This window comes from Nocardia seriolae NBRC 15557, assembly GCF_007990715.1.
Lineage (GTDB): Bacteria > Actinomycetota > Actinomycetes > Mycobacteriales > Mycobacteriaceae > Nocardia > Nocardia seriolae.
Genome location: NZ_BJWY01000027.1, coordinates 1 through 56,661, shown reverse-complemented (window position 1 = coordinate 56,661; position 56,661 = coordinate 1). Strand labels below are relative to the sequence as shown.

Here is a 56,661-nt window from a genome sequence, read left to right as displayed (position 1 = left end):
CGGACCGGCGTGCCCGCCGGTCGCAGATTCACCTGAACCAGAATGGGCCCCTTGTCGGGCTGCGATGCCGTCATCCGGATCCGGGCCGACCTGTCGACCCGAAAGCGCATCAGCAGACGGCCGACCGCGCCCGCCACCCGCTCGCGCTCCAGGACCGGCACCCGCCCGCGCGCGAGCACAACGATGTCCGGAAACGCCTCCGGCGACCACGGCTCACACGTACGCAACACCTGCAGACCTCACTTGCCCAGGGCTTTCGCAACAGCGGGATCGCACAGCTCCGAGCAGCACTGTGCTCGAAAGCAGACGGACACATAAGGGTCCAAGGTCCCTTGTTCAACCCACTTCAGCAATTGCAGTATTCAGCAACCCGATCATCGATATTCGTGCCACGATCTCATCGCACCGCGTCATCCGTGCACGGAGCCGGTCGAGAAGTTGTGGCCCCAGAGGCTCGCCGCAGTGGATTCGCGTGCAGTCCAGGAGGGTTCGTCGACCTGCAGGCCCTCGCAGCCGAATTCGATGTCGAATCCGCCCGGCGACTTCAGGTGGAACGACAGCATGTCGTCATTGATATGGCGGCCGAGGGTGGCGAGAGGGGGATGGTTCGGCGGGCGGCCCGATCGAGGCAGAGGCCTACGTCATCGGCGGTCTCGACCTCGATCATGAGGTGGATGATGCCGGTCGGGTTGGGGAGGGGCAGGAAGGCCAGGGCGTGGTGGCGGGGGTTGCCGCCGTAGAAGCGCAGCCACGCCGGGTCGCCGTCGGCGGGGCGACCCACCAACTGCGGGGGGCAAGCGCATGGAGTCGCGTGGGCGGAAGCCCAGGAGGTCCTGGTAGAAGGCTTGCGCCACGGCGTCATAGGCGCAGGCGAGGACGCCGTGACCCAGACCCTGGTCGGCGGTGACGAACCGGTGGCCGCAGGGACTGACGAAGCGGCGGCCCACGTACCGTGCGCCGTGGAACGCCTCGAGGTGTTCGCGAAGGGGTCCTGGAATCGGATCATGGCCTGGATGCGTGCAGCACCGTGCGATCGGCCAGCAGCGTGGCGTAATCCTCCAGGGCCGTCCAGCACGAGCTATTGGTGTGCGCGCCAACGGCCGTTCCATCGTCCCCTTTACGACAGGGCGGCCGTATGCGGTGGCCGCGCGGATCGCGAAACTGCGACCGAACATCGCCGCGGTTTTCCTGATCGGATTGAATGCCACCGAATCCGCTGCCGCGCAATCGATCACGGCCGCCACCGCAGGGCGGTTGGTGATCTCCGAGACCGGCACGCTCACCGCCGCGGCCGTGACAAGATTGCGCGCGAAGTCGACCTGACCGGCCAGCACTCCACCTGGACCGTGCCCACCCGCACGGTCACCGTTCCCGCCGACCCCTACAGCCATGGGGCGCTGGCGCTTCCGGGGCTGCTCGGCGCGCTGTACGGATACGCGACCAGACGTCACGGTCGACGCGCTGGCCGCCGCCGGGGCGATCGCCCTCATCACACCGGTCGAGCGCGCGCTACCCGACATCGGAGACCACCGGCTGACACCGACGGTCGCACGCCATGTCAGCCGGGTGCTGGGCGCGGCGACCGCCGATCGCCCCACTGCGCACCCGTAGCCCACCGCGTCACCACGGTGACCCGCTGACCCGCGTTTCTCGAATTCGATTGTCGAGCAATCGTCTTCGGCTCAGCGAAGCCCGTCAACCGGCCGAGTCCACCGAAACCTGAACCGGGAGCGAGCCCTGCCCCGCACGGCCTCGCAACGAATCCAGTGGCAGGGGAACACGACTGGCCGCCAGCACTTGGTTCCCGACATACTCGGCCAGCGCGTCGCCGTCGAGGAACACGCGATGGGGAAACACCGCTCGGATCTCGTCCAGCTGATGTCCGGTGCCGATCAGATTCAACAGAAAGATGCCGTCGGACCGCAGCACCCGCGCGACCTGTGCAGCAAACCCCGCACCGGTGATGCCTTCCGCCATCCGCACCCCTTCGAAGGCGTCCGCCACCACCAGGTCTACCGAGGCGGTCGGCAATGTGCCGATCTCGGTCAAGCCATCGCCGAGTCGCAACTCGACACCGGGCACCGAGCGCAGGCCGAGCTGCTCGTCGACGAACTCCGCCAGGGCCGTATCGGCTTCGATGACCAGCGACCGCGATCCGGGCCGGACCGCGGACAGATAGCGTGGAAACGTGCCACCGCCACCGCCGACATGCACCGCTTCCAACGGCGCGCCGGACGGTTCCAGGGAATCGACGACATGGCCCATGTACCGGACGTATTCCAGCTCGAGATAGGTCGGATCATCCAGATCGACGTAGGACTGGTCAACGCCGTCGACGGTCAGCAACCAACTACCCGGCCGATCGGCATCGGCCAGCAGCTCGGCCTTGCCGAACCGCACCTCACGCGCCCCTGGCACCGGCACCCGCTCTGCTCGCGCGCCCTCACCTCCGCGTACTTCCAGCCCGTAACTCATCCGACCATGATCTCAATTCCGGCGACCGCCACGATCACGGGTCTACTGTTTGCTAAAGGATGCAATAGCGAAATACTGCATACTTGGGAAGAATGCGCTCGCCGCCGTGAGTCAGCCGCAAGCCGAATGATGGCCGAGCACTTCACGATCCAGACCCGTACGTCGTCCCGTACCCGCGAACACCGCTGGAGGCTGCCCAATGATGAGCACGATCACCGAGGTCGAGCACACCGTGCGCGCTCTCGAGATCACCGAGTTGCACAGCACCGTGGCGGCGCATGCCGCCACCCAGATAGTCGACCCGCACACCCTCGCGGTCGTGGTGTTCCAGGACCACAACGCGCCCGCTGTCGAGCAGACACTTCGGCATCGGCTGCCGGGCACGACGGAGATCACCTCCGCGCACGGCATCATCACCCTCAGGATCTGACCGGCGTCGGCACTCGCCATCGCGAGTCCTTTGCCCACCGATCGAGGCCCCCGAAGCCCGGGTCCGACAACCGCCGGACCCGGGCTTCCAGCAGCACGGAGTGCTGCTCGCCGCCGATCGAATCAGCGCGGGAACTTCGATGCCGTGCTGCCGATGCGCGGGTTCCGCCGGTGCGGTCTGGATACGAAGCAGCCACAACCCATTTCGGGCGCCTAACGGTTGATGATGGTGTGCACTCTTCCTCCGTCGCAATAGATGGTCGCGCCATCCTCGGTGATCGGTCCCGGACCCGCGGATACCGGCAGCTTCTCCCCGTTGTCGAGGGTGTAGGTGATGATCAAGGTGTTGCCACCCTGGCAACTGAAACTGTGAGCCTCAACGGCTTGCGCGCTCGGTGCCGCGAGGGCCCCGCAGAATACCGATACGCGGGATCGGGAAATGCGCGACATGTGGTGATACTCCATCTATTCGGAAAAGGTTGCCTGACAGCACATATGCTGCGATGCGCGGGTGCCCGGCGGCATCGGTCGAATGACCCATCTCGGCAGTGGAGCAGGCTGCCGGGGTCGCTATCGTGTCGCGGTGCCCGGCTGTGGGCAGCAGTGGTGCGAATTCGCGTGCGATTCGGGCTTCGCGGTGGCTGCGGCGGAATCCGGCGATGCCGGGGGCGCAGACGCCGAGTGCAGCCCGGGCGCCGGGGGCGGCGGCGAGCGCGGTGGCGATCTGGTCGGTGGCAATAGCCGAGGGTGTGCGGGTGGCGATCCAGATCCACACGGTCGTTTCGGCTGTGGCGAGAGTCAGCACGCTGGTGTTGGTGAGGGTGACGCGCAGCTGGCGGGCGATGTCCTCGAGCCTGCGGGTGGCCGTGCCGGAGTTCGGCATTGGCTGCTCGTCGGCGGTCTCCCGCGGTTCCGACCAGAGCACGGCTGCGGCGTGATAGCCCGACATCGGGTAGCGGAGCATCTGTTCGGCATCGGTGGCGGTGATGGTGTCGTCGCGGAGGATCTCGTGGATCGTGCTCGTGTGGCGGTTGAACGCGTCTTCCACGGCCAGTTCGGCCTGCGCCATGTAGGCGGTCAACGTGGCTTCCAGCGCCACGCTCATCAACGTGTCGATGCGCGTCCCGATCCAATGGATAATCTCCTCGCGCACAGCCGGATCATCCTCGGTGTCGGCGGCCAGGCGCGCGATGAAAGCCTTGTTGTCGCGCTGGGCGATTCGATGCCAGTGCAGCAGACAACGCACCGGGATCCGCCGACGGCCCATCTCGCGTGGCAGTGTCAGGAACTCCTCCGGCATCGGGGGAACCTGCTGAGCAGAAGAAGCCACCCACGTGATCTCTCCGCGCAAGCCTGCCCGAGTACTCGCGATCACGCAGCGTTGAATCTCGGCATCGGTGTCGAACTCGGGAATCTCGCTGATGAGAACCCTCGACCGGTCCACCACCAAGGATTCGAACACCTCGGGGACCAGTAGCCGGGCGGCATGCTCCAACCCCCAGCGCAAGGACTCCTCGGAGCGTTCCATGACCAGTCAACGGTAGCAGATGTGCGAAATAGCAATGATTCCGCAATTTTCTATGTTCCCGCACAAGAGATCACGCGATCGCCGGGGCGACACTCGAACGCGAGCATCTCACGGTCACCGTCGACGGCAATCGGTTCCGCAATGGTGGAGGCAACTTCTCGGCGAATGGGCTGGAGTACGTCACCACGAGCGGCAAGGCCGACAGCCGGGTCACCGTCACCGATAGTGACTTCGACACCGTCACAGGTGACATCATCGAGAACTACAACCTCAGCACCGACGGTTCACACCAGTCGCTGACACTCGACGGGGTCCGTGCGCACCACTCCACCCTGCCCGCCTCGGCGCTGAGCCCCGCGGTTCCCGCGAACCTCGGAACCTGCGTCGTGACAACGAATTTCGGTCGCACCGCACACACGAACCTGACCATCCACAATTCCGATCTCGGACAGTGCAGCGCCGACGGCATCGGCCTGATCGCCTGCACCCCCGACGGGCAGACGCCCTCGACCGCCGAGCTTCGCTTCGATATCACCGACACCACCGTCAACGGAGTCGCGGCCAACGCCGTCGACATTTCACCGCGCCGATCACCGGTACTCGACTGCAATCACCGCCCAATTCTCAGTTCTCTACAAGGAGTTTTCATGCGTTCGCTCGTTCGTTCGGTTCTCGTCGCGCTCGCGGCGGCTACCGCGTTGGTCGCCGCCGGAGCGGGAATCGCCACCGCGGCACTCTCATCCGGCTACCACGACTTCACCTGCCACCCCTCCGCCGCGCACCCCGAACCGCTGGTGTTGCTGCACGGACTCGGCGGCATGACCGGGCTCATCATCGGCTGCCTGGCGGGCGGCATCGGCGCGGGCCTCGATCGGCGGGAGCGAGCGGTAGTGCTCCCGCCGTTTTCATGACCGGGATTACAGTGGAGGGCGGGGTGATGTGGAGGAACGCGGTTGAACACGCTCGCGCAGGGTAGCCCTTGGGTGGCAGTTCGGACGGATGACGATGTCGTCGAGTTGGCGTCGCGGATGGTGGTGGCGCACAGCTCTTTTCTGGAGGGGCAGGCGTTGCCCGCGGTGCGGGCGGGCGGGGACTCGGTGCGGGGGGTGGTGCTGGAGGCGTGGCGGCGAAGCCGGAGCAGTGGGGTGGATCCGGATGGGTTCGGGGGTGCGGTGGATCTGGCGGGAGCGGAACTGCGGCGGTATCGGGCCACGCATCCGACGGGGTTGATTCGGCCGGTGGTGCGGAAGCTGCTGGTTGAGGACGCGGCGGAGGCCGGACTGCTGGTGGCGATCAGTGATGCGCGGGGGCGGTTGCTCTGGGTGGAGGGGGATCGGAAGGTCCGGGATCGGGCCTCGGGGATGAATTTTGTGGAAGGGGCGGATTGGAGCGAGGATCGGATGGGGACCAATGCGCCCGGGACCGCGCTCGCACTCGATCATCACGTGCAGATTTTCGGAGCCGAGCACTTCAGCCGGGTGGTGCACGAATTCAGTTGCACCGCAGCACCCGTGCACGATCCGTTCAGTGGCAGGATCATCGGGGCGATCGATATCACCGGCGGTCCGCGGGTGGCCGCACCCGAGGTGCTGTCGCTGATCCGGGCGACGGTGGTGGCCGCGGAATCCTAACTGCGCCTGCATCTTCTGGGCGCACCGGCCGCGGATCCCGCCCTGGCGCGGCTTCAAGTGCTCGGCCCGGGCCGTCCCACCCTCACCATCGATGGTGAACCGATTCGCCTGTCGCAGCGGCACGCCGAGATGTTGGTGCTGCTGGCCGATCATCCGGAAGGCACGAGCGCCGACCATCTCGCCATGTTGCTCGACGAATCCGAGCTGGATCCGGTAACCGTGCGGGCGGAGTTGTCGCGGGTGCGAAAGATTCTGGGCGCGAGCGGTTTGGGATCGCGGCCATATCGGCTGCTGCTGGATCTGGACACCGACATCGGCGAGGTCCGCCGCGCGCTGGCCCGTGGTGACGCGGCCGCCGCCTTGCGCGCGTACCCGGGTCCGATCCTGCCGCGCTCGCTCGCGCCGGGGGTCGCCGAACTGCGCGCCGAATTGCACGGACGGTTACGCGCCGCCTTGCTCGCGGCCGGTGATCGGCGACTGCTGGCGCGGTGGACCAGCCTCGTCGACGGTCGCGACGATATCGCCGCCTGGACCGCCTATCTCGCTTCGGTGGACCGGAATTCCCCGCTGTACGCGCAGGTAGAGGCTCAATTGGCCTTGCTCGATCGGAAACTGGGCGACTGACCGGTTTCTTGCAACGGCGCTGCAACACACCCACTTCTAGTGTCCTGTATCACATCTGGCGGAGCAGGAACCGCCAGCAGATCCAGGGAGCCTTCGATGACCGTCTTCGCCCGCCCCGGCGCGCCCGGTGCCGCCATGTCCTTCCAGTCCCGCTACGAGAACTGGATCGGCGGCGAATGGGTCGCGCCCGTCAAGGGGCAGTACTTCGAGAACCCGACACCGGTCACCGGCCGGACCTTCTGCGAAGTCGCGCGCGGCACCGCCGAGGACATCGAACTCGCCCTGGACGCGGCGCACGCCGCCGCCCCCGCCTGGGGCAAGACCTCGGTCACCGAGCGCGCCATCATCCTCAACAAGATCGCCGATCGGATCGAGCAGAACCTCGAGGCCATCGCCCTCGCCGAGAGCTGGGACAACGGCAAGCCCATTCGCGAGACCATGGCCGCCGACATCCCCCTGGCCATCGATCACCTGCGCTACTTCGCGGGAGCCGTTCGCGCGCAGGAGGGTTCGCTCTCGGAGATCGACAGCGACACCGTCGCCTACCACTTCTACGAGCCGCTCGGCGTGGTCGGCCAGATCATTCCGTGGAACTTCCCGATCCTCATGGCCGTCTGGAAGCTCGCGCCCGCGCTCGCGGCCGGAAACGCGGTGGTGCTCAAGCCCGCCGAGCAGACCCCGGCCTCGATCCTGTTCCTGATGAGCATCATCGGCGATCTGCTGCCGCCCGGCGTGGTCAATATCGTCAACGGCTTCGGCGTCGAGGCGGGCAAGCCGCTGGCCTCCAGCCCGCGCATCAAGAAGATCGCGTTCACCGGTGAGACCACCACCGGGCGACTCATCATGCAGTACGCCTCGCAGAATCTGATTCCGGTGACCCTGGAACTCGGCGGCAAGAGCCCCAACATCTTCTTCTCGGATGTGCTGGCCGCCAACGACGATTACCAGGACAGCGCCCTCGAGGGCTTCACCATGTTCGCGCTCAATCAGGGCGAGGTCTGCACCTGCCCGTCGCGCGCGCTCATCCAGGCCGATATCTACGACGAGTTCCTCAGCGCCGCGGTGGTGCGCACCAAGGCCGTGCGCCAGGGGGATCCGCTCGACACCGAGACCATGATCGGCGCGCAGGCCAGCAACGATCAGCTCGAAAAGATCCTGTCCTACATCGAGATCGGCAAGGGCGAGGGCGCGACGCTGCTCACCGGTGGCGAGCGCGCGGACCTGGGCGGTGACCTGTCCGGCGGCTACTACGTGCAGCCCACCGTCTTCACCGGCAACAACTCCATGCGGATCTTCCAGGAGGAGATCTTCGGCCCGGTCGTCTCGGTGACCTCGTTCGCGGACTACGACGACGCCATCAAGATCGCCAACGACACCCTGTACGGCCTCGGCGCGGGCGTCTGGTCACGCGACGGCGTGGTCGCCTACCGGGCCGGACGCGATATCCAGGCCGGTCGGGTGTGGACCAATACCTACCACCAGTACCCCGCGCACGCGGCCTTCGGCGGCTACAAGCAGTCCGGCATCGGCCGCGAGAACCACCGCATGATGCTCGACCACTACCAGCAGACCAAGAACCTCCTGGTCAGCTACGCGTCGAAGACCCAGGGCTTCTTCTGATGCCCACGCCCGTCCCCCGGCGGGTGCGTGCGACCGCGGCGGCGATGGAGCTGCTCCGTCGCCTCCGCACCGCGCACGGACCGCTCATGCTGCACCAGTCCGGCGGCTGTTGCGACGGCTCCGCGCCGATGTGTTATCCCGCAGGCGAATTCGTCATCGGCGATCGCGATGTCCTGCTCGGTCAGCTCGACCTGCGACTGGCCGCCGGGGAGTCGGCCCAAACCCCACCGGAGCCGGAAGACACCGCGCCGGTGTGGATTTCGGGCCCGCAGTTCGCGGCCTGGCAGCACACCCAGCTGATCCTGGATATGGTGCCCGGCCGCGGTTCCGGCTTCAGCCTGGAATCGCCCGAGGGCTTCCGATTCCTCAGCCGCGGCAGGGTTTTCGACGCCGCCTAACTGGCCGCGCTCGACACGGCCCCGGTGATCACCGGCGCGGATTTCGAACGCGGCGCCCGCCCCTCCCCCGCATTCGAACCCCAGGTCGTCGCCGAAGCCGCCGAAGCCTGCCCGGTCCCGGGCGCCTCCCCCGCCCCACACAGCGGAGCCCGAACGTAGATCAGGTCGAGTGGCTCAGAGTTGCCGGACGACCGCGCCGTGCTCGTCGAGGATCGCGATGGTGGGCGTGCCGTCCATGGCCACGTGCAGTCGAATTCGCGGTCGGCCCCGCTGATCGCAGAGGTCGAGGCCCGTGCCGCTCTGGTTGTCGACGAAGAGCTGGACTCCCGGAAGGTACCGCTGCTGCTCGCTCGGTGCGGTGGGATCTCCGATGTGGTTCAGGACCAGTTCCGCGCCGCCGGTCTTGTCCTGCCAGCGGCAACCCAGGTGCAGGGCGTCCTGGTTGGGATAGTCGAGGGAGAGCTGCGCGCCGCCGCTGCCGGCGATGATGCCGCCCTTCTCGTTGCCGTTCTCATCGTTGAAGATCAGATAGGAGGCCTCCGGACCCTGCCGCTGATCCGCCGGAATCGTCTTGCCGCCCAGGATGATCGGCGGCTTCGCGCTGTCGAACAGGAACCGCTGCTTGCCACGTCGATCCACGACGGTGAAGGACCCCTCGACGGTCGAGGGGTCCCGTGGCGCACCGAGTGTCACCGCCGCGGCACCGATTCCGGCCCCGGCCACGGCGGCTGCCGAGCCCACCAGCATCGAACGCCGACCGGTCTCCCCACGCGCTTTCCGCTCTTCTCCCATCTTCGCGATCATATTGGGAGGCAGGTCATCTCGCCTCGGGGTTCGAATACCCCGAGCAGGGATGGACGCCGGTCAGTGGGTGGGGCGGGTGGTGGCGCGGGAGTCGTGCCAGTGGCCCAGGTCGAAGTAGAGGGTGGTCATGGAATCCCAGAGCTTCGGCCAGGGCTGCTTCGGGCTCTTCAATTTCCAGACGGCGACCATGCGGTCGATGCCGGGAATGCCGATGGGGTCGTCGAGTTCCCCGACGCGTTCCACCTCGGCGAAGTGGGAGCGGAGTTCGGGCTCGGCGGTATTGAGGCCGACGAAGATGACCGTGGTCGTCGAATCCGGTGGGGGGCCGAAGAATCCGAAGCCCCGGCTGGGGCTGTAAGTGGCGGGCAGGTCGTACTTGACGCCGAACTCCTCGACCGCGCCGCCCTGCCAGTAGCCCTGGGTGAGGATGGCGGAGTGCGCCTTCTCCTCGGGCGTCAGCCGCTCGTACCCGGCGTCGACGGCCGCGACCATGCGGTCCCAGTTGGTGGTGCCCCAGAACGCCGAGCGGATGCCGAGGTCGATCGGAGTCACGGTCTGGCTGCGCCAGTTGGGCGGCAGCGGCAGCAGGGTGAGGGTGCCGATGTAGGTCACCACCGTGATCGCGACGATCGGGATGACGGCCAGGTTCATCCACCGTTTCCGGGGGTACCGCGCGAAACCGACGGCCCCGATGGCGAACATGGCGGGGAAGAAGCCGGTCGGGTAGTAGGGCCGACCGTGCGTGACGACGACGAACAGGGTCATCAGCAGCAGGGCGGCCGCGATGAAGCGATACGGCTTCAGCGACTCCTGCTTGACGACGGCCCAGAATCCGATCGCGATCAGCGGGACGCCGAGGAAACCGGCGAAGCCGAGCCACTGCGGGAAGAACCCCGGCGGGCCGTAACCCGTGGCGTCCTGCTCGGCGCCGATGATCGGGCCCATGGCCAGCTGCGGCCAGTTGTGCTGGGACTGCCAGTGCAGGATCGGGACCAGGGACAGGGCGAGGATGCCGGTGGCCGCCCACAGCGCGGGGCGGCGCAGGATCTCACGGGGACCGCACAGGATGACGCCCGCCCCGAGGCACGCCCAGACCAGCGGAATCATCCACTTCACCTGCATGTCAAGGGCCGCAACAAGTCCCGCGATGACGATCAGCCGATCCTGGCGCGTGCGCACCCAGCGGATGAGCAGCCAGGTGATCACCGCGGTGAGGGTGGCGTCGAAGGAGAAGGTGCTCAGCGCGCACTGGGTGACCAGCAGATAGGAAGTCCCGTAGGTGAATCCGGCGAGCAGCTGAACGCGGCGGCTGCCGCGCAGTTCGTAGGCGATCAGCGCCGACACCACGATCGCGCCCACGGCCATCAGGACGGCCGGAATCCGCACCGCCGTCACCGATCCCGGTGCGAGCACATCCGCGATGTGGGCGAAGAAGGCGACCACAATGCCCTGATCGGCGTAGGTGTAATCGAGTCGGCGCCCGGCGGAAAGGAAATAGAGTTCGTCGCCGAAGAACTCGTAGCGCCCCGCCGTGACCGTCAGCAGGATCGTGGAGATCGCGGCCATCAGCGCGACTCCCCGGAAAGCGAATGGTGGATGGGTTTTCGGAATCGCATCCGGCTCGGTACGAACCGCGACGACCGCTGTCATGAACTGGCCCTGCTACTTTCCACAGACACATCCGACGCCCCACTCCCATCAGGGCGTCGCATCTGTTCGCTGGCGAACTGATTCCTCCCCGGCAGCGAACTTGATGAGCGCGAGAGCTCGCGGTCCTGCTCGGATTTTGCAACTTTGCGAAACGGTAATGCCTATCATCAGAGTTCGCAAATGCACAGCGCCGCGACAGCAACGCGACGCGAATTGATACCCGCTGGTCAGCGCGCCGATATCGATCCGAAGAGTCATAATGACCGATCCGATGACCGATTCAATGACCGATTCGATTCCCGATGAACTGACGAGTAGCGATTCGCCTGGCCCCCGCCGCCGCCAATGAAAGTTGGGGCTTGAACACGCGCGCGGGTGTGGCCAATGTCGCACCGAGCACCACCGTTTCATAGCCGCACGAGATACATTGCATTCGAATTTCGCCGCTGTTCTTTTTCTGTTTCCCTGCGACCGATTCGATGACCGATCCGTGCCCTACCGGCATGTGATATCGGTTGTCGTCGGAATAAAGATCCGCCAATACACACAGAGTTAGGAACAGGCTCAACATGGCAATCCTCGGAGTCATCGTCGATCTGATCGGAAAAGCCGCCGCACTGGCGAGCGCGGGATCGGCCTACGCGAGCACTCCGCACTGACGGGGGCCGCACGCCGGCCCCGCCACGGGGCCGGCCGCAGCCGATCGCGCACGAGCGGTCGGGGTACTGAGATCATGAACTGGTGAGTAACTGGGAGACGGCCGAGGACGCGGGCTTGCACGACGCGGGTGAACCGCAGCCCGGAACACGGGAGGTGCGGTTCGGAAAGGCCGAGCTGCGCGCCGATTCGGAGCGGCCGGGCGGCTGGTTGCTGACCGTCAACGGCATTGCCCAGTCCTATGTCGATCTGGACGATCCGACCTATCTCGAGCTGGATTACGTCCGATACCTCGGCTGTGTCGTAGATTCGATGCGGCCGTTCGACGCGCCCCTGAACGTGGTGCACATCGGCGGTGGCGGAGCCACGTTCCCGCGCTATGTGTCCGCCGTGCGGCCGGGATCGCGAAACCTGATCATCGAAGCCGACTCGGCCCTGGCCGAATTCGTGGAGGAACGCCTGGGGCTGCGCTCGGTGCCCGGCGTCGAACTCAGGCTCGGCGACGGCCTGACCGAGATCGCCACCCTGCCCGAGCAATGGGCGCACGTCGTGGTCGCGGACGCGTTCGAGGGCTTGCGGATGGCCGACGGCATCACCGGCGCCGAGTTCACCGCACAGGTGGCCAGGGTGCTGCGCACCGATGGCGTCTACCTGCTGAACCTGGTCGGCACCCGCCATCGGCTCGACGAGATCCGCGCCCGGTTCCCGCACCGGGTGCTGTTGGACGGCGACGTATTCGCCGGTTACGTCGGCAATCAGGTACTGGCCGCCAGTCGCGTTCCCCTACCCCTCGACGCCTTGCACGAGCGCGTCGAGGACGCGTTCCCGCCCGTCCATGTCGTAGTCGAAACCTCCGGGTAGAGAGGTCATTTCACGGCGGGCTGCTGCTGGGTGATGCAGTGGATGCCGCCGCCGCGGGCGAAGATCTCACGGGCGTCGACGGTCACCACCTCGCGGCCGGGATAGCACTCGGCGAGGATGGCGCGGGCGGTGGCGTCGCCGGGATCGTCGAAGCCGCAGGCGATTACGCCGTCGTTCACCACCAGGTGGTTGAGGTAGCTGTAGTCGACCCAGCCCTCCTGATCGCGGAGCACCCGGGGAGCAGGAACTTCGACCATGTCCCAGGGCTTTTCGTCGACATCGTGGGTTTCGCGCAGGCCCGCGATGATCTCCGCGGTCACCCGGTGGTCGGGGTGCGACGGGTCCCGCTGACTGTGCACCAGCAGCCGTCCGGGTGACGGGATGGCGGCCACGATGTCGACATGCCCACGCGTGCCGAAGCGTTCGCTGTCGCGGGTGAGGCCGCGCGGCAGCCAGATCACGTGCCGCGCGCCGATGGCGCGCGCGAGTTCGGCCTCCACCGCGGCCTTGTCGAGGCCGGGGTTGCGGCCCGGGTCCAGTTGCACGGTCTCGGTGACCAGCACGGTGCCCTGCCCGTCGACCTGGATGCCACCGCCCTCGTTGACCAGCGGCGAGGAGATGATCTCCGCGTTCGCCAGCCCGCCCACGTACGCCCCGATGTGGCGGTCGCGATCCCAGCGCGCCCAGTCCTGTCCGCCCCAGCCGTTGAAAACCCAGTCCACCGCGCCCATTCGGCCATCGGGCCCGTGGACGAAGGTCGGTCCGATATCGCGCATCCAGGCGTCGTCGAGGGGTGCCTCGAAGATCTCGATCGCGGCGGAGAGGTATTTGCGCGCGATCTCCCGATCGGCGGGGTCGACGATCATGGTGACCGGTTCGAAGTCCAGGATCGAGTGCGCCACCCGCGCCCAGGCCAGCCGCGCCTCGTGCGCGGACTCGGCGGTGTCGAAGACGGCGGCCCCGCCGGGCGGGAAGGCCATCCAGATGCGTTCCTGCCGAGCGGTTTCCGCTGGCATGACCCAGGTCATCGGGCCTCCGCTGCGTAGGGGTCGGCGACCTCGACCGGTGCGGTGAGCCGCGCATAGGTGTCCGGTCGGCGAGTGGTGTTGAAGGGGAACAGGTCCAGCCAGTCCTTGCGCTGCGCCAGATCGAGATCGGCGACCAGCACCGCGGGCGTGTCACGCGGAGCCTGGACCAGGATGCGGCCGTAGGGGTCGGAGATGAACGACGAACCGTAGAAATTCACGCCGCCCTCATCGCCGAACCGATTCGGGACGACCATGAAAGTTCCGGCGGTAATCCCGTTTCCGACGATGACGTGCTGCCACAGCGGCCGGGTGTCGAAGGCGGGGAACGCCGGCTCGGATCCGATCGCAGTGGGATACACCAGGATTTCCGCACCGCCCAGGGAGTACAGGCGCGCGACCTCCGGGAACCATTCGTCCCAGCAGGTGGGCAGACCGATTGCCGCGCTGTCCAGTTCGGGGTGCCGATAGACCGGATAGGCCGCCTCCGCGGGACCCGGGCGGAAGTAGGTGTCCTCGTAATACCCGGCGGTGACGGGGATGTGCAGCTTGCGGGTGCGGCCCAGCAGCTCACCGCCGGGGAAACCATGATGGCGCTTTTGAACCCCAGCCCGTCGGCGTCCTCGGCGCGTTCGTAGAGCGAGGCGTGCACCACCACCCCGTGCTCCTTGGCAGCCTGCGCGGCGAACGAGAACGTCGGTCCGGACAGCAGATCCTCCGCGCCCGCACCGGGATTCGCGCCCGCCCGCACATCGGCCGGATACCGCGAGAGCGTCAGCTCCGGCAGGAACACCGCCCGCGCGCCCCGATCGGCGGCCAGCGCGATGCCCTCGGCGAGCTGGGCGCGTAGTTCGTCCCGGTCGGCCAGCCAGCGGTGCTGGACCAGGCCCACGCGCAGGGGCCGCCGCCGCGGCTGCTCGACGCGGGCCCAGGAGACGGGCGGGTCGAACGCGGTTTCTACCCGGAAGCCATAGGTGGACAACGCTGTACCTCCTGATTCGGTGACGGTCAACGAGAGAGTTCCGCTTCGAGTTGCGGGGCGGCGGTCAAGGGCCGACGGAAGAACTCCGGATTGCGCCGCCGCGTCACCGCCATCAGGGCCACGCCCAGCAGCAGGATCCCGAAGCCGAGGTAGAACACCAGCCCGATGCCACCCAGGGACGCCCCGCTGGCATTGGCCGGATTCATGCTCTCGCGCACCGACACCGCGAACACCGCCAGCAGCATGGTCCCGCCCAGCAGCGGGAACAGGCCCTTGAAGATCGCGTTGCGGACGCTGGTGAACAGTTCGGCGCGGAAGAACCAGACGCAGGCGAAGGCGGTGATGCCGTAGTACCAGCAGATCATGATGCCCAGGGCGGCAACGGTATCCAGCAGTACCCGCTCGGACAGCAGGGAGCTGACGGTATAGAAGACCCCGGTCACCACCCCGGCGACCGCGGTGCCGAAGGTCGGCACCCGGTAGCGCGGGCTCACCTCCGCGAACCGCTTCGGGAACGCCCCGTACACGCCCATGGCCAGCATGGTGCGGGCCACCGGCAGGAAGGTGGTCTGCAGGCTGGCCACCGAGGACGCCAGGATGGCGAGCAGCAGCAACGGCCCGGCCCAGCCCAGCACGGGATCGGCGAGCGCGCCGAAGACATTGTCCGCGTTGGCTTCATTGCCCAGGCCGAGGCCGGTGTCGCCGATCCCGGCGTACATCATGACCGCGACGGCCACCAGCAGGTAGGTCACCAGGATCGACAGGACGCACAACATGCCGGCGCGCCCGGGCACCTTTTTCGGGTCCTTGGACTCCTCGCCCAGGGTCAGGCAGGTATCCCAGCCCCAGAAGGCGAAGATGGATCCGGTCACGCCGATCATGAAGGCGCTCAGGGTGAGTCCGGTGAGCGGGTTGAACCAGTCCGGGTCGAACTCGAGGCCCGCCGGGGATCCGTGCCCGGCCACCTGCACCAGCGCGGTGACCGCGAAGGTCAGCAGCACCACCATCTGGAATCCCACCAGGATGTACTGCACCCGCTGACTGGTGGTGATGCCGCGCCCGGCCACGGCGGTGGCGATCGCGACGAAAACCAGTGTGGTGGCGATGTTCACGGCCTTGTGGTGCGCGAGGTCGGCGATCGTGGGATTCGAGAAGACCCGCCCCAGGAACAGATAGGAGAACTCCACCGCGATGGCCGCCAGATTCGACAGCACGATAATGGTGGCGATCACCATGCCCCAGCCGCACATCCAGCCCACATAGGGGCCGAAAGCCTTGGTGGAACAGGTGAACGACGCGCCGCAGTCGGGCATCCGCGAGTTCAGCTCGCGATAGGCGTAGGCGGTCAGGAACATCGGGATGAACCCGGCGATGAGAATGGCGGGCATCTTCAGCCCGACCGAGGCCACGATCAGGCCGATGCTGGCGGTCAGGGTGTAGCCGGGCGCTACCGTCGAAATGCCCAGGACGGCACCGGAAAACGTGCCGAGCTTGCCGGGGGCGAGGCCCTTGCCGGTGGTCTCGATCGAGACCTGGGGTGGATCAGCCGTGAGGCTCATGGGTTTCCTCCTTCGGAACCTTGGCCCGCGGGCTAGTCGTGCGAACTCATCACGTGCTTGACGCGCGTGTATTCCTCCAGGCTGTAGACGGACAGGTCCTTGCCGTAACCAGAGTATTTGAAGCCGCCGTGCGGCATCTCGGCCACCAGCGGGATATGCGCGTTGACCCACACGCAGCCGAAATCCAAGGCCCGCGTGAGCCTTTCGACGGTGCCGTGATCGCGGGTCCAGACACTGGCGGCCAGGCCGTAGCGGATGTCGTTGGCGTGGGCGATCGCCTGCGCCTCATCGGTGAAGGGCTGCACGGTCAGCACCGGGCCGAAGGTCTCCTCCTGCACCAGGGCGTCGTCCTGGCGGACGCCGGTGACGACGGTCGGCTCGACGAAGAATCCCGCATCGCCCCAGCGCTTTCCGCCGGTGACCACGGTCGCGTGCGCGGGGACGGCGGCCAGCTTGGCCATGACGGCGTCGAAGTGGTTGATGTTGTTGAGCGGGCCGTAGAACGCGGTCGGATCGTCCGGGCGACCCGGCTTCAGCGTCTGCGCCGCGGCCACCAGCGCGGCGACGAGTTCATCGTGGATCGACTCGTGCACCAGCACCCGGGTGGCGGCGGTCCAGTCCTGACCCGCGTTGAAGAACGCCGCCTGTGCGATCCCCAGGGCCGCCTTGTCGAGATCGGCGTCGGCGAACACCACCGCGGGAGCCTTGCCGCCCAACTCCAGATGGGCTCGCTTCAGTTGGTGCGCGGCCGATTCCGCGACCGCCATGCCCGCCCGCACCGATCCGGTGATCGACACCAGGCCCGGCGTCGGATGCCCGACCAGCCGCGCCCCGGTGCTCGCGTCGCCGAGCACGACATTGAATACGCCGTCGGGCAGGATGCCCTTGGACAGCTTCGCCAGCACCAGCGTCGATTCGGGCGTGGTGTCACTCGGCTTGAGCACGACGGTGTTGCCCGCGGCCAGTGCCGGGGCGATCTTCCAGATGGCCATCATGAACGGGTAGTTCCACGGCGTCACCTGAGCGACCACCCCGATCGGCTCGCGGCGCACGTACGAGGTGAACCCCTCCATGTACTCGCCGCCCGCGCGGCCCTCGAGCAGGCGCGCGGCCCCGGCGAAGAAGCGAATCTGATCCGCCCCGACCGCGACCTCCTCCGCGGCGATGACCGTCCGCAGCTGGCCGGTATTGCGGCACTGCGCGGCGACGATCTCCTCGGCGCGCGCCTCGATGGCGTCGGCGAGCTTCAGCAGCGCCGCCTGCCGCGCGCCCGGCGTGGTGCGGCCCCAGCTCTCGAAGGCGCGGGCGGCGGCCGCCATGGCGGCGTCCACGTCGGCGGCGTCCGAAACCGGGGCGCGGCCGACGACCGTCTCGTCGACCGGATTCACCAGGTCCAGGGTCGTTGCGGCGGAGGATGCGACGAACTGCCCGTCGATGTAGTTCTCGAGCGCTGAGCCGATCAGTGAGGTCACCTGTGTTCACCGTCCATCTGGTTGATTCGCTTCCGAAAGCATTGTGGTGCCGACCATAGCACCCAACCACCTCGAAATCGGCGTTGTCAACAGTGATGATCGACGGATTTCGTTGTTACATGCTGTTAATACCACTGAATCAGTTGTCACGAGGGCACCGATTGTGCGATAACGGAGAGGTCGGCGCCCGCGGACACCGCCGGGGCGCGCGCTACGTCGAGGAGTCCCCCATGACAATCACCACCGATGCAGACCTGACTACCCCGCAGGCCGGGCGGATCATCCAGGACAACCTGTGGATGCACTTCACCCAGCAGGGCCCGGGGGCCGGGGCCGAAACGCCGGTCATCGTGCGCGGCGAGGGCGCCTACATCTTCGACGATCAGGGCCGCCGGTATCTGGACGGTCTGGCCGGGCTGTTCGCCGTCCAGGTGGGCCACGGCCGCCGGGAGCTGGCGGAGGCGGCATCGCGGCAGATGCTGGAACTCGGCTACTTCCCGCTGTGGGGCTATGCCACGCCGCCCGCCCTGGCCCTGGCCGAGCGACTGGCCGCGGCCGCGCCCGGTGACATCAACCGGGTCTTCTTCACCGTCTCCGGCGGCGAATCCGTCGAGACCGCATGGAAACTCATCCGCCAGTACTTCAAGCTCACCGGCAAGCCCACCAAGCACAAGGTGATCAGCCGCTCCATGGCCTACCACGGCACCTCCATGGGTGCGTTGTCGATCACCGGAATCCCCGGCGCCAAGGCCGATTTCGAGCCGCTGGTGCCCAGCACCCAGCGGGTGCCCAACACCAATTTCTACCGCGCCACCGAGCACGCCGACGACTACGCGGCCTACGGCCGCTGGGCCGCGGACCGCATCGAGGAGGCCATCCTGTTCGAGGGCCCGGAAACCGTTGCGGCCGTGTTCCTCGAGCCGGTGCAGAACACCGGCGGCTGCTTCGTCCCGCCGCCCGGCTACTTCCAGCGCGTGCGCGAGATCTGCGACCGCCACGACGTCCTGCTGGTCTCCGACGAGGTGATCTGCGCCTTCGGCCGGCTCGGCTACGACTTCGGCGCGAAGAAGTTCGGCTATCAGCCCGACATCATCACCACGGCGAAGGGTTTGACCTCCGGCTATGCCGCCCTGGGCGCGGTGCTGGTGAGCGAGCGGATCTACGAGCCCTTCGGCAAGGGCGCGACCTTCATGCACGGCTCCACCTACGGCGGCCACCCGGTGTCGTGCGCGGTGGCCATGGCCAACCTCGACATCATGGAGAACGAGGACCTCTACGGCCACGTCCGTGCCAACGAGTCCGCCTTCCGCACCACCCTGGAGAAGCTCTACGACCTCCCGATCGTCGGCGAGGTCCGGGGCTCCGGCTACTTCTGGGCGGTCGAACTGGTGAAGGACCGGGCCACCAAGGCCAAGTTCACCGACGACGACGCCCACCGCATCCTCAAGGGCCATGTCTCCGAGGCGCTCTTCGAAGCCGGGCTGCACTGCCGCGCCGACGACCGCGCCGAGCCGGTCATCCAGCTGGCCCCGCCGCTCATCTGCGGACAGTCCCACTTCGACGAGATGGAACAGGCCCTGCGATACGCGCTCACCGGGGCCATGAAACTGATCTGAACCCGATCGCGTGCCCGGCCCGGCGGACGGAAGGCCCGCCGGGCCGGGCACGCGATGCGAGCCGACCGGTGCCGCCAACCGCTTTCAGCAGTCCAGCACCCGCAGGTGGGCCTCGACGTCGCGTTGCATGCCGGTCCGGCCCGGTCCCAGGTAGCGGCGCGGATCCGATGCGGTCGGTGCGCCTGCCAGCGCGGTGCGCACGGCGTCGGTGAGGGCGATATTGAGCCGGGTCCCGATATTGATCTTGACCATGCCGTGCCGGACCGCCGAGCGCAATCCCTCGTCGGGGACGCCGGAGGAGCCGTGCAACACCAGCGGAACCGGCAGCGCGGCAGCCAATTTCGCGATCAGCCCATCGTCGAGCCGGGCGGCGCGGGTGGACATGGCGTGCGCGGAGCCGACCGCCACCGCCAGCGCGTCCACGCCGGTGGCCGCGACGAAGGCCACCGCCTCGGCCGGATCGGTGCGCACCCCGGGCGCGTGCGCGCCGTCCTTACCGCCCACCTCCCCCAGCTCCGCCTCGACGAAGACGCCGCGCTCGCGACACCACGCGGCGACGGCGGCGGTCGCGCGCACATTGGCCCGATAGCCGAGCGTGGAGCCGTCGTACATCACCGAGGAGATACCGGCCGCGACCCCCGCGCGCACCAGCTCCGCCGAGGTGGCGTGATCCAGGTGCACCGCGAGCCGGGCGGTGCTGTCCTCCGCGATCGAAAGGCAAGCGCGGGCCAGCGGTTTCAGGCCGCCGTGATAGTGGACGGTGTTCTCCGAGATCTGCAGGATCGCGGGGCGGCCGGTGGCTTCGGCCGCCGCCGCGATGGCCTCCGCGTGCTCGAGGGTGATGACATTGAAGGCTCCCAGGCCGCCGGAACCGGCCGCGGCGATGAGTTCGGGGACGGGGGCGAGGGTCATCTCGACCACCGTCCCCGGTAGAGGACCCGGCGCGGCCGCAGCTCCTCGTCGACCACCAGCAGATCGGCGCGGCAGCCCGGACGCAGATCGCCGACATCGGAGAGTCCGGCCGCGGCGGCGGGGGTCAGGGTGGCGGCCCGGACCGCATCGCGCAGTGGCACACCGCATTCGCGCACCGCCCAGCGCACACACCGCAGCAGATCGGCGGTGCCGCCCGCGATCGAGCCGCCGGGCACCCGGGCCACGCCGTCGCGCACCACGACCGGCTGCGGGCCCAATCGGTACTCGCCGTCGGGCATGCCCGCGGCCTGCATGGCGTCGGTGATCAGCGCGACCCGGTCGGCGGTGGCGAAAACCATGGCGGCGAAACCGGGTTCGACGTGCACACCGTCCCCGATGAGTTCGACCACGACGCGATCCCGCGCGGCCGCGGTGATGGCGGCGGCCACCGGCCCGGGGGCACGGTGGTGCATGGGTGGCATCCCATTGCCCAGATGGGTGACCGAGGTCGCGAAACCGCTGGGCCACAGCGCCTTCGAGAAGGTCGCGTAGTCGGCGTCGGTGTGCCCCAGCGAGACCGTGACGCCCACGTCGGCGAGTTCTCGCGCCAGCTCCCGGGCGCCCGGCAATTCCGGGGCGAGAGTCATGATGCGCAGCCATCCCCCGCTCGCGTCGAGCAGCCTGGCCGTCCATTCCGGATCGGGCAGACGCAGCCGGTCCGGATCGTGGGCGCCGCACCGGGTCTTCGCCAGACACGGTCCCTCGCAGTGGATTCCGCCGATCACCCCGGCCTCGGCGAGCCCGCGCAGGGTGCCGGCCTGGGCGAGCATGAGATCGGGTTCGGCGGTCACCAGCGCCGCGAGCAGCGTGGTGGTGCCGCGCGAGCGGTGGAATTCGGCGGCCGCCGTGGCCTCGGCCGGATCGGTGGTGTCCATGCGATGCCCGGCCCCGCCGTGATTGTGGATGTCCACCAGTCCGGGCAGCACCGTGCCCAGGTATTCGGGTTCGGCCGATTCCGGATGCAGCGCACGCCAATTCGGGAGGTCCTCGACCGCGACCACGCGGTCACCGTGCACCGATACCACCGCGTCCTCGAATTGTGCGGCGGGAGCGATGACTCGCCCGCGCACGTGCGATACGCCGTACTCGGCCACGCTGCCAGCATCCACATCGTTCACGCGAGCGCTCCGCGCCGCGCCAGCAGCGCCGCCCCGCGCAGTCCGGCCCGCGCCCCGTATTCCCCGATCCGTACCTGCGGCACGGGCGCGACCCGCAACCGGGCCGCCAGCGCGCCGTGCAGCCGATCGGCCAGCTCGCTTCCGGCACCGGCCAATCCGCCGCCGAGCACGATCAATTCCGGGCAGACGGCATGGATCACGCCGAGCAGGCCGTCTGCCAGCGCGTCGACGGCGTCGTCCACGACCGCGCGGGCCACCGGGTCCAGGGTCGCACGGGCGAACACCGCGGCGGCGTCGACACCCTCTTCGCCGGTGCGGGCCCGATACGCCCGGGCGATGCCGGTGGCCGACGCCACCGTCTCGACACAACCGACATTGCCACAGGGACAGGGAATCCCATGATCGCGACGCACCGGAATGTGCCCGTACTCGCCCGCCTGCCCGATGCCGCCGCGCACGAAACGCCCCGCGACGGAGAGGGTTCCGCTGATTCCGGTGCCGATGATGACGACGCAGACGGTGTCGTGGCCGCGGCCCGCGCCGAAGCGCCATTCGGCCCAGCCCGCCGCCGCCACATCGTGCTCGATGAGGACCGGCATGGCCCACCGGTCGGCGAATCGCGCGCCCACCACCACATCCCGCCATCCGATGTTCGCGCTGAAGACGGCGATGCCGCGCTCGGAGTCGACCAGCCCGGGCAGCAGCGCGGCCGCGCGCCGCACCCGCTGCCGGTCCGCGAGCGCCAGCCGGTCCAGCAGCCGCGCGCCGAGGTCGGCGGCCGCGTCGAGCGCGGCCTCACCCCGTGGCGTCGGCACGGACTCCGCCACCAGGGCGGGCCCGGCGGCCGCACTGATCTCGGCCTTGACGGTGGTGCCGCCGATATCGACGCCGAGCACCAGATCGTCGTCGCCGAGCGGCTCGGCAACCAGCGAAGGGGAACTGATCGGAACACTCATCAGCCGAGGATGACCGACCGGCTCAGATTGCGCGGATTATCCGGATCCACACCGAGGTCCGCGGCCCGCAGCAGGCACAGCCGATGCACCCGGACCAGCTCCGCCATCGGGTCGGCCGCCCGCAGTTCGACATGCGCTCCGGCGGCGGCCACCTGGTCGGCGAGCCCCTCGGGCAGTGCACCCAGGCCCCAGACCGCGCGGCCCGGCGCGGCAATGCTGATGGGCCCGTGCCGGTATTCGGTGGCCAGGTAGGACTCGGTCCAACTCTGGCTCGCCTCACGCAGTTTCAGCGCCGCCTCGTCCCCCAGCGCCGCCGCGAAACCCATCCCGACGAAGGTGATCTGTTGCGCGGCCCGGACTTCGGCGAGGGTGAGCGCCGGATCCTCGGCCAGGGCCGCGCGGGCCTGCTCGATCACCGGTGCCAGATCCTGGCCCAGGTGCCAGCGCAGCAGGGCCAGCGTGGTGGTCGCGAACCGGGACTGCACCACCGACCGCTCGTCGATCTCGGCCATGAGGATGGCGTCACCCAGTTCCAGCGCGGGCGTGCCCGGGCTGGAACCGATGACGGTTCGCGCCGGACCGGCCGGGAGGGCGCGCATGGCGTCGAGCACCTCGGTGGTGGTCCCGGATCGGCAGATCACCAGAAACCTGTCGTAGTCCCGAGCCGGAACCTGACCGGCGGGCCAGGCGTCGGTCAGCCCCTGCCCCAGCTCCTCCCGCAGCGCCGCGTAGGCGCGAGCGATGAACAGCGAAGTGCCGCAGCCGAGTACGGCCACGCGCTCGCCGGGGTGCGGGAGCAGGCCGGAGTACCGGTCGGCGATTTCGCGGGCGCGGGCCCAATCGTCGGGCTGGGTGCGGATCTCGGCGGACAGATGCGTCCCGGGGAGCGGATCGGCGGGTGTGAACACGTCACCAGATTGCGACCAATGATCGTTCACGTCAACTTGGCAAGCGAAATGATCAGAAACGATCACGCATGTGGAGCGCAGGTCCGATCATGGTCGCGCTGAGGAAAATTCGGCGGCCGACACGACACGGCTTGGCAATATCCGTTCGCGGTCTCTACCGTCGGCATCGTGCCTGTTGCAATCCTGTTCGCGCGCATCGAGAAGCGCCCGGTCGCCGGCCCGACCGCGGGCGGCGTCGAGTGACCGCGCCCGCCGATCGGCCCCAGCGCTGGAATCGGCTGCTGGAGCTGCTGGCCGAGTCGGGCAGATTGTCGGTGGAGGAGGCGGCCGAACGGCTGGGGGTCTCGACCGCCACCGTGCGCCGCGACTTCACCGCGCTGGCCGATCAGCAGCTGGCCACCCGCACCCACGGCGGCATCGTGGCGACGGCGGTGGCCTACGATCTGCCCGCCCGCTACCGGCACGGCGACCGCGCCCGGGAGCGCATCGCCGAACACACTGCGGCGCTGGTGGATTCGTCGGCGGTGGTGGGCCTCAACGGCGGCACCACCACCACCGCGGTGGCCCGCGCCCTGGCCGGGCGCACCGACCCGTCGGCGGCCGAGGACGAGCAGCTCACCATTGTCACCAATGCCCTCAATATCGCGGCCGAACTGGTGCTGCGGCCGCACCTGCGCACCATCTGCCTGGGCGGCATGGCGCGGCGCGAGTCCTACGAACTGCACGGGCCGCTGGCCGAACGCGCGCTGGCCGAATTGCGGATGAACACGGTCGTGCTGGGCGTGAACGCCATCTCCGCCGAGGGCGGCGCGCAGTGTCGGCACCTGGACGAGGCCGGGGTCAGTACCGAAATGGTCCGCCGCGCCGAGCAGACCATTGTCGCCACCACCTCGGACAAGCTGGTGTCCACGGCCCTGGCCCGCATCTGCCCGATCGAGGCGGTCCACGTCCTGGTCACCGATACCGACGCCGACCCGGAGACGGTCGCCGCCATCCGCGCGGCCGGAACGCGAGTGGATCTGGTCTGACCCGCGCTCAGGCCGGGACCCGGTCGGGGCCTTGCAGAATCGCGAGCCGGACGGCGGCCAGCACGATCGCCCGGTGCGGCAGGCGCAGCCGCCCCTGCTCCGGTTCGCTGACCCAGTGCCAGCCCGGTTCGCGGTCGGAGGTCGGCAGCATGATCCGGCTGCCCCGGCCCGGGAGGGTGACGCCGTACCCCTGGAGGAAGATCCGAAGTCGCTGCGGGACCGGGTGATACGGGAGCGGCGGCGCGATCAGGAAGGTCCAGCCGCGCTCGCGCGGGTCGGCGATCACGGGTATGGACGGCACCCACGACAGCCGCTCACGCACCTGCTCGCCCAGGGTGCGCGGCACGCCCAGGGCCTCGACGGCCGCGCCGATGGTGAGCAGGGGCCGGTCGGCGTACATCTCCACCGGTAGTCCATAGCGCGCTCGCAGGACGTGGGCCGCTTCGTGCGGGGAACAACACGATTCGTACATCGGAACCTCCGGGTGCGCGACGGTGAGCGCACCCGGTGCCGAGGTGTCCGCGAGTCCGTGGCCGACACGAAGCATGAACGGAGGAATCGCGTCGAGTGCGGACACCGGGCGATTGGAGGCTCGTCGACCGGCACCGGGTGCGAGAGACAGTCGCGATCATCGACGGTGCCCCGGTGGTGACGTACGGATGGCATTCGGATGTCGGGCTGTAAAGCTGTGTCCCCCAATCGCGAACGGATCCGGTGAGGAGGCTCACCGCCGATTCAGCGGTCGCGGTGGACGATCGCGTCCACGAGGGTCAGCAGGTCGGCCGGTACCGTGCCGTCGGGCAGGACGGCCAGCGCGGCCGCCAGACGTTCGTCGGCCTTGCGCCGCACCGTACTTCGAGCATCGGTGGCCTCGACGAGGTGGGTGGCGCGCGCGATATCGGCCGCGATGAATGCCCGCTCGGAGCGGTACAGCGCGGAAAACTCCTCGCCTTCGGGCGTTTCCGAAGCCAGGGCCGCCAGCACCGGCATCGTCTTCTTACGGCGGGCGAGGTCGCTGCCGACCGGTTTCCCGGTGATCGCGGGGTCGCCCCAGATGCCCAGGATGTCGTCGGTGAGCTGGCAGGCGACGCCCAGTTCGCGGCCGAATTCTTCCATGGCCGCCACGGTCTCCGGATCGGCGTGGGCGACGAGTGCGCCCAGCGCGCAGGACGCGCCGAAGAGGGAACCCGTCTTGGCGGCCGCCATGTCGGTGTATTCGGTGAGGTCGACACGGGTCCGCCGTTCGAATTCGCAGTCCCGGTGCTGGCCCAGGGAGATATCGATCACCGCGTCCTCCAGGCGATTCGCCGCCGCGGTCGACAGGTGGGCCGGTAATCGCGAAATCAGTTGTGCCACAGCGGCAGCGTGCATGGCGTCGCCCAGCATGATGGCGGCGGGGATGCCCCAGCGGCTCCAGACCGTCTCCCGGCCGCGCCGCAGCCGATCGCCGTCCACGACGTCGTCGTGCAGCAGCGTGAAATTGTGGATCAACTCCACCGCCGCGGCGGGCGCGGCGGCGTGAGTGCAATCTCCGCAGGCGGCCGCGGCGGCGAGGACCAGGGCCGGGCGCAGCATTTTGCCCGCGGCACCCTGTTCCGGGCCGCCGTGGGCGTCCCACCAGCCCAGGTGGTATCCGGCCAGGTGGCACAGGGGCTCCGGTAGCCGGTCTATGACCGGCCGGAGCACCGGCAACACCGTCGCACGCGCCGCGGCCAGCAGGTCTGCGGCCGATCTCGTCGCGGCCGTGGACGATTCGACGGTGTTCGGCTTTCGGGCGGGAATCATCATGGCGTGCCTCGGATTTCGCTCGATCGCCCCGAGATCGGGGATTACCGGTATTTACGGGCCTCGGCCCGGATAACGAGGTAGTTGCGCCGATCGGCACGGTAGGCATGCAGATAGAACGGTTCGACACCGGTCGCGTGCGAAGAGTGCGAGCGCAGTTCCCAGTACGGAATCGCGTCGATGGTGTAGTCGCGCACCAGCGATGGGATCAATCCGTGCCGGGCGAGCATGGCGAAATAGTGCGATCTGTCGTGGATGTGGCAGACGTAATGGGCGTCGATCGCGTCGATGTCGTGCCGGTCGCCGTCCACGATGTCGTTGCCGCACCACGTCACACAGACGAAGCTCCCGCCCGGGCGCAGCAGCCTGGCGAATTCGGCGAACGCCTCGTCCAGATCGACATACATGGTGGTCTCGTTGGTGACGATGGCGTCGAAGGAGTTGTCCGGCAGCCCGGTTTCGGCCATGTTCGCGAACCGGAAGCTCACCAGGTCGTCCCAGCCGTGCTCGTGTCCCAGCCGCTCGGCGAATTCGATGTGATGGCGACAGAAATTGACGCCGACGACCTCCGCGCCGAACCGCCGGCTGATCATGAAACTGGTGCCGCCGCGACCGGAGCCGCCGTCCATGACGCGGGCTCCCGGCGGCAGCGCGGCCAGCGCCTCGAGAATCAGGCCGACCTGCGCCGACTCCATGCGGTGCATCTCGTCGAGGATGGCCATTTCCCGGAGTTCCGGCGGCACCACCAATACCGACCGGTCGAAATCTCCCACCGCGAAATGATGGTGGTAGAGATCGTCATTGCGACCGAGCAACAGGTTGATCGGATCGCTGGTCTTGCGGTCCCAGTCGTTCTGCAATTGACGTTCGTACTCGTTGCGTACGACCTTGATGACACGCGCCATCGATCCCCCTCCTCGGCACGGTGGAGGTTTGCCACCGACAGCAGCCCTGCCCCGCTGAGATTCCGAGATCAGCGATGGCGACTTCGGCGGCGTCGCACCATTTTAGCGCTCGGAGCCGCCGTAGCGGCCGTGTCGCGATCAACACGTCCGCCGTGGTTGGCGCCGCCGAGCCCGCGTGAAGTCAGAGCCGGACCGGTAATGTGCTGAAGCCGCGCACGATAAGGCTTTTGCGCCAACGCAATTCGGTACCGGGGGCGAGTTCGAGATCGGGGAAGGCGGCGAGCAGCCGGGTGATCGCGATGACGCCCTCGGTGCGGGACAGCGGCGCGCCGACGCACCGATGAATGCCGTGTCCGAAGGCGATGTGATTGGACGGCGTGCGGTCGGGGTCGAATCGGTGCGGGTCGGGGAATTGCGCCGGATCGCGATTGGCCGCGGCCATCGACACCAGGATCAGCTGGTCCCGCGGGATCTCGATGCCGCCCAGCACGATCGGCGCGGTGGTGTAGCGGAAGGTTGCCTCGGTGGCCGGGGCCTCGTAGCGCAGCACCTCCTCCACGAAGGCCGGGATCCGGTCCGGATCCGCGCTCAGTCCACGCTGAAGCTCCCTGTCCGCCAACAGGATGGCGATGCCGTTGCCGATCAGATTCACCGTGGTCTCGTAGCCCGCGACCAGCAGCAGGAAGACCATGCTGATCAGTTCGCGGTGGCTGAGCCGGTCCCCGTCCGTGCGGGCGGCGATGAGCTCCGACAGCAGATCGCGGCCCGGCTCGGCGCCTTTCGCGCGGATCAGGTTGTCGATGTAGCCGACGAACTCCATGACCGCGGCCGCCCGCGCCTCGTTGCTGTCCTCACTCGACAGCAGACTGGTGGACCACCGCTGGAACGCGTCCCGGTCCGCGCCGGGCACGCCCAGCAACTCGCAGATCACCGACATCCCGAGCGGAACCGCGAACCGCTCCAGCAGATCCACGGTCTCGCCAGCCGCCAGCCCACCCAGCAGCTCATCGGCGAGTTCGGTGATGCGCGGCGCCGATTCCGCCATGGCCCGCCCGCTGAAAGCCCGGTTGACCAGACCCCGCAGCCGGGTGTGCTCCGGCGGGTCGTAGAAGACCATCATGTCGGCGAACATGCTGCCGCCCAGATGCCGATCGCCGCCCTCGGCCTCGACCGTGGCCCGCGCGCCCGGCGACTCGAGCACCTTGCTGATCGCGGGATCGGTGAACGCGGCCTTGGCGACCTCGTAATCGGTGATCAGCCACCCCAGGCCGGAATCGGGAAGCCGGACCCGATGCACCGGCCCGCGCCCGCGCAGCCGGTCGTAGATCGAATGCGGATCGTCGAAGAACTCGTCGCCCAGTTCGAAGACTTCCGTCGCCAACTCGGCTGCCGGAGAGCCGATCTCGTACCCCATGGCCCGGAATCGATCAGCGCGGAGCGGCCGTCCACGCCGCCGGATTTACCCCGCCCGTATATACAATGCCGGTGCATGCAGTACCAGAGAGGATTACCCGAGAGTGGTGAACGAGACCTCGAAACAGTCGTTGGGGCAGCAACTTTCATTCTTGCGCAAGCGTGAGGAGCTGCGCAGGCACGAGTCCGGGGAACTGCCCGCGAACCGAAAGTTCAGCCGGGAGAAGGCAGCCGGGGAAGCCCATATCACCGCGAGCTACCTGACCAAGGTAGAGCGCGACGAGGTCGGGCAGGTCGACGTCGGCATCCTGCGGGTGCTGGCCACGACCTATCACGCCAGCGAGGACGAGTGGCGCTACATCTGTGATCTGGCCGGTTACGCCTCGCCCTACCCGTCCATCACCGGAATCGGACCGGCCCTGGAGATCCCCGAATTCGACGCGTTCGAAGCCGCGATCACCCCGATCATGCGGGCCGAAATGGACGAGTCCACCGACGATCTGGTGTCGTTCTATGCGCCGCAGCGCCGCTTGATCGCGGCGAACCGCGCCTACTACGACACCTTCCCCACCCATCGGCCGGGCATGTACATGCTCGAATGGTCGTTCACCGCGGAAGCGCGGGAGATCATGGTCAACTGGGACACCGGGGTCGGCCTCGGCGTCGCCACTCATCGCGGGTTCATGGGGCGTTACGGCCACACCGCGTGGGCCAAGGACTATCACGACCGGCTCGAGCGCCACGCCGAATTCCGGGAGCTGTGGGACGCGGGCGCGGTGACCTACACGCTGCCGCTGGACATGCAGTCCCGGCTGCGGGTCCGCGACGGGCTGTACGCGCTGGTCATGGAGAACTGGCAGATGCAGCACGAGCTTCCGATCGTCCGGTCCCGCGGACGCCTGAGCCGATCGTCCGGTCCCGCGGACGCCTGAGCCGATCGTCCGAGACCGAATCGCCCGGAGATCGGTGATCGATTCCTGACACTCGCGACGCGCGGGCGACTCGCCGGGTATTCGATCACGGTTGCCTGTGAATTGCCCCCGGCCCGCTCGAAGCCCTGTCGTGGCCGCGGCTCGTCGGCACAATTGGGTCGGCGTCCCGGGCGGGCGCGCATCCGCCTGCCCGACATGGATTGCCCGACATGGTTTTTCCAGCGAGCACACCAGCCCGGAGGGCGCATGCGCGGAGCGAGGACCGGTCCGGCCGAGAGTCACTTCTCGCGCGGCACATTCCTGTACGGCGCGCTGGGCATCGCCGCTTCGCTGTGGGGATTCGACGGCATCGCCGACACCGGACTGGTCTCGGTCTCCTCGGCCCCGGCCGGGGCGAAGCCGAATTGGAGCGCACTGCGGCGCTGGATCCGCGGCCGGGTGGTCTGCGCCGACGACGCCGATTACGGGGCGGCCAAACAGGTTTTCAACACCCGCTTCGACGGCGCGGCGCCCGCGGCCGTGGTGCAGGTCGCCGATATCGACGATGTGGTGGCCGCCATGGGCTTCGCCGCCGAGTACCGGCTGCCCGTGGCCGCGCGCTCGGGCGGGCACTCCTACGCCGGGGTGTCGGCGGCGACCGGTGCGCTGATCATCGATGTCCGCGCGCTGACCGGTGTGAATGTCACCGCGGGAGCGGCGATCGTGGGCCCGGGCCACACCCTCTACGAGGTGTACCGCGAGCTGGACCGGTTCGGGCTGACCATTCCGACCGGCATGTGCCCGGATGTCGGCATCTCCGGACTCACCCTCGGCGGCGGCCTGGGCTTCGAATCCCGCGCCCACGGCCTCACCTGCGATCGGCTCACGGCCGCGACGCTGGTGCTGCCCGACGGCACCATCACCGAGGTGTCCCCGACCGACGCGCCCGAGCTGTTCTGGGCGATCCGGGGCGGCGGCCCGCTGTTCGGCGTGGTCACCTCCCTCACCTTCGAGCCCTGCGCGTCGACCCCGAAAGGCGTGGTGCGCCTGACCTTTCCCGGCACGAGCGCGGCGCGGGTCATCGCGGGCTGGTCGGACTGGCTGGCGGAGGCCGATCGCGACCGCTGGGCCGATGTCAGCGTGGACGCCGACGGCGACGGCAATCTGGACTGCTGGATGCAGCTGATCTGCCCGGCGGGTGCGGGCGACGCGGCTTCCGCCGAGCTCACCGACGCGATCGGCGTGGCACCGCTGACCCTCGACAGCTGGACCCTCGGCCACCTGGACACCGTCACCACCCTGGCCGGCGGCGGCCCGACCACCCCGCGCGCGAGCTTCACCAATGGCTCCGACATCGTCGCCGAGCTCACCGACGAGGTGATCGATCGCATCGTCGCGGCCCTGACCGCCTTCTCCAAGGTGGGCGGCACCGGCTGGGTGCAGCTCAACACGCTCGACGGCGCGATCCGCGACACCGGCCCCGAGGACACCGCCTTCCCGTGGCGCGCCCACGCCGCCCTGGTGGAATGGGGTGCCTACCAACCGATTCCGCACGACACCGCGCTGTCCTGGGTCACGGCGGCGCACCGGTTCTGCGCACCGGTCTCGGCGGGCGCGTACATCAACTACCTGGAACCGGGCGACGCGCTGGCCCGCTACTACGCCCACAACTACCCGCGCCTTTCGGCTCTGCGCCGAAGCATCGACCCCGACAATCGAATTCACACGGTGCTGACCGCCTGACCGGCACGCACGACATCTTGCAGGGCTGCTGCGAAATTGCCGATAGCCCGCGAGAGTTTGGTAAAACACCACATTTCAGATGCTTGACCAGCCGAGCGAAAGCTCATTCGAAACACCCGGAGGAGAAGGACGATAATGGGCTTCCTGGCCAATCTCGTTGTGGACGCGCTCGTTTCGGAGCTGATCAAGAAGATCTTCAGCGGCTCCGCCGGCCACAAGTAGGCCGCCATACGAAAAGGGCCCGGAACCGAACGGTTCCGGGCCCTCTGCTCAGCTGCCCATGCACCTCGGGCAATGATCGGACTGGATCAGGCACCATCGCCGCGCTACGCGCGAAATTGTCGGCCCGAGCCACTGCGGTCCGCGATCTCCTCGTCCAGCGCGTAGGAGATCGCGGCCGGGGCGGCGGGCGGGTTGGGCGGCAGGGCCAGCGACCGCTCGCCGAGGCGCTCGGCGGCCCCGTATTGCAGCGTGTGCAGCGAGCTCACCAGGGCGTTCCAGTCGGTCATCGGTTCCTGTTCGTCCGGGAGTGAAATGCCCTGAAAAACGCTATTGCACCGGGAAGTCGAAGAGAAATCATCGTTCCCGAACGGTTCACAACATTCATTTGTCAATCAATGGGACGGTTGGGCGCGCTGGAGGGCGCGGCCCCGACCCTCACCGAGCCCATCCTGTCGACCTTCCGCCAGCACCACCCCGGAATCACCGTGGAACTGCGCCATTCCACCTATGAGGTCCCGTCGGCCGGACTGTCCACGGGCGCGGTGGACGTGGCCTTCGCCCGCCGCCCCTTCCTCGACGACGGCATCCACTTCGAGACGCTGTTCGCCGAACCCCTGATGGCGATGGCGCCATCCGGTCATCGGCTGGCCGCCCGCACCGAGGTCTTCGCCCACGAACTTCTCGCCGACCCGCCGCTCGGGGCCACCACCACCGATCCGTTGTGGAATGCCTTCTGGGAGCACGACGACTACCGCGACAGCGCCCCGGCCCCGGTGGTGTCGCGGTCGAACTCGCTACTCGAGGAGTTACACAGGGTCCGGGGTCGGCATCGTGCTCACCGTGGCCCGCGCGCGCTGGATCCCGTTCCCGGGCGTGCGGCTGCTGCCGATCGTCGACGCCCCGCCCAACGAGGTGGCGGTCGGCTGGCGCACCGCACGCGAGTCGGCGCTGGTCCGTTCCTTCGTCGAGGTCGCTCGATCCGTTCGAGACACCCACCCGGACCTGATCGCACTGCTGGAGAAACCGGACTTCGCCGACTGCACCGTGCCGCCCCACCTCTGATCGCCCGACTCGCGCCCCGACCCCCGCACTCGCCCGAGCCGGTTGACACATCACCCCCATCCAAATACCGTCAGTATTCGAGTTCTGCGGGTATTCAACAAGGAGGTTGGGGATGGGCGCGCCGCGGCAGCCTCGGATCGTGATCATCGGGGCCGGGGTGTCCGGCATCGCGAGCGCTATCACCTTGCAGCGCAAGGGGTTCGGCGACTTCGTGATCCTGGAGAAGGGCTCCGATGTGGGCGGGGTGTGGCATTGGAATCACTATCCCGGGCTGACCTGCGACGTTCCCTCTCAGCTGTATCAGTTCGGCTTCGCACCCAAGCCGGACTGGTCGCACATCTTCGCGCCCGGGCCGGAGATCCAGCGGTACCTGGCCGATGTCGCCGAGCAGTACGGGCTGCGGTCGCACGTGCGGCTGAATTCCGAGGTGGTGGCGACGACGTTCACCGGGTCCGAGTGGCAGGTCGAGACCGCCGACGGGACCCGCTACGAGGCCGACTTCGTGATCGCGGCTACCGGCGTGCTGCATCACCCGGCAGTGCCCGACATTCCCGGGCTCGGCGAGTTCACCGGTGAGGTGCTGCACACCGCGCGCTGGGACGACACCGTCCCGACCGATGGCCGTCGGATCGCCGTCATCGGCACGGGATCAACTGGGGTGCAGGTGGTTTCGGCGCTGCAACCCGACGCCGAACGGATCACCCACTTCGTGCGCAGCCCGCAATGGGTGATCTGGGCCCCGATGCAGATCCCGCAGCCCGCGCTCGTGGGCGCGGTGCTGAACCGGCTGCCGCAGGTGAATCGCGCGCTCTACCAAGCCGGTATGGCCGGGGCCAAGCTGTTCACCGATGTGGTCACCCGTCCGAGCTGGCGGCGGCGGGCGGTGCAGGAGTACGCCCGGCTGAGCCTGCGCGCGCAGATCCTGAAACCCGAACTGCGCGAACAACTCACGCCGGACTACGAGCCGCTGTGCAAGCGCCAGGTGCTGTCCGGCAGCTACTACCGCGCCCTGCGCGCCCGCAATGCCGAGCTGGTCACCACGGCCATCGACGCGGTGACCCCGACCGGCATCCGGACCGCCGACGGCCGCCACCACGAGGTCGACCTGATCGTGCTGGCCACCGGTTTCCGGGCCCACGACTACATGCGCCCGATGAATCTGACCGGCCGCGAAGGCATTTCGATCGACGACGCCTGGGCCAAGGGCCCGCGCGCCTACCGCATGACCGCGATCCCGGGTTTCCCCAACTTCTTCACGGTGCTGGGCCCGCACTCCCCGACCGGATCCATTCCCCTGCACCACGCCGCCGAGGTCACCGGCCGCTACATCACGCGCTGGATCCAGCGTTGGAGCGCAGGCGAATTCGACACCGTCGAGGTCACCGAGGAGGCCGCCGACCGCTTCGAGTCCGAGGTCGCCGCGGCCATGGGCCCCACGGTGTGGAACACCGGCTGCAACTCCTGGTACTTCACCGAGGGCGGCAGCATCGACCTGCTCCCCTTCGACCGCGCCACCATGGAATCCATGCTCGCCGAACCCGATCCGGCCGACTTCCACCTGCGGACCCGCTGAGCCCTACCGCGCTGCGAAGATCGCGCACGTGGTGGTGGCGTGCGCGTAGAGCTTGCCGTCCTCGATACCGATGAGCTGGGCTTCCGCGGTGGCCAGGGTGCGGCCGACGTGGACGGCCCGGCCGGTGGCGCGCAGCTTTCCGGTGTGGGCGTAGACCGGGCGCAGCAGGTTCACGTTCAACTGGGCGGTGGTGTAGCCGCTCCCAGCGGGCAGGCGGGTGCAGACGGCCGAGCCGAGCGCGGAGTCCAGCAGGGTCGCCAGGTAGCCGCCGTGCACACTGCCCATCGGGTTGTAGAGGCGCTCGGAGGTTTCGCCCTCGAAGACGGCCGATCCGGTTTCGGCCGCGACCAGTTCGAAGCCGAGGGTGGCCGAGATCGGCGGCTGCGGGCGGCGGCCGTCGATGATCGAACGCAAGAAGTCCAGGCCGGTTTCGGGGTTTTCGCTGTTCACCGCACCGACGGTAGTGACCGCAAGCGGACCGCATGGTACGGATTCCGTACCATCGGCCCATGAGCGGATACGGGCAGTTCTGCTCCATCGCGCGGGCGCTCGAGGTGCTCGGGGAACGGTGGAGTCTGTTGATCGTGCGGGAGTTGCTGCTCGGCGAGCGCCGGTTCGGCGATATCCGCCGGGGGATCCCACGCATCTCCAAGACCATGCTGTCGACGCGTTTGAAGGAGCTCGAGCGCGCCGGGGTGATCGCCCGCGACGGGGACGGGTACCTGCTCACCGAGGCGGGACTCGCGCTGACTCCACTGCTGAAGGAACTCGGCGGGGTGGGCCGCACGCTGGGATCCGCGCGGCTTGCTGCCCGAGCATCTGGATCCGGACGCGCTGCTGTGGGATCTGCACCGGCGCATCGTGCCCGAAAATCTGCCCGCCGCACCGACTCTCGTCGAGTTCCGGTTCCCCGAGCACGGGCCGCGGCCCTATTACCTGCTGGCCAGGCGACCCGATGTCACGGTCTGCGACGAGGACGGCGGGCATCCGGTGGCGCTGCGCATCGAAGCGGATCTCGATGCGCTGACCCGGTATTGGCTCGGTGAGGTCGGCTGGTCCCACCTGCTGCGCGCTGACCTGATCACGCTCACCGGACCGAGTACGCTGCGCCGCGCCTTCCCCACCTGGTTCTCCGGCTACCTCCTCGCGGCGAAGTCCGCGTGAGCGCGCGTCAGCTCAGCAGGGTGCGACCGTACCAGTCCTGCGCGTCGCGTACGCCCGGCACGACGAAGAAGTAGCCGCCGCCGAAGGGCTGCACGTAGTCGGTCAAAGGCTCTCCGGCCAAACGGGTTTGGATGGTTTCGAACTGGCGTCCGATGTCCTGCTGGAAGCAGGTGAAGATGTGGCCCGCCGACATATTGCCGTTCGGGTCGATGCCCAGGTCGTAGTTGTAGGACCGGCGCAGCAGCTGCTGATTGTCGGTTTCGGGGGTGCGGGGGTTGGCCAGGCGGATGTGGGCGTCGGCCGGGGTGACGGTGGCGTCGGGATCGGCGGCGTAGTCGGGGATGTCGGATTCCCGGGTGCCGTCCAGGGGTGCGCCGGATTCGCGGCGGCGGCCGAACATGTTCTCCTGCTCGGCAATCGAGACGCGGTCCCAGAATTCGACGAGCATGCGGATGAGGCGGACCACTTGGTAGGTGCCGCCCTTGGTCCAGGACGGTTCGTCGGTGGAATCGACCCAGATCAGATCGGAGGCGGCCGATCCCACCGGATTGGCGGTGCCGTCCTTGAAGCCCAGCAGGTTCCGCCCGGTGCCGGAGGGACGCGCCGGGGAGTTGTAACCCTGGATCCGCCAACGCAATTGGAGCGCACCTCGGGTGTGGCGGGTGATGTCGCGAATGGCGTGGTGGATGGTGTCGGGCTGGTCGGCGCACAGCTGGACCAGCAGGTCGCCGTGCATCCAGACCGGATCGGGCGAGTCGTCGGGGAAGGTCCGCATCGGGGTGAGGTGCGCGGGCTTGCGGTCGGCCAGGCCGAAGCGCTGATCGAACAGGCTCGCGCCGACCCCGACGGTGACCGTGAGCCCGTCGGCGGGAATCTCGGGGCCCAGCACCGCGCTGTCGGCGGGCGGCGCACCCACGCCCAGATCCGGGGCCGGGCCACCCGAAGTGAGAGCGCGGGCGCGGACGGTCAGGGTCTTCATGAGATCGGCCCGGTCGGCCGCGGTGACGTCGAAGGCGGCGAAGCAGGAGGCGTTCTGCTTCTCGGCGGGAACGGGCGTCAGAATGCCCGACTGGTGTTCGCCGTGGAACGGGAAAACCCGGGTGGCCGTGGGCTGCCCGCCCGCGGCGGCGTCGACCCGGGCGCCCTCGGCGAGCACGCCCGCGGTCAGGGCGGTTCCGGCCGCGCCCGCGGCGGCGCCGGAGAGGAAGCGGCGGCGGCTGACAGTCATCGGTGTGGTGTCCTTCGTCGGAGTCAGTTCGCTCGGGTTTCCAGCAGCCGCGGCACGCGGGAAAGCGCTTCCAGCGCACCGCCGGTCGCGGCGATCACCGCCTGCCGGGCGGTCGGCGGCGTCTGCGCGGGCGCGCGCCAGCGGCCGTTGTCCTGAGTCGCGAGCAGGGCGGCGCGCAGCTTGTCGAGCTTGGCCGCGAGGTCCGGGCGCAGCTTCGGATCGCGCTGGTCCAGCAGCGGGCCGAGCCGGTCGAGGATGACGCGGGTGACTTCGACATCGGCCAGCGTCATCGGGTAGGCCGCGCCGCCGCCCTGATCGTCGAGGCCCGAAAAGTGGTCGCGCAGGGCGTCTTCGAGAATCTCGTGGGCGCGCACCGGCAGGGTGGCCGGATCGCCCGCGAGCTCGGTGCTGGTCAGCTTGTCCCCGATGGCGGCGATATCGACGCCGAGCTTGTCGACCACCGGCAGCAGCCGATCCGGGCCCTGACCGTGCCACAGGCCGTACTCGAGCCGGTGCAATCCGGTGAAGTCCGGATCCTCGACGCCGCCCGGCAGCCCGCCGGGCAGGCCGTCGACCGCGGTCCCGGCATCGCCGAAGCTGTTGTAGGACGCGCCGACCCGCTCCCACTCCTGCTGGGCGAGCAGCCAATCGGCCTGCGCTGCGGGGATATTGTTCGCCTTCAGATCCCGGCCGACCGTGGCGACCGCGGCGGTGAGCCGGGTCAGCGCCTGCCGCACATGGTCCTGGTAGGCATCGTTCGGGCCACGCAGTTCGCTGGTGCGGACCTGCTTGAAGGTCAGCGGCGCAGCGGTCTGCGGGCCGGTGGCCCGAACCCGCGCCGAGGACAGCGCCGGGCGGCCCGACATCAGGCAGACGATGGTGTAGCTGCCGGGGTTCAGGGTCGCGGTCAGCTCGGCGGTGGTGCCGGGCCCGATGTTCTCGATCTCGCCGGCGACCGCGCCGTCGGCATCGACCAGATCGATCTCGCCGGGCTTGCCGGAGGCATTGTGCACCGAAATGGTCCGGGTGCCGGTGCGGGCCGAAGTCCACTCCGGGGCACAGGCATCGGCGGTGACGGTGACCTTGCCGGTGCCGCTGGTGTCGGCGGCGGGCAGCAGCGCGCTGGCGGCAGCCGCCGCGAGCACCGGGACCAGCACCAGGACCGCACCGACCAGGACCGGGCGGGGACCGGCCAGGCGCTCCCACCAATCCGGGTGCACGGATTCGGTTTCCGGCTCCGGAGCCGGCGTGGGCTGCGCGTCGGGGGTCGCGGCGGGCTGCGGCGCGGTCGCCGGGGTCGGCTGTCCCGCGCGCAGGAACAGCGGAATCACCGTGGCCAGGTAGGCGATCCACGCCACCACCTGGAGCACGGTCATCTTCGGCGACAGGTTGGTGACGCCGGTGATGATCGAGACCCACCAGGAATTCGGGTCGACGTGCGCGCTCAGGTCGAACGCGATCCAGCGCGCCCCCGGCAACCAGCCCGCCTCCTGCAGGTCACCGAGGCCGTAGGCGAGCACACCGGCGGCGATCACGATGAGCAGCACGGCCGTCCGGTTGAAGAAGACCCCGAGGTTCAGCCGCACCGCCCGGCGGAACAGCAACCAGCACAGCGCGAGTGCGAGCACCAGGCCCAGCGCCGCACCCACCAGCGGTGCCACGGTCGATCCGGCCGCCTTGATCGCGGTCCACACGAACAGCGTGGTCTCGAGCCCCTCGCGTCCGACCGCCAGGAACGCCGTCACCGCGAGCACGCCCGCGCCCACTCCGGCGGCGCGAGCCACCTCGCCGCGCAACTGACCCGACAGCGAGGCTCCGGTCCGCCGCATCCAGAAGATCATGGCGGTCACCAGTGCCACCGCCAGCACGCTCAGCACCCCGGCGACCGCCGCGCGGGCCGAACTCGTCAGCACCGCGGTGGAATAGGTCAGCACGGCCGCGAAACTGCCCGCGACCGAAACGGCCCCGAGCACCCCGAGCCAGACCGGCGTCGTGGACACCGGGCGCTCGGGTGTGGACAGCCTCCGCACGGCCGCCAGCAAGATGGTGACGACCAGTCCGGCCTCGAGACCTTCCCGCAGGCAGATCAGCAGATTCGGCACAGCCTCGGCAACACTCACGGGTGCCAAGGTAAGCCATACCTATATGCTCGTCCATCCGGGTACGGGCAGCGCCCGGTCAGACGGCCACGCCGGGCAATCACATGGTCATGCCGGGCATCAGACCCTGCTGATGCAGCCACATCATGATCGCGTGGCACGCCTGCATCACCGGGGACTGCGTATCCATGCCGTTCATATCCATCGATCTCAACTCCTCGTACTCGGGCCGACACCCAGCGGCCGACTCGCATTCGACGATCGCACCGTGCAGCCGCCGCCAGCAGGGTCAGAGGACCTGATCATCGTGGCCGAAGTTCCCGCGGCCGCAGCGCCCGCGAGCCGGTACCGTGCGGCAGATGGCCACCGAAACCGGTACCGCCACACGCTGGCCCGCGTGGCTGACCCCGAATCTACGCGTGCTGTGCGGGGTCAGCTTCCTCGCCGATACCGCCAGCGAGCTGGTGTACCCGATCCTGCCGATCTTCCTGACCACCGTCCTGGGCGCGCCCACGGCGGCGGTCGGCGCGGTCGAGGGACTGGCCGAGGCCGCGGCGGCGGCCACCAAGATCCTGGCCGGACGGCTCGGCGACCGGTTTCGCAAACGCCCGCTGATCGCGCTGGGCTACGGATTGGCCGCCCTGGGCAAGGTCCTTGTCGCCGTGGCGGTCTCGTGGCCGATCGTGCTGGCCGGACGCTGTGTCGACCGGTTCGGCAAGGGGGTGCGGGGCGCGCCGCGCGACGCCCTGCTCATGGTCGACGCCGATCCCGCCGCCAAGGGCCGCGTCTTCGGCGTGCACCGCGCCGCCGACACCGCCGGGGCCGTGGTGGGGCCCGCGCTCGGATTGGCGCTGTACGAAGCACTCGACCATCGGATGCGGCCGCTGCTCTTCATCGCGATCGTGCCCGCCGTCGCGGCGGTGGCGCTGATCGCCGCCGTCCGCGAAAAGCCTTCTGCGCATGCCACTTCCGCGACGGCCGCGCTCGCACCCGTGAGCGCCGAACCCCTACCGGGGCGGCTGCGGGGTGTCATCGTGCTGCTGACGATGTTCGCGCTGGTGAACTTCCCGGATTCGCTGTTGCTGCTGCGGGCCCACCAGCTCGGGCTGTCGGTGGCCGGGGTGATCGGCGCCTACATCGTCTACAACCTGGCCTACGCGTTGCTCGCCTATCCGGCGGGCGCGCTCTCCGACCGCATCCCCCGCCACCTCGTCTTCAACTGCGGGCTGGCCTGTTTCGCGATCGGCTATCTGGGCCTCGGGCTGGCGTCCGGCCCGGCCTGGGTCTTCGTGGTGCTGCCGATCTACGGCGGGTTCGCCGCCGCCACCGACGGTGTCGGCAAGGCGTGGATCGCCGACCTCGCCCCGGCGGCCCGGCAATCCACCGCCCAGGGCCTGTATCAGGGGCTGAGCGGCGGAGCCATACTCATCGCCGGGCTGTGGGCCGGACTGGCCTGGGGTGGCGACGGACGCATCCCCCTGTTGATCTCCGGTGGCGTCGGCCTCGTCCTCGCGGTCCTATTGGTCCTCGGCGGACGCCGTGTGAGCGCTCCGGCTAGTTCCCGAGTGCGCCCGTCCGCGGATCGATCGGCAGCGGAAACCCGTTCGCCAGACACGAACTCCCGGCATTGACGCCCACCCGCGGACGAGTGGATCGAACCGGACCCGCGCAACAGCTTCCCCAGTATCGAGCACCGGCAGGCTAATCGACGCCGACCCGCGGCCGAGCCCCGGTGCGGAAAACGAGCAGCCGCATCGAGGCGTACATGAAAAGGCCCTCGCCGAGAGCGCCGATGACGCGGGCGAGGCGGTAGTCGAGGCCGAGCGCGGCCACGCCGCTGGTCACGCCGAGAATGAAGACCAGGTAGTTGACCGTGACCACCGCGAGGTAGACGGCGAACTGCGGGGCGAGGGCCGCGTGCGATTCGAAGTTCAGGACCCGGTTCAGCAGGTAGCTCAGTGCGAACGCGGTGACATAGCCGGCGGTCACCGCGATCGGCAGCGCCAGTCCGAGCATCCCGTGCAGGACGGTCAGCACCAAAAGGTCGGTCGCGAACGTGAATCCGCTGACCAGCAGGTATCCCACGAAGGTCGGCGCGATCAGCCGCGCCAGCCCGAACGGCAGCCGGGCGACCACCCGGTCGCACACCAGGTGAAACCAGCGCACCGCGCGTCCCGGCGGCGCAATCGTTTCGGTTCGCACCCGACCACGGTGTCATCGCCACATGTCCCCCGGGTGATCACCGGGCCAACTCCGCGCGGCTCGATGCCGCGCGAGCCCGGTCAGTCCTCCGGGTCGGTGTCCTCGATGAACAGATCGATGCGGGTCGACGCGCAGGATTCTCCGATGCGCGCGGCCAGCATGGCGCGCACGGCCGCCCGCGCATCGATGAGCGAGCGCACCCGCAGCGCCCCGAGTCCCGGGGCCGGGCTGTACCGCTTCACGATCCAGTCGCCGTCGAACAGGGCCAGGGTCACGATCATCCGATCCGGTGCGCCCGGCGGCTCGAAATCCGCGCTACACCGATGCATTGCCGTCGTCGTGGGCATTGCCGTCGTCATGCCGATTCCTGTTCGCCGATACCGAGGGTGCGCTGTGCCAACAACTGTCGGGTATATCGCTCCGGAACTGAAATCCGAATTTCGGCCGGATTCGAAAGCCCGACTTGTGAATCGGCGGACCAATTCATGTCCACCCGACACCAATATCCAACGATGCGCATCGGGAACCGACGCGGTAGCGTCTGCCGCGCCGCCGGGGCGTGCCCGACACATCGGCGGGGTGTGGGTCGAAAGTGCTGGCTGACAGGCGGAATGGAGATTTCGGATGGGGCGTGGATTCGGTACGTCGAATCGGCGGACGATGCTGGGTGGAATGCTGGCCGCCGGGGCGGCCGGGATGACCGGATTACCCGAGGGCATGGCGCAGGCACTGGCCGAGCCGGGGCGTTCGGGGTCGCTGGATCAGGTTCAGCACGTGGTGATTCTGATGCAGGAGAATCGTTCCTTCGATCACTACTTCGGAACCATGAGCGGCGTACGGGGTTTCGGGGACAAGCGCGCGGTGCGATTGCCCGCGGGCGGTTACGACCCGATTCTGCAGGCGGCCATGGACACCGCGCTCGCGGGCGGGCCGGGGACCGATCTGGGCAGCGGATCGGCGGGCACCGGCAGCGCCAGCGGATCGGCGAGTGGATCGGCCAGCGGATCCGCGAGCGGTTCGGGCAGCGGGAGTAGCAGCGGGTCGGCGGGCGGCGATACCCGCGACGCGTTCCATCAGCCGGATGCGTTCAGCAGCACCGGATTCCTGCTGCCCTGGCATATCGACACCGGCCGGGTGGACGGGCAGGACCTCGGCGATCTGGCGCACGACTGGAACACCACGCACATGGCGTGGGCCGACGGCGCGTACCACTCGTGGATCGCGGCCAAGTCCAAGATGACCATGGGCTACTTCACCGAGGCCGACATTCCGTTCCATCGTGCGCTGGCGTCCGCGTTCACCATCTGCGACCACTACTTCTGCTCGATCCAGGGACCCACCACCCCGAATCGCCTGTTCCACTGGACCGGAACCATCGACCCGGCCGGGCGCGCGGGCGGCCCGGCGGTCTCCAATCCCCCGGATTATCGGCCCGTATATTCCTGGACCACCTATCCCGAACGCCTCCAGCAGGCCGGGATCTCGTGGCAGGTGTACGCCGATTCGCACAGCGGCGGCGACTTCCTCGCCGACTTCGGCGACAATCCGCTGTGGCTGTTCCGCGCGTACCACGACGCGGCCGCCTCGCCGGATCCCGCGATCCGCCAGCTGGCCGACCGGGCCAAGGTGACCACCGCCGGAATGACGCCCGCACCGGCCGGAACCGACGGCACGAATGTGGATTACGTTCTCCAGCAGTTCATTTCCGATTGCGCCGCGGGCACGTTGCCGCAGGTTTCGTGGGTGGTCGCGCCCGCCGGATACTCCGAGCACACCGCCTACCGTCCCGCCGACGGGGCCGCCTACATCCAGCGCGTCCTGAAGGCCCTGTGGGACAACCCGAAACTGTGGGGGTCCACCGTCCTGCTCGTCAACTACGACGAGAACGACGGCTTCTTCGATCACGTGGTGCCGCCGACCGCGCCGCCCGGCACCCCCGACGAGATCCTGCCGTCCATCGAAATCACCGGCACCGACCTGAATTCCGGGTCGGCGACCCTCGGGCTGTCCTCCGGCTCGGCGGCCATGGACACCTTGATCAGCCGGGCCGGTGCGCTGCTGGGCGGGCAGTCGCCCATCGGCCTGGGGCCGCGGGTGCCGATGCTGGTCATCTCGCCGTGGAGCCGGGGCGGCTACGTGAATTCGCAAGTGTTCGAACACACTTCGGTGCTGCGCTTCCTCGAACAGTGGACCGGCGTCGTCGAGCCCAATATCTCGCCCTGGCGGCGTGCCGTGTGCGGCGACCTGACCAGCTGTTTCGATTTCGGCAGGCGCGACACCAGCATTCCCACCCTGCCCGACGCCGATGCCGAACGCGCCCGTGCGGCCGGGCAGAAGAATCTGCCCAAGCCGATGCCGCCTTCGCCCGCCGGACAGCAGATGCCGGTGCAGGACGGTGGCCGCGCCAAGGCCCGCCCGCTGCCGTATCAGCCGGTGGCCTGGCTGGAGGTGGCCGGATCGGCCGCGACGGTCCGGTACGGCAATCAGGGTTCGGTCGCCATGCCGTTCCAAACCTTTGCCTACCAAGACAATTCGATCCGGCAGACGGTGGTGGGGCCGGGCGCGAATGCCGAGGAGCGATTCCAGGTCGGCGGCTCGTACGACTTCGCGATCCACGCGCCCAACGGGTTCCTGGTCGAGGCCGCGGGTTCGGGTGACACCGCGGCGCTGACGGCCACCGCCGCCATCGGGGGCAGCGCCGGTCAACCGATTTTCGTTGTCACGGTGAGCAATTCCGGTGGATCGGCACTGACCGTCCAGGTCAGCGGCGGCTCCCCCACCACGATCGACGCCGGATCCAAGCGCGATATCACCGCGCCGCTGGATCAGGGCTGGTACGACCTGGCCCTCACACTGTCCGGAAACTCCAACTGGCGCAGGCACTTCGCCGGCCACCTGGAGAACGGGAGCGCGAGCAGTACCGCTTGATCAGGATTCGAAGGCGGCCCGCCATTCGGTCAGCGCCTCGGCCTCGGCACGCAGGTATCTGAGTGACTGTTTCATGTAGACGCGGGGATTCGTGTCGAGGTGGCGGGCCCACGCCGGTTTCGGATCCCCGCGCATGACCGTCCAGCAGGCCAGCGCGTACCCGTACCTCGCTGCCCAGCGGCAGGCCGTAGCCGGAGACGCCGCCGCCGAGGGCCTGGATCTTCTTGGCGGCGTCGGTGAGTTCGGCCCAGGTCTTGGGCGGTGCGGCGATCCCGGCCTTGGCGAACAGGTCGGTGTCGTAGAACAGGGTGCGGGTCGAGGCGAACAGCGGTAGCGCCCACTGGGTTCCGCTGATGGAGGCGTTCTTGGCGAAGCCGGGCTGGATATCGCCGATCACCGACGCGTCGACGACATCGCTTGCGGGATAGAGCTGCCCGTCGGTGGCGAAGGTGGAGTAGGCGTCGATGTTCAGGATGTCGGGTGTGGTCCCCTTGGACTGCAGCTTGGTGCGCACCACGTCATTGATCGAATCCCAGGACTCCATCGAGAGTTTGACCTTGACGTCCGGGTTGGCCTTCTGGAAGTCGGCGATGATGGCGTCCCACTCGGCCTTGGTGCCGTCGCTGTAGGTCGGGGCCAGGAAGCTGAGCGTATTGGGGTCCGAGTCGTCCGACTTGCTCCCGCCGAACCCGCAGGAGGACACCGTCAGAACCAGGCCGGTGATCAGCGCAACCGAGGAAAGTGCGCCGCGCAGTGGACGTTTCACGACAAGTGCCTCTCAATCTGCACACCCCGCGCCACGAATCGCGGATGATGGTGCGAACGATTCGAATTGTCTGAATCTAACCTGAATCCTGCTCGAATGTGATTGTTTGATCTGTAAATTGACAGTGAACGATCATCGGACCGATCCTGGGTACGTGTCCTCCGAAAGACCCGGATCGGCCACGCAACCCCAGCCGATCGGCCATATCGGGCCGATGGGTGTGCCAGAACGGTGTCCGACGTGATCCTCACGGTGACCATGAATCCCGCCTACGACATGACCTATCGGCTGGAGCGGCTCGAACCCGGGCGGGCCCAGCGGGTGCTGTCGGTCGAACAACGCCTGGGCGGCAAGGGCATCAATGTCACGCGCATCCTGTGCCAGCTCGGCAGCTATTCGCGCGCAACGGGTTTCGCCGACCACACCTTCGCAGCCGCGGCCGCCGACGAGTTCCCCGCCGATTTCGTGCCCGCCCTGCCGTGGGTGCGGCGCACGGTGGTGATCAGCGAATCACGCGACGGCACCGCCACCGGCCTGTGGGAGCCCGGCGCGTACGTGCACGAACTGCACGCGGTCGATCGGCTCCGGGATCGAATCCAGTTCCTGCTGCCCGAATTACGCGGGTTGGTGGTGTCGGGATCGCTGCCCGGGGGCATCGACGAGACGGTACCCGCCGCGCTGGCGCGCGCCGCCGTCGCCGCCGGTGTCCCCACCGTCTGCGATGTCGACGGCCCGGCCCTGAAGCTGGCCGCCGCGGTCCCCGGCGTCATCCTGATGCCCAATCGGGACGAACTCGAACGCCTCACCGGCGCGGTCACCGCACGCCCCGAGGCCGTGGTCGCCGCCGCCCGCCCGCTGCTCGACGCGGGCGTCGGGGCCGTGATCGCCACCCTCGGCCCCGACGGCATGGTCGCGGTGACCGCCTCTTGCGCCTGGTCGGCCACCCTCCCGGAACCCTTGGCGGGCAATCCGACCGGCGCGGGCGACGCCGCCGCGGCCGCGGTCGTCCGCGCCCTCGCCACCGGCGACGAACCGGATTGGCCCGCCATCCTGACCGACGCCGTCGCCACTTCCGCGGCGGCCGTGGTCATCCCGGTGGCGGGCGAGAGCGACCTGACCCTGCGCGACCGCCTCGCCCCGACCGTCCGCGTCAGAGGCTGGTCATTTCCGTAGTCGCACAGGCAGTTTTTTCAGGCCGTGAATGACCGGGTTCGAGTACCAGCGCAGCCAGGAGTCGTCGACGGCAAGCTCCAGGTCCGGAAAGTGTTGCAGCAGAGCGGTGAAGGCGATTCTGCCCTCGAGGCGGGCCAGGGGTGCGCCGACGCAGTAGTGGATGCCGTAGCCGAAGCCGAGGTGGGTGGCGCGGTCGCCGGTGGGGTCGAAGTCGTAGGCGTCGGCGAACTGGCGCGGATCGCGATTGCCGGCGGCGAGGGCGACCAGCACCAGCTCGCCTTCGGGAATGGTGGTGTCGCCCAGGGTGATCGGCTCCTTGGTGAAGCGGATCGAGGCCATGTTCACCGGGCCGTCGTAGCGCAGGAATTCCTCGACGGCGGCGGGGATGAGCGCGGGCTCGGCGCACAGTCGTTGCATCCGGGACCGGTCGCGCAGCAGGGTGAGGGTGCCGTTGCCGATCAGGTTGACCGTGGTCTCGTGACCCGCGACCAGCAGCAACAGCGCCATGCCGATGAGTTCGCCCTCGTCGAGTCCGGCATCCGCGTCGCAGACCAGCGCCGACAGCAGATCCTCGCCTGGCCGGACGCGCTTGCACTGCAACATCTTCCGCAGGAACGCCACCATCTCGTCGAACACCTGGACCCGGTCGACGCCCGGTTCCAGGGTGCCGACCAGCGCCTTGGTCCACTCGCGAAAGGTCCCGCGATCCTCGATGTCGACATCGAGCAGATGGCAGATGACCGTCACCGGCAGCGGCACGGCGAAGGATTGCAACAGGTCCACCTCGTCGTGGCCGGCCATGGCGTCCAGGAGTTGGTCGGCGGTCGCTTCGATGACCGGTTGCAGGGCCGCCACCCGGCGCGCGGTGAACGCCTGGGACACCGCCTTGCGCAGCCGGGTGTGGGTGGGCGGATCGGCATTGAGCATGTGCCGCAGGCCGTCGTGGGTGCGCGGGAGGTCCGAGGTGCGGCCGTACTTGCGCTCGATCACCGTCTCGAGGGCGTCGATGTCCTTGCCCAGCCGCGGGTCCGCCAGTGCGGCCCGGCACTCGTCGTAGCCGAGGACGAGCCAGCGCGGCACGCCGTCACCGAAGTGCACCTGCCGCACCGGCCCCTCCTCGCGCCAATGCCGGTAATACGCATGTGGATTGGCGAAGAACCGATCGCCGAGCTGCTCGCTCACCCTTCCGACGGTACGGGAATTCAGCGCCGGACGACGGCGCGGTCCCGAATGCGATTGAGCGTCAACCGCCAGAAGGGGGTGGCCAGATCCACCGGGATGCGCGGTTTGGCGGCGCGCTTGGTCATGTCCAGCCGGGCCTTGCGGAGCAGTTCGGCCGGGGCTTTGTCCGGGTGTCCGGTGTCGTAGGGCGGGTGCGGGTCGTATTCGATGGTCAGCTGCGTCAGCTGCGCGATCTCGTCGCCCGCGATCTGCCCGACCAGCCACAGCCCCAGGTCGATGCCCGCGGAAACGCCCGCCGCCGTGACGATCTTGCCGCTGCGCACGATCCGGTCGTGCGGCCGCGATTCGGCGCCGAAGGCGGCCAGGGCGGGCTGCGCGGCCCAGTGCGTGGTGGCCGGATGCCCGCGCAGGATGTCGGCGGCGGCCAGGATCAGCGCGCCACTGCACACCGAGGTCGTCCACTGGGTGTTCGGGTGCACCGCGCGCAGCCATTCGATGAGCTCGCCATTGGCCATCGCGTCGGTGGTCGCCGCCTCCGACCCGCCCACCAGCACCAGATCCGGCGCGGGGGTCTCGGCGAAGGTGTGGGTCGCGCCCAGCGCCAGGACACCGCTGTCGGAGACGATCGGACCGACTTCGTTGGAGACGAAGCGCAATTCACTGTCGGGGATTCCCCGCAGCACCTCGTAGGGCCCGACCGCGTCCAGGACGGTCATGCCGGGATACAGAACGATGGCGATCTGGAATGTCATGGGACACTCTCTCCTTCAGAACTTCGTGAACCGGGCGCGGTATTCGCCCGGCGGTATTCCCAAGTGCCGGTGAAAGATTCGATACAGGGTCTCCGGGCTCCCCAGCCCGACCGCGGCGGCCACCCGGTCCATCGGCTGATCCGTGGTCTCCAGCATTCGCCGGGCCGCGGCGATGCGCACCTGTTCCACGTAGCGGGCGGGCGTGGTCCCGGTCTCCCCGGCGAAAACCCGCGAGAAATGCCGGGTACTCATCCCGACCTGGGTGGCCAGCGCGGGCATCGACAGGTCGGAGGTCAGGTTCTCCTCCATCCAGACCTGAAGTGCCCGAAGCGAATCGCGCTTGGGCGGATCGGCGGCCAGCGGCGCGCTGAACTGACTCTGCCCGCCGGGCCGGTGCAGGTAGACGACCATCCAGCGCGCCACCTCCCGCGCCAGCTCGGGCCCGTGGTCGGCGGCCACGATCGCCAGCGCCAGATCGATCCCGGCCGTGACCCCCGCCGAGGTCCAGATCCGCCCGTCCCGCACATAGATCCGATCGGGCTCGGTGGTGACGGCGGGGAACCGCCGGGCCAGCAGCTCGCCGCCCGACCAGTGCGTGGTGACGCGGCGGCCGTCGAGCAGTCCGGCCCGGGCGAGCAGGAAGGTGCCCGAGCACACCGAGCCCAGCCGGGCCGCCTGCGCCGCGACCCGCCCGACCCCGGCCACCAGCGCGGAATCGTCCATCGCGGTGAACACCGTCAGCCCGCCGACCACGAGCAGGGTGTCCACCGGCCCGTCCCAGGTGTCGAGCCCGTGCGCCGCGGTGACCTCGATCCCGGACGACGAGCGCACCGGACCGGCCTGCGCGGCGGCCAGCTCGACCCGGTACCCCGGATCCGCCCCGAGCGCGGCGGCGCCGGTGAAGACGTCGGCCGGTCCGGCCAGATCCGTCAGTTGGAAGCCGTCGAAGACGACTATCAGGACCACCCGCATGTCTCCAGCCTGCGGCCCACCCGTGATGGCGTCAATGACACGACTCTTGCAGATTCGGCCATTCGGACGGTGGCCGGTCGGTTGCGGTAAGCGCGTGCTTGCCGTGTTTCGTCGAGTGATAAGAATGCCGGGTGGCCCGACATCTTTTCCTGTGTCCCCTGCGCTGGTCCGATATGGACGCGGACGGGCACGTGCACAATGCGGCGCATCTGCGCTACCTGGAGGAATCCCGGATCGACCTGTTCTGGACCCGCGGTTTCGGCGGCTCCAACGTGGTCGCGCAAATGGACATCGACTACCTGACGCCGCTGCGCTACCGGGCCGAGCCGGTGCGGATCGAGACCTGGGTGACCAGGATCGGCACCTCCTCGTTCGCACTCCAGCAGGAGATCCGCGACGCGGAGGTGGTCTACTCGACGGCCGTGTGCACCATGGTCGCCTTCGACCCGGAGACCCAGAAGTCGCGGCCGCTGCCGGAGGACCAGCGCCTGCTGCTCAAGGATTTGGAAGGCTGATGCACACCTACGAGATCCAGCTGCGCCGCACCGACATCGACGCGCAGCAGCACCTGAACAATGTGGTCTTCGCGCAGTTCCTCGACAAGGCGCGCGCGGACCTGCTGGACCGCCACGAATCCTCGGGCGCGCCTTGGCGAGTGGTGGTCGCGGGCCAGCGGCTGAGCTACCGGCAGCCGTTGCTCTTCCGCACCGCGCCGGTCACGGTGACCTCGATCGTGGAGCGCATCGGCACCACCTCGTTCACGCTGGCGCACCAGGTTCGCGATCATGAAAACCTGTATCTCTCGGCAACTTCCACCCTGGTCGCGGTCGGCGCCTGCGGCGAGCCGGGCCACGACACCACCGCGCCACGCCCGCTGACCGGCAGCGAACGCGAATATCTGATGACCTTGGCCGCCCCGCGCGCTTAGAATCGTTGGTATCGCCTGGTCAGCGTTGCAAGGGGTAGATCATGGCCAAGATGACCGTCGTCGAGTTGCTCGACGTATTCAAAGGTATGACGCTGCTGGAGCTTTCGGAGTTCCTCAAGGCGTTCGAAGAGGAGTTCGGCGTCTCCGCCGCGCCGCCGGTCGCCGTCGCCCCCGTGGCCGACGCCGCCCCGGCCGAGGCGGCCGACGAGCAGAGCGAGTTCGATCTCGTACTGGAATCCTTCGGAGACAAGAAGATTCAGGTAATCAAGGCCATGCGGGAGATCATTCCCGGCCTCGGTCTCAAGGAGGCCAAAGACCTGGTCGAGGCAGCCCCGAAGGCAGTCCTGGAAAAGGTCGACAAGGACACCGCCGAAGCCGCCCGCATCAAGCTCGAGGCCGCCGGAGCCCGCGCCGCCCTGCGCTGAGAGTTCCGGCCCCGCGCTGAGCCGCACCGGAAGGTCGGACTCGCCGCCGGGCGAGCAACTCGCCCGGCAGGTCTCCCCTCATTCCGCCACGCGGCGGCGGGCGGCTGTCTCCAGGTAGGCGCCGAGCTCGGCTTGCAGCACCTTGTCGAGGGCTTGATCGAGGCTGTCGCGGACCGAGCGGAGGCCGAGATCGCGTAGGTGGTTGAGCATTTCGGTGGTGGCGGCGATCTCGGCGTCGGAGTCGGGCAGCCAGCCGGGGCCGTGCTCGTCGACGATCTGGTCCTTGGCGGCCACCACCATCAGGGTGGCGATGTCCTCGAGGCGGGCGACGACCGCGGCGTAGAGGTCGATGAGGCCCGGCAGGCGGAAGCCGTAGGCACTCAGGGCCGCGAAGGTTTCGAGCAGGTCGGGGCGGGTGAGTTCGGCGGTGTCGCCGTGCAGCCGGACCAGGCCGAGCTTTTCGAGGCGGGCCAGCTGGTCGCCGTCGACCTGCTGCTCCTCGCCCTCGCCGAAGAAGGTGTCGACGAGCTCGCGCGGAATCTCCACCGGCGCTTCGGTTTTGCCCCAGGTATCGGTGACGGCGCTTTGCAGGCCGAGGATCTCGGTCAGATCCTTGCCGGTCTCCCAGCTGGTGATGAAGTCCGCGATATGCGCGATGGTGAAGCCGCGCTGCAGCAGCGCGTCGATGATGCGCAGGCGCGCCAGGTGCGATTCGTCGTAGATGAGCGCCCGCCCGCTGCGCCGGGTGGGCGTGGGCAGCAGCCCCTTCTCCTGGTACGCCCGCACATTGCGGGTGGTGATGCCGGCGGCCTGGGCGAGATCGTCGATGCGGTATTCCGCCATCCGTGTCCCACCCGTCCTTTCCGCCAGTCGGTCGCCGACGGCGCGCAGCGCCCGTGCCCCGGTGCGGTAGAGCACCGTAGGCACGGGCAGCGCGCCTCGTGACGACATTAGCGCAGGTCGAAGTCGGCCAGGCGCACCGTGGCCAACTGCCGGGCGTACTGGGTGCCGAAACCGGGGTACATGGTGGCGTTGAAGCCGTCCTCGGTCAGATACCAGCTGCTGCACCCGGAGTTCCAGGTGGTGGCGGTCAACCGGCGTTGCAGGCGGCGGTTGTAGCGGTCCTGGCGGTCCCGGCGCGGTTCGAGGGTGACACCGCGCTCCAGCACGATCTTGATGGCGTCGGTCAGGTAATCGATCTGGGCCTCCATGTAGACCAGCGCCGAATTGTGGCCGGGGCCGGAGTTCGGGCCGAAGGTGAGGAACAGATTGGGGTACCCGGCGACGGTGACGCTCTTGAACGCGTAAGCGCCACCGCGCCATTCGTCGGCCAGCACCCGGCCCGCGCGCCCGGTCACCGGAATCGGCGTGCCCTGCTTGGACACCTCGAAACCGGTGGCGAAGACAATGCAGTCGAAGCGGTGCTCGATGCCCTCGGCGGTGCGGATGCCGTGCGGCGAGATCTCCGCGATCGGCCAGGTGACGAGCTTGCAGTTCTCCTGTTGCAGCGCCGGGTAGTAGTCACTGCTCATCAGCAGCCGCTTGCAGCCCGCCCGGAAATCCGGGGTGAGCTGGCGGCGCAGCCACGGATCACGCACCTGGGAGCGCAGATGCAGCAGGGCAACCGATTCCACCACCCGGGTCAGCGGCGTATTCCACACCACGCCCAGCGCCACCGACTCGTGTCCCCAGAACCAGGCCTCGCGCGCCAGGGTCTGGGTGACCGGCAGCTGCCGGTACACCTGCTTGGTGATTCCGTTGGTGCGCCGGTTGACCCGCGGCAGCACCCAACCGGGCGTGCGCTGGAAAACCTTCACGGCCGCGGCCTGTTTCACCAGTTCCGGAATGATCTGCACGGCGCTCGCCCCGGTGCCGACCACGGCCACCTTCTTGCCGGTGAAGTCGTAGTCGTGATCCCAGCGGGCACTGTGGATCTTGTGGCCCTCGAACGTATCGATCCCCGGGATGTCCGGGAACCCCGCGTTGGCCAGCGGCCCGGAGGCGAGAACGACGTTGCGCGCCCGCACTTTTCGACGCCCGCCGGAGAACGACAGGATCCACAGCGCGGCATCCTCGTCGAAGACCAGCCCGGTGACGTTGTGCCCGAACCGGATGTACGGCCGGATCCCGAACTCCTCGACCATGGAGTCGATGTAGCCGAGGATCTCCCCACTGCCGGAATAGGTTCGGGACCAGTCCGGGTTGGGCGCGAAGCTGTAGGAGTACAACCGCGACGGAATATCACAGGCCGCGCCGGGATAGGTATTGTCGCGCCAGGTGCCGCCCACCCGGTCGCCGCGCTCGAAGATGGCGAAGTCGCCGATCCCCTTCTGCCGCAACCGAATGGCCGCGCCGATCCCCGCGAAACCGGCGCCGATGATCGCCACGTCCAGTGGCTGGTTCGCCGCGCTCATGCGACCGGCTCGTAGGTGAGTTCCTGCGACCAGCTCGGCTGCTGCGGCAGCAGCCGCTCGGGGATGGCCCCGGTCAGTTTGACCAGGGTATCCGCGAGCAGGTGGTACGGGTGATCGCGGTTGATGACCCAGCCCGCGTGCATCTTCACGATCCGGTACATGGGCACCCGGTTGGCCATCGGATTGCGCTCCCCGACCTGCTTGAACCGAGCCATGGCGGCGTAGAGCTTCTCCTCGTTCACGCCCATCTCGACAATGTTGTCGCGCATCTTGTTCAGCAGCGGCACATAGCTGAGCACCCCGATCATGAGCGATGGCTTGACCCAGCCGCCCACCAGATCGATGGCCAGCTTGCGCACCGTGGAGTGTCCGAGCAGCTCCATCACGGCGTAATCGGTTGCCAGGTGCCGGGATTCGTCATTGTTGATCTTCTTGAAGACCTCCTGCGCGACCGGATCGGAGATCTCGTCGGTGACGAACTTGATCAGCGCGCCGTCCAGCGCCACCTCGAGCATGGGAATGACCGTGCCCAGGAACGACAGCGACATGCCGTCGGAGTACTTGTCCAGGAAGTCGATCACGAGCTTGACATTGATATTGGGCTCGGGAATCTCGTCCCCGTCCAGCATCCCCCACCGGCGCATGAGCGCCAGCTCGGCATTGGCGTGCCGCTGCTCCTCGGCGTGGAAGTAGCGGTAGATCTCGGCCAGCGTCCGGGTCGGGGCCTTCTTGGCCATGGCCGCGAAGCCGCGCGCCCCCACATTCTCGATCCACATGAGATCGGCCATGAACGGCTTGAGCTTGGCGTGCAGCGCCGGGTCGATGAGCTCGGCTCCCGGTGCGTCCCAGTGGATATCGGCCAGCGCCCACTGCCTGGACTTGATCTTGGCCAGCATATTGTCGAAGTCGAAGGACATGTCAGACTCCCGTCATCAGGTCGGTCTTGTCCGGCGTCGCCGAATCCTCCTGCGGCAGAACGCGATTCAGGACGCCGAGGGCTTGGGTGTAGAGGGCGGGGAAGTGCCGCTTGAGATGCCAGACCACCCGGGCGTCCAGCTGCGGCAGCACATACAGCGCGCCCCGGTCGTGGGCGTCGAGGGTGGTGCGGGCGACGCGCTCGGGTGAGAACCCGCTCACCTTCATGAGCCCCGCCGCCAGCCGCGAGGATCCGGAGCTGATCCGGCCGTCGGCAACCACGTTGGTCTTGACGAAGGTCGGGCACAGCGCGGTGACCGCCAACCCGCTGCCCGCCAGTTCGGCGGCCATGGTCTCCGACAGCGACACCACCGCCGCCTTGGACACGTTGTAGGCGGCCATACCGGGTGCGGCGGCGAAGCCGGCGGCCGAGGCCACATTGATGATCCCGCCGCGCCCGGCCGCGCGCAGCTGCGGCGCGAAGACCTCGCAGCCGTAGACCACACCCCACAGGTTGATCCCGAGCGCCCATTCCCAGTCGCGGAAACCGATGTCCCCCAACGGCTTCCCGCCGATGCCGACACCGGCGTTATTGATCACCAGGGTGGGCGCGCCCCCGAACAGCAACTCGGCATGCATGGCGAGGCTCTCGACGTCCTCGCGCCGGGACACGTCGCAGAAGAACGCGTGTGCCCGGCGTCCGTACCGCTGCTCGATCAGCCGCACGGTCTCGTCCGCGCGGTCCTTGTCGATATCCGCGCACACCACTTCCCCACCGCGCGCGGCGAGTTCGAGCGCGAAGGCCCGCCCGATCCCGCTGCCAGCACCGGTCACCACGGCTCGCGCGTCCTGCGAGCGGCGCTTGCCGCCGAGGGCGAAGACCAGCTCGTCGATCGGCCACATATCAGCTCACCTGCTCTCGCACCGGCGAATCCGACCGCGCCAGTGTCGAAGTCACGAATCGCGCGGTGCGCCGCAGCGCGGCGGCCGCCTCGGGCACCAGCAACGGCAGCGCCTGGAAGACGTGGATGCGCCCCGGCCACAGCTCGAGCTCGCACGGAACCCCGGCCGCCGCGGCCATATCCCGCAGGTGGCGGGCGTCGTCGGCGAGCATCTCCCCCGCGCTGGCCTGCACGAACAGCGGCGGCAGGGCCGCACCGGCGGGAATCCGCAACCGCAGCCGCGGCGACTCCGCCGGTTCCGCGGCGGTGTACAGCTCGATCAGCCGCCGCCCGACCCACGCCGGGGCCATGGGATCGGGCAGCACCCGATCCCGCCGCTCTGCCAGGGTCAGCGTGGGATCCATGAGCGGCGAGAACATGAACGCCCCGGACGGCTGCTCGTCCCCGCCGATCGCGTTCTGCAACAACAGATCCAGCGTCAGATGACACCCCGCCGAGTCCCCGCCGATCACCAGATCGCCTGCCCGGTAGCCGTGTTCGAGCAGCCACCGGTAGCCCGCCACCGCATCGTCGGCGGCCGCCGGGAAGGGATGCTCGGGCGCGAGCCGGTAGTCCACCACGAACACCGGCAGCCCGGTCGCCTTCGACAGCCGCGAGGCCAGCCCCCGGTGCGTGCGCGCCGAGCACACCACGTATCCGCTGCCGTGCAGGTAGTAGATGGCCCGATTCCCGTGCCGCACCCCGGCCGCGCGCACCCATTCGCCGCGCACCCTGCCCGACCGCACCGGCATGACCGCGGTCCCCGGCAGGGTCGGCCCGAAGGTGCCCATGATCCCGGCGATGAGCCCGCGCCCGGCCTCGATCCCGATCCGATTGTTCGGCAACAACCCATTGACCTGCCGCAACCCCACCACCGACGCCGCGGCCGCGAAGCGCGTGCGCGCCGCGGGCCGGGTGGGAACCGCCTCGGACGGGAAGGTCGCCATTGACCTTGTGTTCATGCCCCGAGCATCGCCGCTCAATGTGCCAGTTGTCAATGGCACATTGATAACAACCTAGATTTCGAAGGTCGGTGACCGGGGTGAGCCCGGCCACATTTTCGCGTGCCGAGCTGATACCTTTCGGCTATGACGGACTGGGTGTCGACGGGTGGCGAGACGGGCAGTGCGCGAACGAAACCGCTGGCATGGTTGACCGCTCCGGTCGAACCCGCCGGTGACAACGGCTTCTTCGGTCCGGGGTCGGTGACCTGGAAGGTGTGGGGCTATCCGACCGGGCTGTCGGTGGGCTTCCAGCGGGCGGTGGTGATCGAGGAGCTGGATCCGTTCCTGGTCGCCTCGGTGCAGCACACCGGAAAGGTGTACAGCCAGGCCAGGACTCGCTACGACCACACCCTCGCCTACTTCGCCACCGTGCTGTTCGGGGATACCGAGACCGCCACCAAATCCTCGGCGGTGCTGATGAAGATCCACGCCAAGACCGGCGTGGGCACCGAGCCGGTTTCCGGATTGCCCTATGACGCAAACGATCCCGACTCGCAGCTGTGGATCCACCTGACCGCGTGGCACTCCATCCTCTACGTGTACGAGCAGTTCGGCCCCGGCCCGCTCTCCGACGCCGAGGAGCACCAGTTCTGGAACGAGTGCGCGATCGCCGCGGAGTTGCAGACCTGCGATCCCGACAAGGTGCCGCGCACCCGCGAGGGCATTCGCTGCTACTTCGAGAACATCCGGCCGCGACTGGCCGCCAGCGAGATCACCCAGCAGATGATGGACCACCTGCTCAATGCCCGGGTCATGTACCCGCCGCTACTGGGCAAGCTCGGCCCCTTCGCCTGGGTGGCGAACAAATTCCTGCGCACCGCGACCATCGCGACACTGCCGCACTGGCAGCGCGATCTGGCCGCCATCCGGCAGTCCCGGATGGCCGATCTGCTGGTGCGATTGCTGGCCAAGCCGGTCTTCTGGGGACTGTCCAAGAGCGGCCGCCTGCAGCTGGCGCTGCTGGCCTGGCTCTCCCCCTCGACGGCCCCGATCGCCGCGCCCTTCCTGCGCAAGATCCCGGCCCGGGAAGCCCGGACCCTCACGCCCGCAGCGGCATTCGCGCAGTGGCACGTGCAGCCCCCCGCCGAGCTGTTCACCCAGTTGCACCGGCGCGCCGAATAACTCGCGTGACTCCCGACGAAAACGCCGACTGCCCCGAGTGATTCGGGGCAGTCGGCGTTTGTACGGGAGTCGTGTTCCGGAGACCGGCCTCAGCGGTGGGGGTGCACGCCGAGTGCGGCGCTGTAGATGGCGGCCTGGGCACGCGAGGCTCGGAGGTTGGCACGCTCGGACGCGGTCAGCGCGGACCGCGAGCGGCGCTCGCCGAGTACGGACAGGACGGTCAGCGGGTTACGGGAGAAGTTGATGAAAGCCATGACAGCCCTCCTTCAGGGGAACGGCCGGCTCACCGGGCTACGAAGCAGCAGCTCCGCAACGACGGGCCGGGAACGATGAGGGTGCGTGAATCGGTCTCGAACACGGACAGTCGCCGTGATTCATTCGTCCCTCACCTCCTCGCACCAGCCGTGACACCGATTACATGCCCCGCAGGTCACGGGGCGCAGAACGACCATTATTACCGAGATTCGACCGTCCAGTCAAACTTTGTTCACCTTCCGTTCACCAAAATCCCCTAGTACT

At 68.4% G+C, this 56,661-nt stretch carries 54 protein-coding genes and 6 pseudogenes (1 of these 60 only partly in view); 24 read left to right on the top strand and 36 right to left on the bottom strand.

The features are described from left to right. A protein-coding gene (locus NS2_RS11490) for a sigma 54 modulation/S30EA ribosomal C-terminal domain-containing protein (RefSeq protein ID WP_231992989.1) crosses the window boundary here: on the bottom strand, positions 1 to 179 show its start. It extends 586 nt beyond the left edge of the window; 179 of the gene's 765 nt are visible here — the first part of the coding sequence; its start codon is at positions 177 to 179; the stop codon falls past the left edge of the window. A 231-nt stretch (positions 180 to 410) separates the two neighbouring features. Further along, a pseudogene (locus NS2_RS11485) lies at positions 411 to 1,018 on the bottom strand (VOC family protein); the annotation flags it as partial. On the opposite strand from NS2_RS11485, the gene NS2_RS11480 reads away from it, so the two are divergent. Both NS2_RS11480 and NS2_RS11475 read left to right on the top strand, forming a co-directional pair. Beyond that, entirely contained in the window at positions 1,018 to 1,323 is a 306-nt protein-coding gene (locus NS2_RS11480; RefSeq protein WP_186817590.1) for a hypothetical protein, read from the top strand. The pseudogene NS2_RS11485 and the gene NS2_RS11480 sit on opposite strands and share 1 nt — an antisense overlap. 66 nt (positions 1,324 to 1,389) lie before the next feature. Continuing rightward, on the top strand, positions 1,390 to 1,611 hold the full coding sequence (locus tag NS2_RS11475) for a hypothetical protein (RefSeq protein ID WP_036545551.1): 222 nt from the start codon (positions 1,390 to 1,392) through the stop codon (positions 1,609 to 1,611). An 84-nt stretch (positions 1,612 to 1,695) separates the two neighbouring features. Here the strand turns inward: NS2_RS11475 and NS2_RS11470 are convergent, their stop codons facing one another. Then, positions 1,696 to 2,346: a spermidine synthase gene (locus tag NS2_RS11470; RefSeq protein WP_143837552.1), complete on the bottom strand. Its 651-nt coding sequence runs from the start codon at positions 2,344 to 2,346 to the stop codon at positions 1,696 to 1,698. Positions 2,347 to 2,677: 331 nt separating this feature from the next. On the opposite strand from NS2_RS11470, the gene NS2_RS11465 reads away from it, so the two are divergent. Next, entirely contained in the window at positions 2,678 to 2,905 is a 228-nt protein-coding gene (locus NS2_RS11465; RefSeq protein ID WP_143161206.1) for a hypothetical protein, read from the top strand. Between the two features lie 212 nt (positions 2,906 to 3,117). Here NS2_RS11465 and NS2_RS37365 read toward each other — a convergent pair whose 3' ends face one another. Beyond that, a complete protein-coding gene (locus NS2_RS37365) occupies positions 3,118 to 3,246 on the bottom strand; it encodes a hypothetical protein (protein WP_256255317.1) in 129 nt (42 codons plus the stop codon). A gap of 34 nt (positions 3,247 to 3,280) precedes the next feature. Then, a complete protein-coding gene (locus tag NS2_RS11460; protein WP_235263954.1) occupies positions 3,281 to 4,351 on the bottom strand; it encodes an RsbRD N-terminal domain-containing protein in 1,071 nt (356 codons plus the stop codon). Positions 4,352 to 4,818: 467 nt separating this feature from the next. Here NS2_RS11460 and NS2_RS36760 point away from each other — a divergent pair, with 467 nt between their 5' ends. From NS2_RS36760 to NS2_RS11440, 4 genes and pseudogenes are all read left to right on the top strand, one after another. Next, positions 4,819 to 5,343, top strand: coding sequence for a hypothetical protein (locus NS2_RS36760; RefSeq protein ID WP_033087489.1), 525 nt, complete (start codon positions 4,819 to 4,821; stop codon positions 5,341 to 5,343). A 117-nt stretch (positions 5,344 to 5,460) separates the two neighbouring features. Next, positions 5,461 to 6,687: pseudogene (locus tag NS2_RS11450) on the top strand (winged helix-turn-helix domain-containing protein). Between the two features lie 96 nt (positions 6,688 to 6,783). After that, positions 6,784 to 8,307, top strand: a complete 1,524-nt coding sequence (adh, locus tag NS2_RS11445; RefSeq protein WP_033087490.1) for an aldehyde dehydrogenase — start codon at positions 6,784 to 6,786, stop codon at positions 8,305 to 8,307. After that, positions 8,307 to 8,864, top strand: a pseudogene (locus NS2_RS11440) (DUF779 domain-containing protein). The gene adh and the pseudogene NS2_RS11440 overlap by 1 nt, the downstream one beginning before the upstream one ends. 15 nt (positions 8,865 to 8,879) lie before the next feature. Here NS2_RS11440 and NS2_RS11435 read toward each other — a convergent pair. The 3 genes from NS2_RS11435 to NS2_RS11425 form a co-directional block, all read right to left on the bottom strand. Then, positions 8,880 to 9,497: a hypothetical protein gene (locus NS2_RS11435; protein ID WP_143161205.1), complete on the bottom strand. Its 618-nt coding sequence runs from the start codon at positions 9,495 to 9,497 to the stop codon at positions 8,880 to 8,882. A 72-nt stretch (positions 9,498 to 9,569) separates the two neighbouring features. Continuing rightward, positions 9,570 to 11,075, bottom strand: coding sequence for an ArnT family glycosyltransferase (locus NS2_RS11430; RefSeq protein ID WP_052086302.1), 1,506 nt, complete (start codon positions 11,073 to 11,075; stop codon positions 9,570 to 9,572). A gap of 364 nt (positions 11,076 to 11,439) precedes the next feature. Continuing rightward, on the bottom strand, positions 11,440 to 11,730 hold the full coding sequence (locus tag NS2_RS11425) for a hypothetical protein (RefSeq protein ID WP_143161204.1): 291 nt from the start codon (positions 11,728 to 11,730) through the stop codon (positions 11,440 to 11,442). Between the two features lie 170 nt (positions 11,731 to 11,900). Between NS2_RS11425 and NS2_RS11420 the strand changes: the two genes are divergently transcribed. Beyond that, positions 11,901 to 12,677, top strand: a complete 777-nt coding sequence (locus NS2_RS11420) for a spermidine synthase (RefSeq protein WP_052086303.1) — start codon at positions 11,901 to 11,903, stop codon at positions 12,675 to 12,677. A gap of 5 nt (positions 12,678 to 12,682) precedes the next feature. Here the strand turns inward: NS2_RS11420 and NS2_RS11415 are convergent, their stop codons facing one another. The 4 genes and pseudogenes from NS2_RS11415 to NS2_RS11400 all read right to left on the bottom strand — a co-directional run bounded on the left by NS2_RS11415 (position 12,683) and on the right by NS2_RS11400 (position 17,706). Beyond that, entirely contained in the window at positions 12,683 to 13,705 is a 1,023-nt protein-coding gene (locus NS2_RS11415) for an agmatine deiminase family protein (protein ID WP_033087492.1), read from the bottom strand. Beyond that, positions 13,702 to 14,684, bottom strand: a pseudogene (locus tag NS2_RS11410) (nitrilase-related carbon-nitrogen hydrolase). The gene NS2_RS11415 and the pseudogene NS2_RS11410 overlap by 4 nt, the downstream one beginning before the upstream one ends. Positions 14,685 to 14,710: 26 nt before the next feature. After that, positions 14,711 to 16,243, bottom strand: a complete 1,533-nt coding sequence (locus NS2_RS11405) for an APC family permease (protein WP_033087494.1) — start codon at positions 16,241 to 16,243, stop codon at positions 14,711 to 14,713. A 32-nt stretch (positions 16,244 to 16,275) separates the two neighbouring features. Next, a complete protein-coding gene (locus tag NS2_RS11400; protein WP_096490802.1) occupies positions 16,276 to 17,706 on the bottom strand; it encodes an aminobutyraldehyde dehydrogenase in 1,431 nt (476 codons plus the stop codon). A gap of 239 nt (positions 17,707 to 17,945) precedes the next feature. Here NS2_RS11400 and NS2_RS11395 point away from each other — a divergent pair, with 239 nt between their 5' ends. Then, positions 17,946 to 19,331, top strand: coding sequence for an aspartate aminotransferase family protein (locus tag NS2_RS11395; RefSeq protein WP_033087495.1), 1,386 nt, complete (start codon positions 17,946 to 17,948; stop codon positions 19,329 to 19,331). An 84-nt stretch (positions 19,332 to 19,415) separates the two neighbouring features. Here NS2_RS11395 and NS2_RS11390 read toward each other — a convergent pair whose 3' ends face one another. The 4 genes from NS2_RS11390 to NS2_RS11380 are packed head-to-tail and all read right to left on the bottom strand — an operon-like array spanning position 19,416 to position 23,285. Further along, complete coding sequence (locus NS2_RS11390) at positions 19,416 to 20,243, bottom strand: class II fructose-bisphosphate aldolase (RefSeq protein WP_033087520.1); 828 nt, start codon at positions 20,241 to 20,243, stop codon at positions 19,416 to 19,418. Beyond that, positions 20,240 to 21,421 carry an N-acetylglucosamine-6-phosphate deacetylase gene (locus NS2_RS11385; RefSeq protein ID WP_231992988.1) on the bottom strand — a complete coding sequence of 394 codons (1,182 nt, stop codon included), beginning with the start codon at positions 21,419 to 21,421 and terminating at the stop codon, positions 20,240 to 20,242. Before NS2_RS11385 ends, NS2_RS11390 begins: the two co-directional genes overlap by 4 nt. Continuing rightward, positions 21,418 to 22,377 (bottom strand): ROK family protein, encoded by a 960-nt coding sequence (locus NS2_RS36755; RefSeq protein ID WP_052086304.1) that lies wholly within the window; start codon positions 22,375 to 22,377, stop codon positions 21,418 to 21,420. The genes NS2_RS11385 and NS2_RS36755 overlap by 4 nt, the downstream gene beginning before the upstream one ends. Further along, on the bottom strand, positions 22,377 to 23,285 hold the full coding sequence (locus NS2_RS11380; RefSeq protein ID WP_033087523.1) for an SIS domain-containing protein: 909 nt from the start codon (positions 23,283 to 23,285) through the stop codon (positions 22,377 to 22,379). Before NS2_RS11380 ends, NS2_RS36755 begins: the two co-directional genes overlap by 1 nt. A 239-nt stretch (positions 23,286 to 23,524) precedes the next feature. Here NS2_RS11380 and NS2_RS11370 point away from each other — a divergent pair, with 239 nt between their 5' ends. Then, positions 23,525 to 24,313 carry a DeoR/GlpR family DNA-binding transcription regulator gene (locus NS2_RS11370; protein WP_033087496.1) on the top strand — a complete coding sequence of 263 codons (789 nt, stop codon included), beginning with the start codon at positions 23,525 to 23,527 and terminating at the stop codon, positions 24,311 to 24,313. A gap of 7 nt (positions 24,314 to 24,320) precedes the next feature. On the opposite strand, the gene NS2_RS11365 is transcribed toward NS2_RS11370, so the two are convergent. From NS2_RS11365 to NS2_RS11350, 4 genes are all read right to left on the bottom strand, one after another. Beyond that, positions 24,321 to 24,890: a hypothetical protein gene (locus NS2_RS11365; RefSeq protein WP_228102500.1), complete on the bottom strand. Its 570-nt coding sequence runs from the start codon at positions 24,888 to 24,890 to the stop codon at positions 24,321 to 24,323. Between the two features lie 158 nt (positions 24,891 to 25,048). After that, the gene (locus NS2_RS11360) at positions 25,049 to 26,098 is read right to left on the bottom strand and encodes a polyprenyl synthetase family protein (protein WP_147207158.1); all 1,050 of its coding nucleotides are present in this window, start codon (positions 26,096 to 26,098) and stop codon (positions 25,049 to 25,051) included. Between the two features lie 44 nt (positions 26,099 to 26,142). Beyond that, entirely contained in the window at positions 26,143 to 27,003 is an 861-nt protein-coding gene (locus NS2_RS11355; RefSeq protein WP_033087498.1) for an SAM-dependent methyltransferase, read from the bottom strand. A 181-nt stretch (positions 27,004 to 27,184) separates the two neighbouring features. Then, complete coding sequence (locus NS2_RS11350) at positions 27,185 to 28,417, bottom strand: cytochrome P450 family protein (RefSeq protein ID WP_045437213.1); 1,233 nt, start codon at positions 28,415 to 28,417, stop codon at positions 27,185 to 27,187. Positions 28,418 to 28,568: 151 nt separating this feature from the next. Here NS2_RS11350 and NS2_RS11345 point away from each other — a divergent pair, with 151 nt between their 5' ends. Both NS2_RS11345 and NS2_RS11340 read left to right on the top strand, forming a co-directional pair. After that, positions 28,569 to 29,348: an MmyB family transcriptional regulator gene (locus NS2_RS11345; protein WP_036545561.1), complete on the top strand. Its 780-nt coding sequence runs from the start codon at positions 28,569 to 28,571 to the stop codon at positions 29,346 to 29,348. Positions 29,349 to 29,594: 246 nt separating this feature from the next. Continuing rightward, positions 29,595 to 31,070, top strand: a complete 1,476-nt coding sequence (locus NS2_RS11340; RefSeq protein ID WP_045437211.1) for an FAD-binding oxidoreductase — start codon at positions 29,595 to 29,597, stop codon at positions 31,068 to 31,070. A gap of 326 nt (positions 31,071 to 31,396) precedes the next feature. Here NS2_RS11340 and NS2_RS11335 read toward each other — a convergent pair whose 3' ends face one another. Beyond that, entirely contained in the window at positions 31,397 to 31,579 is a 183-nt protein-coding gene (locus NS2_RS11335; protein ID WP_033087500.1) for a hypothetical protein, read from the bottom strand. Positions 31,580 to 31,687: 108 nt separating this feature from the next. Here NS2_RS11335 and NS2_RS38400 point away from each other — a divergent pair. From NS2_RS38400 to NS2_RS11325, 3 genes and pseudogenes are all read left to right on the top strand, one after another. Continuing rightward, a pseudogene (locus tag NS2_RS38400) lies at positions 31,688 to 31,972 on the top strand (LysR family transcriptional regulator substrate-binding protein); the annotation flags it as partial. A gap of 151 nt (positions 31,973 to 32,123) precedes the next feature. Next, positions 32,124 to 32,354 (top strand): type 2 periplasmic-binding domain-containing protein, encoded by a 231-nt coding sequence (locus NS2_RS37355; protein ID WP_033087501.1) that lies wholly within the window; start codon positions 32,124 to 32,126, stop codon positions 32,352 to 32,354. Positions 32,355 to 32,466: 112 nt separating this feature from the next. Beyond that, positions 32,467 to 33,927: a flavin-containing monooxygenase gene (locus NS2_RS11325; protein ID WP_033087502.1), complete on the top strand. Its 1,461-nt coding sequence runs from the start codon at positions 32,467 to 32,469 to the stop codon at positions 33,925 to 33,927. Between the two features lie 3 nt (positions 33,928 to 33,930). Here NS2_RS11325 and NS2_RS11320 read toward each other — a convergent pair whose 3' ends face one another. Beyond that, positions 33,931 to 34,377 carry a PaaI family thioesterase gene (locus NS2_RS11320; protein WP_052086305.1) on the bottom strand — a complete coding sequence of 149 codons (447 nt, stop codon included), beginning with the start codon at positions 34,375 to 34,377 and terminating at the stop codon, positions 33,931 to 33,933. A gap of 32 nt (positions 34,378 to 34,409) precedes the next feature. On the opposite strand from NS2_RS11320, the pseudogene NS2_RS38395 reads away from it, so the two are divergent. Continuing rightward, positions 34,410 to 34,697: pseudogene (locus NS2_RS38395) on the top strand (winged helix-turn-helix transcriptional regulator); the annotation flags it as partial. A gap of 34 nt (positions 34,698 to 34,731) precedes the next feature. Next, entirely contained in the window at positions 34,732 to 35,091 is a 360-nt protein-coding gene (locus tag NS2_RS37350) for a hypothetical protein (protein ID WP_052086306.1), read from the top strand. A 7-nt stretch (positions 35,092 to 35,098) separates the two neighbouring features. Here NS2_RS37350 and efeB read toward each other — a convergent pair whose 3' ends face one another. Next, complete coding sequence (gene efeB / locus NS2_RS11310; protein ID WP_033087503.1) at positions 35,099 to 36,319, bottom strand: iron uptake transporter deferrochelatase/peroxidase subunit; 1,221 nt, start codon at positions 36,317 to 36,319, stop codon at positions 35,099 to 35,101. Positions 36,320 to 36,342: 23 nt separating this feature from the next. Next, positions 36,343 to 38,439, bottom strand: coding sequence for an iron uptake transporter permease EfeU (efeU, locus tag NS2_RS11305; RefSeq protein ID WP_033087528.1), 2,097 nt, complete (start codon positions 38,437 to 38,439; stop codon positions 36,343 to 36,345). A gap of 338 nt (positions 38,440 to 38,777) precedes the next feature. Here efeU and NS2_RS11300 point away from each other — a divergent pair, with 338 nt between their 5' ends. Then, a complete protein-coding gene (locus NS2_RS11300; RefSeq protein ID WP_045437208.1) occupies positions 38,778 to 40,049 on the top strand; it encodes an MFS transporter in 1,272 nt (423 codons plus the stop codon). Positions 40,050 to 40,119: 70 nt separating this feature from the next. Here NS2_RS11300 and NS2_RS11295 read toward each other — a convergent pair whose 3' ends face one another. Then, on the bottom strand, positions 40,120 to 40,620 hold the full coding sequence (locus tag NS2_RS11295; RefSeq protein WP_052086307.1) for a GtrA family protein: 501 nt from the start codon (positions 40,618 to 40,620) through the stop codon (positions 40,120 to 40,122). An 80-nt stretch (positions 40,621 to 40,700) separates the two neighbouring features. After that, positions 40,701 to 40,979 (bottom strand): hypothetical protein, encoded by a 279-nt coding sequence (locus NS2_RS11290; protein WP_143161203.1) that lies wholly within the window; start codon positions 40,977 to 40,979, stop codon positions 40,701 to 40,703. Between the two features lie 358 nt (positions 40,980 to 41,337). On the opposite strand from NS2_RS11290, the gene NS2_RS11285 reads away from it, so the two are divergent. Continuing rightward, on the top strand, positions 41,338 to 43,548 hold the full coding sequence (locus tag NS2_RS11285; RefSeq protein ID WP_425575536.1) for a phosphocholine-specific phospholipase C: 2,211 nt from the start codon (positions 41,338 to 41,340) through the stop codon (positions 43,546 to 43,548). Here NS2_RS11285 and NS2_RS11280 read toward each other — a convergent pair. Continuing rightward, complete coding sequence (locus NS2_RS11280) at positions 43,469 to 44,314, bottom strand: ABC transporter substrate-binding protein (protein ID WP_228102502.1); 846 nt, start codon at positions 44,312 to 44,314, stop codon at positions 43,469 to 43,471. The two genes, NS2_RS11285 and NS2_RS11280, sit on opposite strands and share 80 nt — an antisense overlap. 231 nt (positions 44,315 to 44,545) lie before the next feature. On the opposite strand from NS2_RS11280, the gene NS2_RS11275 reads away from it, so the two are divergent. Next, positions 44,546 to 45,487, top strand: a complete 942-nt coding sequence (locus tag NS2_RS11275) for a hexose kinase (RefSeq protein ID WP_036545575.1) — start codon at positions 44,546 to 44,548, stop codon at positions 45,485 to 45,487. On the opposite strand, the gene NS2_RS11270 is transcribed toward NS2_RS11275, so the two are convergent. The 3 genes from NS2_RS11270 to NS2_RS11260 are packed head-to-tail and all read right to left on the bottom strand — an operon-like array spanning position 45,476 to position 48,393. Next, the gene (locus NS2_RS11270) at positions 45,476 to 46,669 is read right to left on the bottom strand and encodes a cytochrome P450 family protein (RefSeq protein ID WP_033087506.1); all 1,194 of its coding nucleotides are present in this window, start codon (positions 46,667 to 46,669) and stop codon (positions 45,476 to 45,478) included. The two genes, NS2_RS11275 and NS2_RS11270, sit on opposite strands and share 12 nt — an antisense overlap. A 20-nt stretch (positions 46,670 to 46,689) precedes the next feature. Next, the gene (locus NS2_RS11265; RefSeq protein WP_033087507.1) at positions 46,690 to 47,421 is read right to left on the bottom strand and encodes a DJ-1/PfpI family protein; all 732 of its coding nucleotides are present in this window, start codon (positions 47,419 to 47,421) and stop codon (positions 46,690 to 46,692) included. Between the two features lie 15 nt (positions 47,422 to 47,436). Then, positions 47,437 to 48,393: a GlxA family transcriptional regulator gene (locus NS2_RS11260; RefSeq protein WP_033087508.1), complete on the bottom strand. Its 957-nt coding sequence runs from the start codon at positions 48,391 to 48,393 to the stop codon at positions 47,437 to 47,439. A 131-nt stretch (positions 48,394 to 48,524) separates the two neighbouring features. On the opposite strand from NS2_RS11260, the gene NS2_RS11255 reads away from it, so the two are divergent. The 3 genes from NS2_RS11255 to rplL are packed head-to-tail and all read left to right on the top strand — an operon-like array spanning position 48,525 to position 49,746. Next, entirely contained in the window at positions 48,525 to 48,908 is a 384-nt protein-coding gene (locus NS2_RS11255) for an acyl-CoA thioesterase (RefSeq protein ID WP_033087509.1), read from the top strand. Then, positions 48,908 to 49,321, top strand: coding sequence for an acyl-CoA thioesterase (locus NS2_RS11250; protein ID WP_052086310.1), 414 nt, complete (start codon positions 48,908 to 48,910; stop codon positions 49,319 to 49,321). The genes NS2_RS11255 and NS2_RS11250 overlap by 1 nt, the downstream gene beginning before the upstream one ends. A 41-nt stretch (positions 49,322 to 49,362) precedes the next feature. Then, positions 49,363 to 49,746 carry a 50S ribosomal protein L7/L12 gene (gene rplL, locus NS2_RS11245; protein ID WP_033087510.1) on the top strand — a complete coding sequence of 128 codons (384 nt, stop codon included), beginning with the start codon at positions 49,363 to 49,365 and terminating at the stop codon, positions 49,744 to 49,746. A gap of 78 nt (positions 49,747 to 49,824) precedes the next feature. On the opposite strand, the gene NS2_RS11240 is transcribed toward rplL, so the two are convergent. From NS2_RS11240 to NS2_RS11220, 5 genes are read right to left on the bottom strand one after another with little or no spacing between them, the layout of a single operon-like run. Continuing rightward, complete coding sequence (locus tag NS2_RS11240) at positions 49,825 to 50,673, bottom strand: MerR family transcriptional regulator (RefSeq protein ID WP_306455124.1); 849 nt, start codon at positions 50,671 to 50,673, stop codon at positions 49,825 to 49,827. A gap of 23 nt (positions 50,674 to 50,696) precedes the next feature. Continuing rightward, a complete protein-coding gene (locus tag NS2_RS11235) occupies positions 50,697 to 52,160 on the bottom strand; it encodes a flavin-containing monooxygenase (protein ID WP_033087512.1) in 1,464 nt (487 codons plus the stop codon). Continuing rightward, positions 52,157 to 53,077 carry a ferritin family protein gene (locus tag NS2_RS11230; protein ID WP_033087513.1) on the bottom strand — a complete coding sequence of 307 codons (921 nt, stop codon included), beginning with the start codon at positions 53,075 to 53,077 and terminating at the stop codon, positions 52,157 to 52,159. The genes NS2_RS11235 and NS2_RS11230 overlap by 4 nt, the downstream gene beginning before the upstream one ends. A gap of 1 nt (position 53,078) precedes the next feature. Continuing rightward, positions 53,079 to 53,978, bottom strand: a complete 900-nt coding sequence (locus tag NS2_RS11225) for an SDR family NAD(P)-dependent oxidoreductase (RefSeq protein ID WP_045437201.1) — start codon at positions 53,976 to 53,978, stop codon at positions 53,079 to 53,081. A gap of 1 nt (position 53,979) precedes the next feature. Then, complete coding sequence (locus tag NS2_RS11220) at positions 53,980 to 54,978, bottom strand: alpha/beta hydrolase (RefSeq protein WP_033087514.1); 999 nt, start codon at positions 54,976 to 54,978, stop codon at positions 53,980 to 53,982. Between the two features lie 126 nt (positions 54,979 to 55,104). Here NS2_RS11220 and NS2_RS11215 point away from each other — a divergent pair, with 126 nt between their 5' ends. Next, positions 55,105 to 56,142 (top strand): oxygenase MpaB family protein, encoded by a 1,038-nt coding sequence (locus tag NS2_RS11215; RefSeq protein WP_063897704.1) that lies wholly within the window; start codon positions 55,105 to 55,107, stop codon positions 56,140 to 56,142. A gap of 89 nt (positions 56,143 to 56,231) precedes the next feature. Here the strand turns inward: NS2_RS11215 and NS2_RS35960 are convergent, their stop codons facing one another. Then, positions 56,232 to 56,396, bottom strand: coding sequence for a hypothetical protein (locus tag NS2_RS35960; RefSeq protein ID WP_155239244.1), 165 nt, complete (start codon positions 56,394 to 56,396; stop codon positions 56,232 to 56,234). Between the last annotated feature and the right edge of the window lie 265 nt (positions 56,397 to 56,661).

Coding starts and splice junctions, on each gene's coding strand:
- NS2_RS11475 (WP_036545551.1), top strand. CDS start 1,390: ATGGGGCGCTGGCGCTTCCGGGGCTGCTCGGCGCGCTGTACGGATACG.
- NS2_RS11465 (WP_143161206.1), top strand. CDS start 2,678: ATGAGCACGATCACCGAGGTCGAGCACACCGTGCGCGCTCTCGAGATC.
- adh (WP_033087490.1), top strand. CDS start 6,784: ATGACCGTCTTCGCCCGCCCCGGCGCGCCCGGTGCCGCCATGTCCTTC.
- NS2_RS11435 (WP_143161205.1), bottom strand. CDS start 9,497: ATGGGAGAAGAGCGGAAAGCGCGTGGGGAGACCGGTCGGCGTTCGATG.
- NS2_RS11430 (WP_052086302.1), bottom strand. CDS start 11,075: ATGGCCGCGATCTCCACGATCCTGCTGACGGTCACGGCGGGGCGCTAC.
- NS2_RS11425 (WP_143161204.1), bottom strand. CDS start 11,730: ATGTTGAGCCTGTTCCTAACTCTGTGTGTATTGGCGGATCTTTATTCC.
- NS2_RS11415 (WP_033087492.1), bottom strand. CDS start 13,705: ATGACCTGGGTCATGCCAGCGGAAACCGCTCGGCAGGAACGCATCTGG.
- NS2_RS11405 (WP_033087494.1), bottom strand. CDS start 16,243: ATGAGCCTCACGGCTGATCCACCCCAGGTCTCGATCGAGACCACCGGC.
- NS2_RS11395 (WP_033087495.1), top strand. CDS start 17,946: ATGACAATCACCACCGATGCAGACCTGACTACCCCGCAGGCCGGGCGG.
- NS2_RS11390 (WP_033087520.1), bottom strand. CDS start 20,243: ATGACCCTCGCCCCCGTCCCCGAACTCATCGCCGCGGCCGGTTCCGGC.
- NS2_RS36755 (WP_052086304.1), bottom strand. CDS start 22,377: ATGAGTGTTCCGATCAGTTCCCCTTCGCTGGTTGCCGAGCCGCTCGGC.
- NS2_RS11360 (WP_147207158.1), bottom strand. CDS start 26,098: ATGATTCCCGCCCGAAAGCCGAACACCGTCGAATCGTCCACGGCCGCG.
- NS2_RS11355 (WP_033087498.1), bottom strand. CDS start 27,003: ATGGCGCGTGTCATCAAGGTCGTACGCAACGAGTACGAACGTCAATTG.
- NS2_RS11350 (WP_045437213.1), bottom strand. CDS start 28,417: ATGGGGTACGAGATCGGCTCTCCGGCAGCCGAGTTGGCGACGGAAGTC.
- NS2_RS11340 (WP_045437211.1), top strand. CDS start 29,595: ATGCGCGGAGCGAGGACCGGTCCGGCCGAGAGTCACTTCTCGCGCGGC.
- NS2_RS11335 (WP_033087500.1), bottom strand. CDS start 31,579: ATGACCGACTGGAACGCCCTGGTGAGCTCGCTGCACACGCTGCAATAC.
- NS2_RS11325 (WP_033087502.1), top strand. CDS start 32,467: ATGGGCGCGCCGCGGCAGCCTCGGATCGTGATCATCGGGGCCGGGGTG.
- efeB (WP_033087503.1), bottom strand. CDS start 36,319: ATGACTGTCAGCCGCCGCCGCTTCCTCTCCGGCGCCGCCGCGGGCGCG.
- NS2_RS11300 (WP_045437208.1), top strand. CDS start 38,778: ATGGCCACCGAAACCGGTACCGCCACACGCTGGCCCGCGTGGCTGACC.
- NS2_RS11290 (WP_143161203.1), bottom strand. CDS start 40,979: ATGACGACGGCAATGCCCACGACGACGGCAATGCATCGGTGTAGCGCG.
- NS2_RS11285 (WP_425575536.1), top strand. CDS start 41,338: ATGGCGCAGGCACTGGCCGAGCCGGGGCGTTCGGGGTCGCTGGATCAG.
- NS2_RS11265 (WP_033087507.1), bottom strand. CDS start 47,421: ATGACATTCCAGATCGCCATCGTTCTGTATCCCGGCATGACCGTCCTG.
- NS2_RS11260 (WP_033087508.1), bottom strand. CDS start 48,393: ATGCGGGTGGTCCTGATAGTCGTCTTCGACGGCTTCCAACTGACGGAT.
- NS2_RS11250 (WP_052086310.1), top strand. CDS start 48,908: ATGCACACCTACGAGATCCAGCTGCGCCGCACCGACATCGACGCGCAG.
- rplL (WP_033087510.1), top strand. CDS start 49,363: ATGGCCAAGATGACCGTCGTCGAGTTGCTCGACGTATTCAAAGGTATG.
- NS2_RS11235 (WP_033087512.1), bottom strand. CDS start 52,160: ATGAGCGCGGCGAACCAGCCACTGGACGTGGCGATCATCGGCGCCGGT.
- NS2_RS11230 (WP_033087513.1), bottom strand. CDS start 53,077: ATGTCCTTCGACTTCGACAATATGCTGGCCAAGATCAAGTCCAGGCAG.
- NS2_RS11225 (WP_045437201.1), bottom strand. CDS start 53,978: ATGTGGCCGATCGACGAGCTGGTCTTCGCCCTCGGCGGCAAGCGCCGC.
- NS2_RS11220 (WP_033087514.1), bottom strand. CDS start 54,978: ATGAACACAAGGTCAATGGCGACCTTCCCGTCCGAGGCGGTTCCCACC.
- NS2_RS11215 (WP_063897704.1), top strand. CDS start 55,105: ATGACGGACTGGGTGTCGACGGGTGGCGAGACGGGCAGTGCGCGAACG.
- NS2_RS35960 (WP_155239244.1), bottom strand. CDS start 56,396: ATGGCTTTCATCAACTTCTCCCGTAACCCGCTGACCGTCCTGTCCGTA.